Here is a 55604-nt window from a genome sequence, read left to right as displayed (position 1 = left end):
CCGAACCCGCGATCGGTCCCAATCCGTCGCCGTAGACCCACGAAACGAGCGTGAGCTGCTCTTTTCGGCAGATCGGACAGGTGACCTCGCTCCCCCGCCCGTGGAATTTCGCCGCACGCAGCAGGTACGGATTCGCATCACATACCTCGGCGACGTCCACACGGCCCGCATAGACATCGGCCAGCAGCGACCTGCGCCGGAGCGCATAGTCGACCACCTGCCGCTGAATTCGCACGGGTCCCAGAGTACTTGCGTCGGCGGGGACACGGCATGCCACCGAGAGAAGCCACACGTTCCTTTCCACTCACTATATCGGTCCGATATAGTTTGTAATCGCATCCATCGGTTAGGTCTGTTCAATACAGTCAGGAGGTGAGGCCCGTGCTCGAACTCGCGATTCTCGGGCTGCTCCTGGAGTCACCCATGCACGGCTACGAGCTGCGCAAACGGTTGACGGGCCTGTTGGGACCGTTCCGGGCCTTCTCCTACGGGTCGCTGTACCCGACGCTGCGGCGCATGCAGACCGACGGTCTGATCGCCGAGGAGAGTCCGGCCGGCGCGGTCACCCGCCGGGCCCGCCGGGTCTACCAACTGACCGAATCGGGTCGAGAGCGGTTCGGTGAACTGCTCGCCGATACCGGCCCGCAGAACTACACCGATGACGGCTTCGGCGTTCATCTCGCCTTCTTCAGCCGCACCCCCGCCGAGGCGCGGATGCGGATCCTCGAGGGCAGACGACGGCAGGTCGAGGAGCGCCGAGAAGGACTGCGGGAGGCGATCAAACGCGCCAGCGGAACACTGGATCGCTACACCCGCCAGCTCCATCAACTCGGTCTCGAATCAAGCGAGCGCGAAGTGCGCTGGCTCAACGAGTTGATTGCAGCGGAGCAATCAATGAAGGCGGCACCACAGAAAGAGGGAAATGTCGGCCATGAGTGATGTCAACCCGGCTGCCAATGAGATTCGCGTGGCCATCGTCGGCGTGGGCAACTGCGCCTCCTCGCTGGTCCAAGGCGTGCAGTACTACAAGGACGCAGACGAGAACTCGACTGTGCCCGGCCTCATGCACGTCAAGTTCGGCCAGTACCACGTGCGCGATGTGAAGTTCGTCGCCGCATTCGACGTCGACGCGAAGAAGGTCGGATTCGACCTGTCCGATGCGATCTTCGCCAGCGAGAACAACACCATCAAGATCTCCGACGTGCCGCCGACCGGCGTCACCGTCCAGCGGGGCCCGACCCTCGACGGCATCGGCAAGTACTACGCGCAGACCATCGAGCTCTCCGAGGCCGAGCCGGTCGACGTCGTGCAGACGCTGAAGGATGCCAAGGTCGACGTGCTGGTTTCGTACCTGCCCGTCGGTTCGGAAGATGCCGACAAGTTCTACGCGCAGTGTGCCATCGACGCCAACGTCGCATTCGTGAACGCGCTGCCCGTCTTCATCGCCTCCGACCCGGCCTGGGCGCAGAAGTTCGTCGACGCCGGCGTGCCGATCGTGGGTGACGACATCAAGTCTCAGGTCGGCGCGACCATCACCCACCGCGTGATGGCCAAGCTGTTCGAGGACCGCGGCGTGCAGCTGGACCGCACCATGCAGCTCAACGTCGGCGGCAACATGGACTTCAAGAACATGCTCGAGCGCGAGCGCCTGGAGTCCAAGAAGATCTCCAAGACCCAGGCGGTCACCAGCAACCTGAAGAAGGAGCTGGGCGCCAACGACGTGCACATCGGGCCGTCCGACCACGTCGGCTGGCTCGACGACCGCAAGTGGGCCTACGTGCGCCTCGAGGGCCGCGCCTTCGGTGACGTGCCGCTGAACCTGGAGTACAAGCTCGAGGTGTGGGACTCGCCGAACTCGGCCGGCATCATCATTGACGCCGTGCGCGCCGCCAAGATCGCCAAGGACCGCGGCATCGGCGGACCCGTCATCCCGGCCTCGGCCTACCTGATGAAGTCCCCGCCGAAGCAGCTCGCCGACGACGTCGCGCGCACCCAGCTGGAAGCGTTCATCATCGGCGCTGAGTAGTTCGGCCTCGCTTCGCTCGGCGGGTTCGCGGCCCCTAGGGCTCGCCGGCCGCGAACGGGACCTCCTCGAGGTCGGCCCGTGCGGGGTTGCGTCAGGCGCGAATGTCGCTGTGAATATCAGGCTTCGAAATCAGGCTGGGCCCCTGCGGAAATCGCGGGGGCCCAGCCTGATTCGTTGCTTTTCGTTCGGCGGTCAGTCGAGCGACACGTACACCTCGACGGAGGTGGGGCCGGTGTAGCGTTCGATCTCCGCGGTGTGGGAGCGGGTGATCGTGCCGGCGCTTTCGGCCTTGGCGACCTTGGCCCAGGCGGTGCGGAGCAGATCGTAGGGCTTGTCGGAGACGACGAATTTGGCATAGCGGCCCGCGGGAATGCGGGTGATCACGTCGCCGGTGTCGAGTTCGTCGAGTCCGCCGAGTTCGTAGCCGAGGACCGCGACGGCGTGGTCGTCCTGGCCGATGTAGGCCGCGACGCGCGGGACGTTCTTCTCCCGCGACAGATAGCGGTCCCAGGTGAAGTTCACCAGATCCAGATCTCGTGCGGTCACCTCGCGCCCGGCCAGCGGGACGGTGAGTCCCCCGACGAGGCTCGGTTCCAGGGTGACGATTTCGAAGTCCACGAGTCCCTACCTGTTCTCGCCGGAATCGGCTTGGGCCACACCGTTGTTCAACGCGTCGGTCAGCGGATCGCTCTGCAGGGCGACGAACACCTCGACCGTGCGCGCCTCCGGATAGTGCTCGAAATCGCCGGTGTAGGCCCGCACCAGCGCGCCGGCCGCTTCCAGATCCCAGACCGCGCGCCAGATCGAGACGATGGTGTCGCCCAGGTTGTCGCCGGTGCGCAGGAAGCGCGCGAACTTCGCCGCGGGGACGCGGGCCAGCACATCACCGGGCTGCAGATCGTCGAGGCTCTCGCACCGGTAGCCGACGATATGGGTCAGATAGGAACCGATCTCGGGCGCGTGGTCGACATATGCGGTCGCCGGCGGGCCGGGTAACCGGCGCGCCAGAGTTCGCTTCCACGCCTCTTCCACCTTCTGCCGGCGCGGTCCCTCGACCGCCAGCGCCGGGCTGCGTAGCACCGTGCCCGCCACCAGTGTCTCGTGGCGCTCCACCACTTCGAAATCCACCCGTGTCGCCCCTAATGTCTCGTGTTCAACCCCGTTCCACCCTATCGGCGTGTGCTGGATGATGGCCGGATTACTCCAATTCGTTTCATCACAGCGTGCCGGACCGGACCGTCATCCCGGAACCGGGACGGTCAGCCCCGGAAAGATCTCCACCTGCCGCGGCGGCGGGGGTGGTGGTGGCGGTGGCGGCGGAGCGGGCGGAATGACGATCACCGGCGGCGGCTGCTGCTCCGACTGCGACGGCGGTTGCAGGACGTCGAACGGCGCGTTCCCGGTCGGCTGCGGCGCCGCGGTCTGGGGCTCCGGCTCCGTGAACGGCCCCGCCGAATTCGGTGGCGGGGGTGCCGCGAACGGCCCGGCCGCGGCGCTCGGATCGGGATTGGCGAACTGCTCGACCGGAGTGCCGGCGAGCGCGCCGTCCATGGTGCGCTTCCAGATGTCGGACGGCAGCCCGGAGCCGTAGATCATGCCGCCGCCCGCCGTCCGGATCGGCTCCGGCTGATCGGTACCCACCCAGACCGCGGTGGACAGCGACGGGGTGAAACCGATCATCCAGGCGTCCTTGTTCTCGCCGGTGTCTCCGAGCTGCGTCGTCCCGGTCTTGGCCGCCGACGGACGCCCGGCCAGCGTGTGGCCGTTCGAATACGCCGGGATGGGCTGCATCGCCTTGGTGGCCGTATCGGTGATCCCGCGCGGGAAGCGCTGCTGCGGCGGCGGCAGCTGCCCGCCCCCGGGCGCCCCGCGATCGAGCAGTACCCGGCCGTCACCGGCCACCACTCGCTGCACGAAGTACGGCTGGTGATAGCTGCCCGACGCCGCGATGGTGGCATAGGCCGACGCCATATCGATGGGCCGCACCGAGTACACGCCGAGGACGACCGTCGGCGCCGGCTGCCCGTCGGGTTCCGACAGTGAGGTGCCCGGTACGCCCGGGATCTGCTGGGGGATACCGGCTTGGTGGGCGGCATCGGCCACCGCCCGGGGCCCGATGGCTTGGGTGAGCCGGATGAAACTGGTGTTCAGCGAACGCTTGTAGGCCTCGGCGAGACTGCAGGTTCCGCAGGATTCACCCTCGACGTTGGTCACCCGCACCCCGTTGACAACGACCGGCGAACTGTCCAGCTGGGACGTCAGCGTGAAGCCCTGCTGCAGCGCCGCCAGCACGGCGAAGGTCTTGAAGGAGGACCCGGTCTGCAGGGGAGCCTGGGCGAAGTCGTAGCCGACTCCGTCCTCGCCGCCGTAGTAGGCCCGGATCGCACCCGAACGCGGATCGATCGACACCACCGCACTGCGCAGCTGCGGCGGCTGGCCGTCGAGGGTGCGGTGCACCGCGTCCAGCGCGGCCTCCTGCCCTTTGGCGTCGATGGTCGTCGTGATCTGCAGCGCACCGGTGTTGATCTCTTGATCGCTGATCCCCGCCGCGCGCAACTCCTTCAGCACTTGGGTGCGGATCAGCCCGGCGGGGCCGCGGGCGGCGTCGTCGTCGGGTTTGGGTGCGGGCGCGATCGTCGGGAATTGCACCTTGTCGCGTTCGCCGAGTGTCAGCACGCCCATCCCGACCATGCCGTCGAGCACGTAGTTCCACCGGGCTTTCAGCTGGTCGAGGTGCGTCTCGGGGTCCAGGATCGACGGCGTGCGCACCACCGCCGCCAGCACCGCGCCCTCGGCCAGGGTCAGCTGCGAGACCGGTTTGTCGAAGTAGGCGCGCGCGGCCGCCGCGATCCCGTAGGCATCCCGGCCGTAGTAGATGGTGTTGAGGTACGCGGCGAGAATGTCGTCCTTACTCCACTGCCGCGCCATCTTCGCCGAGATCACCAGCTCCCGCATCTTGCGCGACAGGGTGCGCTCCGAGCTGAGGAAGGCGTTCTTGACGTACTGCTGGGTGATGGTGGATCCACCGCCCGCGTCGTCGCGGCCGAGCAGATTGTCGCGCGCCGCGCGCAGGAAGGCCGGCGCCGAGAATCCGGGATTGCGGTAGAAGTCGCGATCCTCGGCCGAAAGCATGGCGTCGCGCATGGTCTGCGGTACCTCCGACAGCGACACCGGCGTGCGATTGCCTTCGGGGGGAACGATTTTCGCCAGGACGGTCGTTCCGTCGGCGGCGGTGACGGTGGCGATCTGATTGGTCTGCACCGCACTCGGATCGGGTATCTCGGCGCTCCAGTACGCGAGCACCAACAGCAACGACGGAATCGCGACGAAGATCAGGAACAGGGCCAGCAGCAGACGCCGAATCCGCTGACCGCGTGTGCGCGGCGGGCGTTCGCGGGCGCCGGCCGGTTTCTCGCGGCGGCGGGGACGCCCGCTGTTCGGCCGGGACACACCGTCGAGCTGCTTCCACCCGGCAATCGAGGCATAAGGCGCCGTTTCCGGGCGGCCGCGCCGCGGTTTGCGGGTCGAGCTCACGATCATCTCCTCCCGGAGCGTCGGCGAACCAGCGAGAAACAACGATCCCGTCCAGCCTACGGGGCCGGTCGGTGGTCAACCAGAACAGCTAATACCCAGTAAATCGTGATCCCGCTCGAAAACCGGTCACGACCGGCCGACGGCGCATCGGTGTGAGCCGAATAACCACGTCGGCAACCGCACTCGCCGCCATGAAGCAGAGGCAGAACGCAACGTATTTCCGACACCGTGTCGACCGCCCGGTTGCCGGGACCGAAACGGATGAATTAGACATCCGACATGCATTTTGTGAAGTGAGGCACCAGCGGTCGTTCCGAATGGTAGCTCGACAAACTGCCTGGTAGCTTCCGTTTTGCTCACGTGCAACGTCGCGCATCGCATTCGACCTCTCACTCGCCGAACGTCTTTCTCCCCGCCGTCCGTGTGCCTCTGCCCCTGGCAAGAGGCGGGAATCGTCATATCCGTCCACCGCCGATCGCGCGGGTCGTCGTCGACCCCGAAATCGGTGGCGGCACTGATGGAGCCTTCATGACACGCACCATCGCGATGCCTCCGAATCGCGTACTCGACATACCCGACCACGTCGTCCGGAGCCGCGGCCTGCTGACGGGTTACTTCGCCGGCCTCGGCGTCGTGATGGCCGTCTGGGGAACACGGATCCCCGCGGTCCAGGAATCCGCCGGACTCGGCACGGCCGGGCTGGCCGGGGTCCTGCTCGCCGCCGCGGTCGGCATGGTCGCCGGCCTCCAGGTCGGCGGTCGCCTCGCCCGGCCTGCTCGATTGCCCCAGCTGTTGACCGTCGGCGGGGTCGGTCTGGCCCTGAGTCTCGCGCTGGTCGGCAGCTGCCGGATGCCGATCGCGCTCGCCGCCGCGGCGCTGTGCTTCGGCGCCGCGCACGGGGTACTGGACGTCGCGGCGAATGCCGCCGCGGTGCGCTGCCAGAACGCCTACGGCCGGCCGATCATGTCCGGCCTGCACGCGGCCTACAGCCTCGGCGCGCTGGGCGGAGCGGTGATGGCCGTTGTCGCCGCGCATATTTCGCACACCTACGTCTTCGGCATCACCGCGGCCGCGGTCGTCCTCGCGACGATCGCCGCGGCGCCCGCCACGCGCTGTGTCGGCTCGCCGGTTGCCGACCCGGGGGCGGTGGTGGGTGAGCGTGCGCCCCGACTGTCCCGGTCTCGGATCTGGCTGCTGGGCGCACTGGTCGCGGCATGTCTGCTCGGCGAGGGCGCGGCGGCCGACTGGTCGGCGGTCCACCTGACCGGCCTGCACGCCTCGGCCGCGGTCGGCGCCGCCGCATACGCCGCGTACAGCGCCGCGATGGCGGCCGGACGCCTCGTCGGCGATCGGCTCACCGCCCGCTTCGGAGCGCCGAAAGTCGTTCGGGCAGGCGCGATTCTGGCGTCGGCCGGACTTCTCACCGGTGTGTCGGTGAACGATGTGCCGTTCGCGTTGACCGGCTGGGCCGTCTTCGGCCTCGGCCTGGCCGTCACGATTCCTTCCCTGTTCAGCACGGCCGGCACGGGAGGTCCGCGCGCCGTCGCCGCCGTGGCCGTCGCCGGATATCTCGGACTACTCGCGGGACCGGCCCTCATCGGGGCCATGGCCACCGTCACGACCCTGCCCGTCGCCCTTGTGCTGCCCGCCCTGCTCGCCGCGGGCGTGGCCGCTCTGTCTCATCGAGCACTGGAGAATCAGTGGTAAGCGCTCTGTCTCACTCGTCCACCGACCTCGACGCGGTCATCTTCGACTACAACGGCGTCATCGGCCTGCAGCCGACCACTCCCATGTGGAGCGGTCTCGCCGAACTCGCCGGATGGCGCACCGAAGACCTCACTCATTTCCAGACCGCCTTCTGGAGCGCTCGCGAACCCTACGATTCCGGCGAGTTCGACGACACGGACTTCTGGACCGCGGTGCTCGGCCGCCGGCCCGAACCGGTATTGCTCACCCGCTTACGTGCCGTCGACACCGCGTTGTGGACGCGGACCGACCACCGCGTCGTCAGCCTCCTGCACCGGGCCCGCCAGGCGGATCTGCCGATGGTCTTGCTGTCCAACGCGCCCCACCCGGTCGGCGACGCGCTCGACGCCTCCGACTGGCGCGGCCTGATGACCGACGCCCTCTACTCGGCCCGGCTCGGCATGAACAAACCGCACCTCGACACCTACCGAAATGCCCTGGCCGCCACCGGAGTCGGAGATCCGGGTCGTGTGATGTTCATCGACGACCGGCCCGGCAACTGCGAAGCGGCCGCACGACTCGGCCTGCGAACCCTCCACTACACCGGCTCACCCGCCGATATCGAAAGGCAGCTCGGGACGAAATCGGTCGCCGCCTGCCCTAGCTCTTGACGCCGCCCGCGGTGAGGCCGGAGATGATGCGGCGCTGGAACAGCAACACCATGATCACCAGCGGCACGGTGACGATGATGCCCGCCGCCATGATCGCCGCATACGGCTGCACCAGCGGATCGTTACCGGAGAACCGCGCGATCGCGACCGTCACGGGTTCGGTCCGGTCGACCGAGAGCAGACTGGCCAGCAGGTACTCGTTCACCGCGGCGATGAACGCCAGGATCGCCGTGGTGAACACCGCGGGCGCGGCCAGCGGCAACATCACCAGCCGGAACGCCTGGAACCGGCTCGCGCCGTCGATCCGGGCCGCTTCCTCGAGCTCCCAGGGCAGCTCGGCGAAGAACGAGGCCAGGACGTAGACCGTCATCGGCAGCACGAACGAGATGTTCGGGATGATCATCGCCTGGTAGTGCCCGATCCAGCCGATGTTGGTGAACAGCTGAAACAGCGGCGTCACCAGGACGACCACCGGGAACATCGAGGCGCTCAGGATCAAGCCGGCGACTAGGGTCTTACCGCGAAAGGCCATGCGCGCCAAGGCGTAAGCGGCCATCATGCCGATCAGCAGTGCGATCACGGTGGTGGCCGCGCCGATGACGACGCTGTTCGTCAGCGCCCGCCCGAAGTCGTTGCCGCGGCTGGTGTCGAACGCGTTGCGGAAGTTCTCGAAGGTCAGGTGGGTGGGCCACGGGGTGTTGTCGAAGGTGTAGTCCGGATCGCGGAAGGCGGTCACCGCCATCCAGTAGAACGGGGCCAGGCCCCAGACCAGCACGATCAGCGCACCGACGTACACCCGCGCGGACCGCCACGGTTTGCGCCCAGAGGTAGCAGTGGTCATCAGTGTGCCTTCCGCTGTTCTTCCTGCGTCGCCACCGCATTGGCGCCCAGTATCTTCACCAGCACGAATGCCACCGCGAAAATCATCAGGAAGGTGAGCACCGACAGCGCGGCCGCGCTGTTGGAGCCCTGCCGCACCTGATCGACCACGAGGATCGAAATGGTCCGGGTCGCCGGGTTGCCCTGCATCATGATGGCCGGCAGGTCGTAGAGGCGCAGCGCATCCATGGTCCGGAACAGCACCGCGACCAGCAGTGCGGGCTTCAGCAGCGGCAGCGTGATGTGGGTGAAGCGCTGCCATGCCGAGGCGCCGTCGACCTTGGCCGCCTCGTACACGTCGTTCGGGATCACCTGCAGTCCGGCGAGAATCAGCAACGCCATGAACGGGGTGGTCTTCCAGACGTCGGCGATGATCACCGCGAATCGCGACCACCACGGATCGGTCTGCCACAGGATGTGCGTGTGCAGCACCCGGTTGACCACGCCGTTGTACTGGAACATGAACTCCCACAACCGGGCTGTCACCGCGGTCGGGATGGCCCAGGGGATGAGCACCGCGGCACGCAGCAGCGCCCGCCCGCGGAAGGTCTTGCCCATCACGGTCGCCATGCCGAGGCCGATGGTCGCCTCGAGCGTCACGGTGATCACCGTGAACAGCAGGGTGATCCCGATGGCCGCCCAGAACTGCGAACCCAGGTTGCCGGTGGGGCACGGCTCGGTTCCGCCGCCGGGCAGGGTGCACTGCTGCAGCAGCCAGTGCGTGTAGTTGCTGAACCCGGCGCTGCCGCCCTCGACGAACATGCCGGTGGCGGGGTCGAGCCCGGCGTCCTTCTGGAACGACATCCACACCGCGCGCACCACCGGATAGCCGATGACGACCGCGAGCGCCACCAGCACCGGTGCGACGAACAACCACGCGCGGCCCGACCCCTGCGGGAGCCGTAAGCCCCGGGAGTTACTGTCGCGCTTCGGTTTCGGGCTCACCGGCAGATCGTCGGGTGGCGCGAGATCGGTCGCACCCGAAGGACTCGACACGTTCAACTCTCCTACGGGGCAGACTGCGGACAGGGTCAGGAGCCGGCGGCCTCGATGCCCTTCTGCATGCCGATGATCGCGTCATCGACTGATTTCTTACCGGTCAACGCAGCATATGCGTTGTCCTGGATGGCCTTCGACACCGCCGGGTAGAAGGGGGTCACCGGGCGCGGCACAGCGCTGGCGATCGAATCCTTCAGCGCGGGCAGATACGGGAACTTCGCGATCAGCGCCGGATCGTCGTACATCGACGACCGCACCGACGGGAACGCGCCCTCGGCGACGATGCGCTGGGCATCCTCGCTGATCAGGAAGCGCAGGAAGTCCAGCGCGGTGGCCTTGTTCTTGGAGTAGGCGCTGATGGCGGCGTTGTAACCACCGAGCGTGGAGGCGCCGATGCCGTCCTTACCGGGCAGTGGGGAGACGCCGAAATTGCCCTTCACCGCGGAGGAGTCGGCCTGGGCCACACCGTAGAAGTTGGGCCAGGTGCGCAGGAACAGCAGCTTGCCCGAGGCGAAGGCGTTCTGGCTCTCCGGCTCCTTGAAGGAGATGGCCTCCTTGGGGATGTCGCCGTTCTTGTAGGCGTCGGTGAGCACCTGCAGGCCGGCGCGCGACTGCGGGGAGTTCACGGTCGCGGTCTTGCCGTCCGGGCCGACGAACGAGCCGCCGTAGGCGTTGATCACCTCGGCCGCGTTCACGGTCAGACCTTCGTAGGGTGCGAACTGCCCTGCGTAGCAGCCGATTCCGTGATCGCGCGCGATATTGCAGTCGGCCAGCAGTTCCGGCCAGGTCTTCGGCGGATTCGGAACCAGATCCTTGCGGTAGTACAGCAGGCCGCCGTTGGTGTTGCGCGGCGCGGCGTAGAGGGTGCCCTGGTAGGTCGCGCTGGCGACGGTCGGCGAGAGCAGCGTGGAGGTGTCGAGGGCGAAGGAGTCCTTCAGCGGCTGAATCCAGCCCTTGGCCGCGAACTCGGCGGTCCACGGCACGTCCAGCGCCATCACGTCGTAGTCGGACTGTTTGGCCCGCATGTGCTGGGCCAGGTCGTCGTACTGCTGGGAGGCGTCGTTGGACTGCTCTTTGAACGTCACCTGCTCGTTCGGATGGGCGGCGTTCCACCGGTCGATGAGCTGCTTGACCGCACCCGTTTCGGTGGTGTCCTTACCCTCGACGTAGGTGATCGGACCGCGCCCGCCCAGGTTCTGGCCGGTCGGGTTGCTGCCGTCGCCGCTCGAACAGGCGCTCGTCAACCCGGCGGTGAGCAGTGCCACCGACGCGGTGGCCAGTGCGGCGCGGGACACGAGGGACGAGCGTCGTGACGCGGCGCGCGCGCGAGCCTTACGCGCCTTGTTCGAGGACGCCTTGTTCAAAGCCATCGATACTCCAGGGTCGTAACGAACACAGGTGCCAAGCGTGAGCGCCCGCACACTGCGCCGGTTGCACAAGGCAAGATACATTGTTCGGCTGCTGCGTGGGATACGGCGTCCGCCCCCGCCCTTCGTGGTTACGCGAGCTACCGCCTTCCGCCCCCGCCCGATCGTGTGGGGATGTCGGTGCGTTCTCGTATCCTGGCGCTCGATGTCGACCCAGATGCCCCAGGACAAGTTGCTCACCCGGATCGGTGGGCTGTTGCGTCAGGCCGAGTCGACCGACAACGAGCACGAGGCCGAGGCGTTCATGGCGGCTGCCCAGCGCCTGGCGACCCGTTCGTCGATCGACCTGGCGGTGGCGCGTGCCCATATCGCCGGCCGCGAGCGCCGCCCGACACCGATGCAGAAGGTCGTCCCGATCGGCGAGGCGGGGAAGAAAGGGCTGCGCACCTACGTGCAGTTGTTCGTGGCGATCGCCGCGGCCAACGATGTGCGCTGCGATGTGACCCGCACGTCCACGCAGGTGTACGCCTACGGCTTCGACACCGATATCGCGACCTGCGAGGCGCTGTACACGAGCCTGCTGGTGCAGATGGTGCGGGCGTCGGACCACTACATCAAATCCGGCGCCTACAAATCGGCGACCGTGGAGAAGGTCGTGGTGGAGACGCGCTGGGGTCGCAGGGTGCAGCGTCGCATACAGGCCCCTGTCGCAGCGGTGACTGCTCGGCTGAATTTCCAGATGGCGTTCGCCGATCGGATCGGCCGCCGGCTGGCGCAGGTGAAGGCGGATGTGGAGGCTGAGGCCGTGCGCGACGATCCCGGCTCCGCGGAATCGGCCGCGGGCACCGCGCTGGCCCTGCGCAACAAGGACCTCGAGCTCACCGATTTCTACTCCCGCACCTCCGACGCCCGCGGCACCTGGCGCGGCCCGCAGGAATCCACGGGGTACTCGCCGGCCGCGCGACGTGCCGGGGATCGTGCCGGCCGAAGCGCACGGCTGGGTCTGTCCCCCGAATTGCCCACCGGGCGAGGGCGTCTCGAAGCGCCCGGAGCATGAGCCGCACGAGAGCGGCGCAGTGCGGCGCCGTCCTGATGTGCCCGGCGCACCGCGAGCCGCAGTTGTGACGCCCCGGGATTCGCAGCGCAGCCGCGTCTACGATGCCGAGGGTCTGGTGCGGCGGATGTTCGAACGAGCCGAGGAATTCGGGGCTCGCACGGTCGACTTGCACGGCTCGCAGCTCACGCTGCCGATCGAGCGGAAGTTCGCCTCGGTCGAGTCGGTTCAGAGCTATGTGGACCGAGTGCTGGCATTGAATTGGGTACGCGCGCAATGGCTTCGGGCCGATACGCCGCTCGCGGTGCGTGCCCGCGCGGGCACCGCCGCGGCGCACTACGAAACCGGCCGTGCCGTCCTGGCCGTCCCCCTGCACACCGGCGGAACCGCGTGGGCGCTGCGCGAATTGGTCATACTCCACGAAATCGCCCACCACTTGGAGCCGCCCGGCGTCGACCTCGCCCCGCACGGCCCGGAATTCTGTACGCGCTACCTCGAGCTAGTCGACGGGATCATCGGCCCGGAAGCCGCCCTTCTTCTGCGCGCCACTCTGCACGACTGTGGCGCCCGAGTGGGCTGAACCGATGCCCCGGGCCGTACCGCACGGCCCGGGACACGAGCGCTACTGCCCGGGCGCCTCCGCCCGCACCGTCGGGTCGATGAGGCCGAAGATCTCGCCCTGGGGAGCCTGGACGACGGCGGAGCGGCCGAACGGGGTGTCGTCCGGTCCCATCAGTGCCGTGGCACCGAGTTCGGTTGCGCGGGAGAGCTTTTCGTCCGTCCCGGCGACCTGGAACCAGGTGAGCCAGTAGGGCGGGTTGTCGCCGGGTGCGCTGCCGGCGTCCATGACGCCGCCGGCGACGTCCGCACCGGGCGGGGAGAAGGTGGAATAGACGAAGTTCTCACCGTCGCCGATTTCGTCGAAGGTCCAGCCGAAGACGCGGCGGTAGAACTCCTGTGCGGTGGCGTAGTCGCCGGTGTGCAGTTCGTTCCAGCAGTAGGAGCCGGGTTCGTTGTAGATACCGGCACCGGTGTGGGCCTTGGCCTGCCAGACGCCGAAGATGCCGCCGGTCGGATCGGCGGCCACGCACATGCGGCCCACGTCCATGACGTCGAAGGGTGGGACGAACACGGTGCCCCCGGCCGCGCCGATGGCCTCGGCGACCGCGTCCACATCGTCGGCGGCGAGGTAGGTGGTCCAGACCGAGGGCATCGGCGCCTCGCCCATCTTGGGCCCGATTCCGGCGGCCGGTTTACCGTTCAGCATCGCCATCAGATATCCCCCGGCCTCGGGCGGGCTGTCCATGATCTCCCACCCCAGCAAACTGGAGTAGAAGTCGCGGGCAGCCTGCGGATCGTCGACCGAACAGTCGATCCAGCAGGGCGTACCCTGCGGCCACGCAGAATCACGAGTGGGCATTGCGGAACTCCTATCGTGTGTTCGAGCACGTGAGAACTGCCGATGGCACACGATCAGCTAATCACAGACGGGCGGGTGGGAAAACCCTCGTCCCGCACCCGCCGAGGCGTGCGAGGCCGCGATCAATCAAGGAGCCGCAGCACCCGCTCCAGCCGGCTTCGCCACCACGCCGTGCGCTCCGGATCGGGATGGCGGAAGCGTTCCAGCAGTGCGGGATCCGGGTTCGGCGGGGTGCGCGGAACGCTCAGATATCCGTCGACGGGGCGCAGTGAATCCGCGACCACGTCGCCGGTGAACAGGCTGACGGTGCCCAGCCCGCAGGCGTGGTCGAGTTCCGGCAGGGCACCGGCCAGCGCGAGCTGGGCCGACAGTCCGACGCTCGTCTCCAGTGCCGAGGAGATCACGCACGGCAGTCCCGCCGCCTGCGCCACCCGCAGTGCCCGCCGCACTCCGCCGAGCGGTGTGCATTTGAGTACGGCGATATCGGCCGCTCCCGCCACCGCGACCCGCAGCGGATCCTCGGCACGCCGGATGGATTCGTCCGCGGCAATGGGAATGTCGACCCGCCGCCGGACCGCCGCCAGCTCCTCGATCGTCCGGCACGGTTGCTCGGCGTATTCCAAACCCTGTGCGGCACGGTCGATCTGACGCAAGTTGGTGACCGCGGTATCGACATCCCAGACCGCGTTGGCATCGACCCGGACGGCACCGTCGCCACCCAGCGCATCGCGGACGGCCGCGACCCGCTCGATATCCTCGGCGAGCGAGTCGGGATGATCGGCGATCTTGACTTTCGCGGTGCGGCAACCGGATTCGGCGACGATGGCATACGCGCGCTCGGGTCCGACCGCGGGAACGGTGCAATTGACCGGAATGCGATCCCGGACCGGTTCCGGCCAGCCCTCCTCGATCTGCTCGACCGTGGTGGCGAGCCAGTTCGCGGCCTCGCGGTCGTCGTATTCGACGAACGGGCAGAACTCACCCCAGCCGCGCGGTCCTTCGAGCAGCATCCCCTCACGGACGGTGATGCCGCGGAAGCGAGTACGCAGCGGAATCGCGTAAACCAGGGCCGACGCCGGATCCAGATCGCTCACCCGGGCCAGCCTAACCCTGCGAAACGGCGACGGACCGGCGGCCGACCAGTGGTGCTTGCGAGCACCGGTCGAAGGAATTTCCATAAGTAGCCATGGAGTTCCGGCCGGCTCGCCCGCCGCTGCGGCGCGGCGATGCCGTGCTGAGTGCCGCGGTCTATCTGGCCGGTTGCGGTGTGGCGTGGGTGATCTGGCGGTACGGCCTGCCGTACCGGGATATGGCGCGGCAGCGCACTCGGCCGGGGGACAGTCATCTGCCGCTGGCCTACGCCGTGGCGTTCCTGTCCCTGGTCGGTGCGCTGCTGCTGGCCGGGCGGTGGACCCTGCGGGCGTTGCGGGAACGCCGCCCGGCCTGGCCTTACGCGCTGCTCACCCTGCCGCTGCTGGCCGAGGCGTGGCTGCTCGGTTTCGCGGCGGCGCTGGTCGTGGTGTCGGTCTGAGGCTCAGAGCCGCTCGTAGATGGTCGCGTTCGCCAAACCGCCTGCCTCACACATGGTTTGCAGTCCGAAGCGGGCCCCGCGTTCGTGCAGTGCGTGGACCAGCGTGGTCGCCAGCCGCGCACCGGAGGCGCCGAGCGGATGCCCCAGCGCGATCGCGCCGCCGTTGACGTTCACCCGGGACAGATCCGCGCCGGTATCGGCGGCCCAGGCCAGTACCACCGAGGCGAAGGCCTCGTTGACCTCGAACAGGTCGATATCGGCCAACGACAGGCCCGAGCGCTGCAACACCTTCCGAGTCGCCGGGATCACCGCGGTGAGCATCAGCAGCGGATCGTCGCCCGCGACCGCGAAACTGTGCAGCCGGGCCAGTGGCCGCAGGCCCAGTTGCGCCGCCTTCTCACTGGTCATGATCAGCACTGCCGCGCTGCCGTCGTTGATCTGACTCGCATTGGCGGCGGTCACGTTCCAGCCGATCTCGGGGAATCGGGCGGCATAGGCCTCGCTGTAGTAGGCCGGCCGCAGCCCGGCCAGGGTTTCCAGGGTGCTGCCGACGCGAATGCCCTCGTCGGTGCTCAACCCGGCCAACGGCGCCAGTTGTGCCTCGAAGGATCCGTTCTTCGTTGCGGTGGCGGCCTTTTCGTGACTCGCGAGCGAGAATTCGTCCATGGCGGTGCGCGAGATGCCCCAGCGCGCCGCGATCAGTTCCGCGCTGATCCCCTGCGGTACCAGCTCGTCCGGATACCGCTCGGTGAAGGCCACACCGTTGATATCGGTGGCGCCCGCCACGCTCGACCCCATCGGCACCCGGCTCATCGACTCCAGACCGCCGGCGACGACGATGTCGTAGGCCCCGGCCAGCACGCCCTGCGCGGCGAAGTGGATGGCCTGCTGGCTGCTACCGCACTGCCGGTCGACCGTGGTGGCCGGAACGGATTCCGGATATCCGGCCGCGAGCGCGGCCCGGCGGGTGATGTTGACCGACTGCTCGCCGACCTGGGTGACCACACCGCCGATGACGTCGTCGATCAGCACCGGATCGATCCCGCTGCGTCGCACGACCTCGCGCAGGCTGTGGGCGAACAGGTCGACCGGATGCAGTTCGTGCAGCGCTCCGGTGGCTTTGCCCTTGCCGATCGGGGTGCGTACGGCCTCGACGATCACTGCGTCTCTCATGGCGATTCCTCCGGTATCGCGCCGTTGCGACATCTGACTCAGTCGCTCTAAAGCCAGGTTAGGAGCTGGCATTAGTTGTGGCAAGTCAGAGTTGGTATGATCGTCGTCATGCCCGTGAAGTTGGAAGGACCCCTGCGTGATCTGAATTCGTGGAAGCCGGACGGCTGTTCCATCGTGAAGGCGCTGGATATCGTCGGCGCCCGCTCGACGATGCTGATTCTGCGCGAATCCATCTACGGCACCACCCGCTTCGACGGTTTCGCGGCGCGGGTGGGTATCACCGATGCCGCCGCGGCCGCCGCGCTGCGCAAACTGACCGACGCGGGACTGCTGCGCAAACAGCCGTATCGGGAAGAGGGTAAGCGCACCCGCAACGAGTACGTGCTCACCGAGATGGGCCGGGATCTGCTGCCGGCGATCTTCGCGCTGTGGCAGTGGGGGGACAAATATCTGCAGGGCGGAGTGCCGCCGCTGGAGCGGATCGAGGACACCACCGGTGAACCGGTGCGGGTGGAGTTGCGCAGCGCCGGCGGTGACGAGGTCGCGCTCGAGGACATCCGGGTCCGGGTCAACCAGGACTGGCGCCGGGCACGCGTCGGAACCCGGGATGTGACCGCACAGCGATGAGACGATCGGCGCGGGTCTTCGGCGGACCGGTGCGTGGGCTGACGATCGTGCCCTCGAGCACCCGGAAGCGCTCGAGGGCAACGATATTCGAGTCCTAGGTCAGTCGCTTACCGCTGGCCGGGTCGAAGAAATAGGTGTGCTCCGCATCGCTGGTGAGCGTCAGCTTGTCGCCCTTCTGCGGCGGATTGCGCCAGTCGGCGCGGGCGACGATCGTCTGATCTCCGCCGGCCTCGCCCAGGGTGCGGCCGTAGATGTAGGCGTCCGAACCCAGCTCCTCGACCACATCGATCTCCATGGCGATGCCGTCGGAACCGCCGGCCGGATCGAAATGCTCCGGCCGGATGCCGACCACCACGGTCTCGCCCGCGGCGTCGGCCACCGTGCGCGGCAGCGCGATCGAATGTCCGCCGACGGTCACCGAACCGTCCGACACCGGCAGGGTGAACAGGTTCATCGCCGGGGAGCCCATGAAGCCCGCGACGAACAGATTCGCCGGATCCCGATACAGATCCCGGGGTGAGGCGCACTGCTGCAGCAGTCCGTCCTTGAGCACCGCCACCCGGTCGCCCATGGTCATCGCCTCCACCTGGTCGTGGGTAACGTAGACCGTGGTGGTGCCGAGCCGGCGCTGCAACTGGGCGATCTGCGTGCGGGTCTGCACGCGCAGTTTCGCGTCCAGATTCGACAGCGGTTCGTCCATCAGGAATACCTGCGGCTGCCGCACGATCGCGCGTCCCATCGCGACCCGCTGACGCTGACCACCGGACAGCGCCTTGGGCTTGCGGTCCAGGAAGTCCTCGAGGTCGAGCAGTTTCGCCGCCTCCAGCACGCGCTGCGTGCGCTCGGCCTTACCGACCTTGGCCATCTTCAGTGCGAAACCCATGTTCTCCGCGACCGTCATATGCGGATACAGCGCGTAGTTCTGGAAGACCATCGCGATATCGCGCTGTTTGGGTTCGGCGTCGGTGACATCCTTCTCGCCGATCAGAATGCGGCCGTCGTTGACCTCCTCGAGTCCGGCCAGCATGCGCAGCGAGGTGGATTTGCCGCATCCGGACGGTCCGACCAGTACCAGGAATTCGCCGTCGGCGATCTCGAGATTCAGCTTGTCGACGGCGGGTTTGGTCCCACCCGGGTAGAGCCGGGTGGCGTGGTCGAAGGTGACCGTGGCCATGGTGAATCAATCCCTTCACCGGCAGGAACGTGCCGGACGATCCGAGTAGAGGGGTCGGTGCGCGCCCCACAGTAACCCAGCGGCCCGCGCGGGGTGCAGCGGGCGAGTAGCCTCGTCAAGGGCCGCTGACCGGCCGCGAGAGCAGCTCACGAGACGAAGGAGCATCGGATGACTCGACCGGTTCGCATCGGAGTTCAGCTACAGCCGCAACATGCTCCCGACTACGGGCTGATCCGGGATGCCGTGCGCCGGGCCGAGGATGCGGGCGTGGACATCGTCTTCAACTGGGACCACTTCTACCCGCTCTACGGCGATCCCGACGGCGCTCACTTCGAATGCTGGACCATGCTCGGCGCGATCGCCGAGCAGACCGAACGAGTCGAACTCGGCGCCCTGGTGACCGGCGGCGGATATCGCAATCCCGACCTGCTCGCCGATATGGCCCGCACCGTCGACCACATCTCCGGCGGCCGGCTGATCCTCGGCATCGGCGCCGGCTGGTTCCAGAAGGACTACGACGAGTACGGCTACGAATTCGGCACGCCCGGAACACGTCTGGCGTTGCTCAAGGAATATCTCGCCCGCATCGACGCCCGGCTGCCGAAACTGAATCCGCAGCCGACGCGCCACATTCCGATCCTGATCGGCGGCGGTGGTGAGCGAAAGACGTTGCGACTGGTCGCCGAATACGCCGACATCTGGCACAGTTTCGCCGATATCGAAGCGCTGGAACGGAAGTCGAAGATTCTGGCCGAGCACTGCGCCGAGGTCGGCACCGACGCGAACCGGATCGAGCGGTCGGTGTCCTGGCCCGGCGCCGAACAGGCCGAGCGGCTGGTGCAGGCCGGCGCGACCCTGTTCACCGTGGGCGTCGGCGGGCCCGACTACGAGCTGAGCGTGGTGGAGCAGGCCGTCGCATGGCGGGACAACTTCAATCCGGAGTCGGTGACCGGTATCGCCTGATCGAACACCGCCGGATCGAACACCGCCGGATCGAATCAGTGGGATTCGATTTCCGACGGGCGATGTGGCAGGGGCGGCGGCCCGTGGACCCGCGCCGCGGCCCTCAGGGCCCTACCGGCCCGGCTAGGGTTCTCGGCTATGGCCCGTTTGCCCGTCTCGCGCCCGCGTGCGCTGATCGCGCTGATGGTGGCGATGATGCTGCTGTTCGCCGTCGCCTGCAGCTCCGATGGCGGCAGTTCGTCGCGGGCCTCGAACCTGTGCGCACCCCCCGGACCGTCGGCCGCCTCCCCCGCGCCGACGAAACTGGCGAGCGGTGCGACGGCCGGCACCGATCGATACACCACCGCGACCACCGCGCCGCTGAGTTCGATCGATATCACCAAGCTCGGTTTGTCCCAGCCCGGGGTGCTCAGCGTGGGCACGCTCTCGGACGCGCCGCCGAGTATCTGCGTGGATCCGTCGGGGACCTTCGCCGGATTCGACAACGAACTGCTGAAGGCGATCGGCGCGAAACTCGGACTCCGGGTGCAGTTCTCCGGCACCGAATTCGCCTCGCTGCTCTCGCTCGTCGCCACCGGCCGGTTCGACGTGGGATCGTCGAGCATCACCACCACCGATGCCCGGCGACAGCAGGTTGGCTTCACCAACGGCTACGATTTCGGCTACTTCTCGCTCGTGGTGCCCAACGGCAGTGCGATCCAGGGGTTTTCGGATCTGAAACCGGGCGTGCGGATCGGCGTGGTGCAGGGCACCGTGCAGGACGAATACGTCACCGGCACCTTGCATCTGGACGCGGTGAAATTCCCCGACTACAACACCGCCTACGCGAATCTGAAGACCGGGCAGATCGACGCCTGGGTCGCGCCCTCGCAGCAGGCCACCGGTGCGATCAAACCGGGTGATCCCACCTCGATCGTGCAGAACACCTTCAGCCTGGACAATTTCACCGCCTGGGCGGTGCGCAAGAACAACCAGCCGCTGATCGACGCACTGAATTCCGGCCTCGACGCGGTGATCGCCGACGGAACCTACGCCAAGCTCTATTCCGACTGGGTGCCGCGGCCGCTGCCGCCGGGCTGGAAACCGGGCTCCAAATCGGCTCCGATGCCGCAACTTCCGGACTTCGAGAAGATCGCCGCCGAACATCGGCACGGCGATCAGCAGAACGCTCCGAAATCGACCCTCGCACAATTGAAGGACATGTTCTTCGATTGGTCGTTGTACCGCAAGGCATTTCCCGAACTGTTCAAGACCGGCTTGCCGAATACGATTATTCTGGCGCTGGTTTCGGGCGTGCTCGGCACGCTCATCGGCATTCTGCTCGCGGTGGCCGGTATTTCTCGCACCCGCTGGTTGCGCTGGCCCGCCCGGGTCTACACCGACATCTTCCGCGGTTTGCCGGCGGTGGTGATCATCCTGTTGATCGGCCTGGGCATCGGCCCGGTGGTGAAGGGGATCACCGGGAACAATCCGTACTGGCTGGGCGCGGTGGCGCTGGCGCTGCTGGCCTCGGCCTATATCGGCGAGATCTTCCGCTCGGGCATTCAATCGGTGGAGCCGGGACAGTTGGAGGCCGCGCGGGCGATCGGATTCGGCTATCGGCAATCGATGACGCTGGTGGTGATTCCCCAGGGCGTGCGGCGAGTGCTGCCGGCGCTGATGAACCAGTTCATCGCGCTGATCAAGGATTCCTCGCTGATCTACTTCCTCGGCCTGCTCGCCTCCCAGCGGGAACTGTTCGCCGTCGGCCGCGACCTGAATTCGCAGACCGGAAATCTGTCACCGCTGGTCGCGGCGGGCCTGGTCTATCTGCTGCTCACGATCCCGCTCACCCATCTGGTGAACTACATCGACCGCCGATTGCGCACCGGCCGCGCCGAAGCCGCCGCCGACGAAATCGACCAGGCCGTCATCACGGAAGGACGCGGAGCGTGAGCGACCAGGATGCCAACGGCGTGCGCGACCAGGATGCCAACGGCGTGCGCACCAGTTCCTCGCTGACCGGCGTCGATCTGCATCTGACCCTGGGCAACAACCAGGTGCTGCGCGGCGTCGACATTCACGTCGATGCCGGGCACACCACCACGGTCATCGGCCCGTCCGGTTCGGGAAAATCCACCCTGTTGCGGGTGCTGAACCGGCTGCACGAACCCGATTCCGGCGATGTGCTGATCGACGGGGTTTCGGTGCTGGGGGAAAATCCGGATCGGCTGCGCCAGCGCATCGGAATGGTCTTTCAGCATTTCAACCTGTTCCCGCACAAGACGGTGGCGGAGAACGTGGCCCTGGGACCGCGGAAATTGCGCGGCCTGAGCAAGGAAGCGGCGCGGGCGCTGGCCCTGGAGCAGCTCGAGGCGGTCGGATTGGCGGCGCGCGCCGATACCCGCCCGGCGAATCTGTCCGGTGGACAGCAACAGCGTGTCGCCATCGCTCGCGCACTGGCGATGAAGCCGGAATTGATGCTGTTCGACGAGGCGACCTCGGCCCTGGACCCGGAATTGGTCAAGGGTGTGCTCTCGTTGATGGCGGATCTGGCCGCCGGCGGTATGACGATGATCGTGGTGACCCACGAAATGGGTTTCGCCCGTTCGGTTTCCGACAGCGTGGTGTTCATGGACCAGGGCAAGGTGGTGGAGTCGGGGTCTCCGGACCGCCTCTTCGCCGATCCGGAAACCCCACGCCTGCAACAGTTTCTGTCCCAGATCCTCTAACTGCCCGAACTGCTGCCGCTGAACGGCATATTGGCGAACTGCGCGAAATTGCCCTGCGCTCCGCTGTAGACGTTGAGGTCGGTATTGCCCGCGATACCCGGCACACTGCCGGAATCGGTGGTCTGCCAGAAGGTCCACGCCGGCCAGCCGCCGGGCACCTCGGGCTGGGCGTTGCCGCGATAATCGGCGATCCACAGCGGGTACTGGTGGAACTGATCGGAATCGGCCATCGCCGTCTGCCAGAACCGCGGGTAGGTGTAGATGATCGGCACCCGGCCGGTCAATGCCTGCACCGTGGTCAGATAGCGATGGGTCCAATCGATCAGCTCCGCCGGGGGCAGCCCGCCGGAATTCTCCATATCGAGGACCGGCGGCAGATCCAGTGGACCGTTCTGGCCGAGGACGACCGCGGCGTAGAGGGCGGCCTGCGGTTCCGGCGGCAGATCCGGATGGGCGTAGTGATAGGTCCCGCGCGCCACCCCGGCCGCGCGCATCAGCAGGCTGTCGGGGACGAAATAGGGATTGACGTAGTTCAGCCCCTCGGTGGCCTTCACCATGGCGAAGTTGTGCCCGGAGGCCCGGACCGCGAACCAGTCGATCAGACGGCCGTCGATGTGCTGCCAGGACGACACGTCCGGCCCGGTGGGTCCAGCGGAGGCAATACCGGTTGCCGAGAATATGCCGGCAACGGCGAGCAGCGGCAGGGCTGCGGTGAAGCGACGGACTTTCGGACGAGCCACGGTGCGTCGATACATGGCTACGAGAGTAGGCAGCCGAGGCGCTTGTGACCAGTGTTTACGCGTGACTCATCCGAGCCAGTCGAGGACCGCGGCTGCCGTCCACGACTGCTGCATGCTCCCCAGCGGATCCCCGGTGAACGGGTCGTAGTACTCCGCGAAGCTGCCGTCGCCCGCCTGCCGCAAACCTTCCGCACGCAGCATGAAGGACCGTTCGGCCCAGCCGCGGCGGGCGAAGACCCAGGAGAACAGCCAGCTCATCACCGGCCACACCGGCCCGCGCCAATATTCGCGCGGGCGGAAATCCTTCGACACCGGCGAGGTCGAGGGCGGCAGCGCGTAGCGCAGATCGGGGTGGCCGCAGAAGCGTGGCCCCTCGAACAGACGCAGCAGACTGCGTTCGGTGGCGCGCGGCAGTCCGCCGCACAGCAGCGGCGCGAACATGGCCAGCGTTTCGGTGCCGATCCATTCGTCGGTGCGCAGGTCGAAGTCGCGCGCGGCGCCGGAGCGCGGTTCGGCGGTGGCGATCACGCCGGCGCGGAAATAGTCGGCCCACTCGTAGAGCTCGCGCACATCGGCGTGCGGCATGCGGTAGTCCTCCCCGATTCCGGCCAGCACCTCACACGCCAGCGCGAAGACGGCGGTGACGAAGACGTCCTCCACGGCGAAGCTCATCGTCGAGGCCAGCTGGAAATCGTCGTAGCCACACCGACGCATTTGCTCCACGAGCCACAGGTAGCGGTCGTATTCGCGATCGGTGGGACGCTGCGCCGGGTCGACCACGTCGATATCGGCGCGCCGATACGGCGGCAGGTCGCCGACCACCACATTGGCGTAGGCGCGATCCCACCGCGGCGAATTGTCCATCCCGGACTCCCAGCCGTGATACAGGGTGATCCGGCCGTGCTGTTTGGGGTCGCGGGCATGCGCCAGCCAGCGATGCCAGCGCATCAGATCGACCCAGCGCCGATCCAGGAATTCCGCGGCGACCGCCCGGGTGGTGCGGCCGTGGCGCCGGGAGTGGTCGAGAATCCGCTGGACCGCGATCGCGTGCACCGGTGGCTGGGTGATGCCCGACGTGTCGACACCGGCGGGGGCGTTCGCCGCCAGCCGACGGCATTCCCACCGGCTCGGTCCCGGGAAGTAGCCGTCCACGCCGTTGGCGAACACGATGTGCGGGATCATCCCGTTGCGCCATTGCGCGGAGAGCAGAGTGTCGAGTTCGACGACAGCGCGCTCCACACTCAGCGGGGCCAGGCCGACCGCGACGAAGGCGGCGTCCCAGCTCCACATATGGGGGTAGAGCTTGGGCGCCGCGCTGGTCATGGTCCCCAGATCGTTGCCGCGGAGCAGATAGGCGGCCCGGGCAGCCAGCTGGGTGGGGGTGAAGCCGGGACCGTTCATTTCCCTATTCTGCGACGTCACCTTCAGATATGCGCGGCGCCCGGGCGTCGCGTGCCGCACAGCGGCCGCCGCGGGGGCATGGTCCGGTCCGGTCACCTGTTCGGCAGTGTCCACCCTCATCGCCTCGTTCTGTGTCATGCGCGGTGTCCGTCCCCCGCCCGCCGCTGTGAACCGGTTGCTCGAGTCTGGATTACACCCATCGGCATCGGCTCGCCACCGATGGACGACAGATGTCCGGTCGCGGCGGTGCAATTGTCCGGACCCGCCCGTGCGATCGTCCGCCCCGCCCGGGTGCGTAGCGCTGCGGTGGGCGCGCGGGGTTTACGGTGAGCACATGGCCGCACCTTCGGAAAGCACTGCCGCGCAGGATCTACCGACCGCGCTGATCACCGGCGCCAGCCGGGGACTGGGAGCCGCGATCGCGCGGGAGCTCGCGGGGACGCATCGACTGCTGCTGGGCGCGCGTTCGGCGGAATCGCTGGCGAAGATCCGGACGGAACTTCCCGATGCCGAACCGTGGCCGGTTGATCTGACCGATTACGCCGCGCTGCCCGCGGCGACGGCGCCGATCGGCCGTCTGGATGTGCTGGTGCACAACGCGGGCGTCGCCGAACTGGGGTCGATCGCCGACTCGTCGGTCGAGCTGTGGCGAAATACGCTGGAAGCCAATCTGATTGCCGTCGCCGAGCTGACCCGGCTGCTGCTGCCCGCCCTGCGCGCCGCCGGCGGCCATGTGGTGCTGATCAATTCGGGTGCCGGGCTGCGCGCCAATCCGGACTGGGGTGTGTACGCCGCGAGCAAATTCGGTCTGCGCGCTTTCGGTGACGCGCTGCGGCTCGAGGAACCGCGCCTGCGTGTCACCTCCGTCCACCCGGGACGCATCGACACCGAGATGCAGCGCGCGATCGTCGCCTCCGAACAGCGGGATTACAACCCCGACGAGTTCTTGACCGCGGCGACGGTCGCCCGGGCCGTCCGCAACGCCGTCGAGACGCCACGCGACGCGCACCCGACCGAGATCGTGCTGCGCCCGATCGCCCGCTGAACCGGTGCTGTCGGCCGGGCCGAATCGGGCGCTGAATCGGTGCTACCGGCCGACGCGCCGGAACGACCGGTGCCCGGCCGGCGAGGGTGTCGAGGGTGCGGTAGCTTAGGGCAGAAATGACCTCCTACCAGGGGCGACACCGGCATGGGTGACGCGCGATCGAATCGGCGGCAGCTGCTCACGCTGCTCGCCGCGGGCACGGCGGTCGCCTTGACCGGCTGTACGACGGCCCACAGTGCGACCGGGGAAAGGGCGAAACCTGTAGCCGCGGCGGTCACCCCACCCCTGCCCCCGGCGCCTCCGTCCCCGCTGTTACCCCCGCCGCCAACCGGGCCGAAGACCGTGGCGCCCTCGGGCACGATGACCGCTCTGCCGGGCGCCGGCGCGAATCTCGCGCTCACGGTGGACGACGGCGCGAGCCCCGAGGTGGTCGGCGCGTATATCCGCTTCGCCCGCGATACCGGCGCCCGCTTCACGTTCTTCGTGACCGCCTCCTACGACTCGTGGACCGTGCACCGGGACGCGCTGCGCCCGCTGGTGGAGTCCGGGCAGATCCAGCTGGGCAACCACACCTGGGATCATCCCGCGCTCACCAAGATCTCCGCCGGCGCCGTCGCCGACCAGCTCCGTCGCACGAAAACGTTCCTGCACAACAACTTCGGCGTGGACGGAACGCCCTATTACCGACCGCCCTACGGGTACCACAACGCCGCGGTGGACCGGGTCGCCGCCGATCTCGGATATACGGTGCCGACGCTGTGGTTCGGTTCGCTGTCGGACTCCTCGATCGTCACCGAGGACTTTCTGATGCAGATGGCCGCGAAGTACTTCAACCCGCAGGCGATCGTCATCGGTCACGCCAACCATCCGGCCGTCACACACTGCTACGGCCGGTTGGTCGACATCATCCGCGAGCGCCACCTCTCGATGGTCACCCTCGACGACGTGCTGCTGCCGCCGCGCTGAATACCCAGCGCGGGAGAGACTTACGCGACGACGTTGACCAGCTTGCCGGGGACCACGATGACCTTGCGTGGGGTCTTGCCGGCCAGGAATTCCAGCAGCTTCTCGTCGGCGAGCGCCGCCGCCTCCACCGCCTTCGCATCGGCGTCCGCCGGTACGCTGACCCGGCTGCGGACCTTGCCGTTGACCTGGATCGGATATTCGACCGAATCCTCCACCAGCAGTGCGGGATCCGCGATCGGGAAGGGCCCGTGCGCCAGCGCCGTGGTGTGGCCCAGGCGTTCCCACAGTTCCTCGGCGATATGCGGGGCCATCGGTGCCAGCATCAGCACCAGCGGTTCCACCACCGTGCGCGGGGCGCCCTGCGGGTACTGCTTGGTCAGATGGTTGGTCAGCTCGATCAGCTTCGCGCCCGCGGTGTTGTCGCGCAGGGCGGCGTAGTCGGCGTCGACACCGTCGATCGTCTTGTGCAGCAGGCGAAGGGTGGCATCGGCCGGCTCGGCGTCGGTGACCCGCGCGGCCCCGGACTCCTCGTCGACCACCAAGCGCCACACCCGCTGCAGGAAGCGGTGCGCGCCGACGACATCCTTGGTCGCCCAGGGACGCGAGGTGTCCAGCGGGCCCATCGACATCTCGTACAGCCGGAAGGTGTCCGCGCCGTACAGATCGCACATCTCATCGGGGGAGATGGCGTTCTTCAGCGATTTGCCGATCTTGCCGTACTCCTGGAAGACCTCGATCTCCACGCCGGAGGTGTTCGTCCAGAAGAACTTGCCGTCGCGCTCGACCACCTCGGCGGCCGGGATGTAGGTGCCGCGCTCGTCGGTGTAGGCGAAGGCCTGGATGTAACCCTGGTTGAACAAGCGCCGGTACGGTTCCGGGCCCGACACCTCACCCAGATCGAACAGCACCTTCTGCCAGAACCGCGCGTACAGCAGATGTAGTACCGCGTGTTCCACGCCGCCGACGTACAGATCCACGCCGCCGGGGTCGTTCGCACCGTGTTCGGCCGGGCGCGGGCCCAGCCAGTAGCGCTCGTTCTCCGGCGCGCAGAACGCCTCCGTATTGGTCGGGTCGGTGTAGCGCAGCTGGTACCAGGAGCTACCGGCCCACTGCGGCATCACGTTGGTGTCGCGGCGATAGGTCTTCACCCCGTCGCCCAGATCCAGTTCGACGGTCACCCAGTCGGTGGCCTTGGCCAGCGGCGGCGACGGTTCGGAATCGGCGTCGTCCGGATCGAAGGTGACCGGCGCGAAGTCGCGCACCTCCGGAAGTTCCACCGGCAGCATGGATTCCGGCAGCGGATGCGCCGCGCCCTGCTCGTCGTAGACGATCGGGAACGGCTCGCCCCAGTAACGCTGGCGGGCGAACAGCCAGTCGCGCAGTTTGTACTGGATGGTGCCCTTGCCGTGGCCGTCGCGTTCCAGGCGCTCGACGACGGTGGCCTTGGCAGTCTCGACGTCCAGCCCGTTCAGGTAGTCGGAGTTCACCAGCAGGCCGTCGCCCGAATACGCGGACTCCGAGATGTCGCCTCCGGCAATGACTTCCACGATCGGCAGGCCGAACGCCCGCGCGAACTCCCAGTCGCGCTGGTCGTGGCCGGGTACCGCCATGATCGCGCCGGTGCCGTAGCCCGACAGCACATAGTCGGCGATGAAGATCGGCAGCTGCGACCCGTTGACCGGGTTGGTGGCGTAGGCGCCCAGGAAGACGCCGGTCTTCTCCTTGTTCTCCTGCCGCTCCAGATCGGACTTGGCGGCGATCGACTTGCGGTAGGCCGCAACGGCTTCGGCCGGCGAGGCGGCGTCGAAGGTCCACCGGGGGTCGACGTCGGCGGGCCACTGCGCGACGGCCAGCCGGTCCACCAGTTCGTGTTCCGGGGCCAGCACCACATAGCTCGCCCCGAACAGCGTGTCGGGCCGGGTGGTGAAGACCTCGATGTTCTCCCCGTTCGCTGTATCGACGGTGGCGCTCCCGGGGCGCTCCGTGGTTACGCCGGCTGCCTCCTCCGCGCCCGTCGCTCGCGCCACGGCGAAGGAGACCTCGGCACCACGCGAGCGCCCGATCCAGTTGCGCTGCATGGCCTTCACGTTGTCCGGCCAGTCCAGCAGGTCCAGATCGTCGACCAGGCGGTCGGAGTAGGCGGTGATGCGCATCATCCACTGCCGCAGGCGTTTCCGGAACACCGGGAAGTTGCCGCGCTCACTGCGGCCGTCGGCGGTGACCTCCTCGTTGGCCAGCACGGTGCCCAGTCCGGGGCACCAGTTGACCATCGAATCCGATTGATAGACCAGGCGATACGAGTCCAGCACCGCGCCCTGTTCGGCGGGCGACAAGTCGGCCCACGCGCGACCGTCCGGGGTGGGGCGCTCACCCGCGGCGAATTCGGCCACCAGATCCGCGATCGGGCGGGCCTTGTTCGCCGAGGTGTCGTACCAGGCGTTGTAGATGCGCAGGAAGATCCACTGCGTCCACTTGTAGAACTCGGGGTCGGTGGTCGCGAACGAGCGGCGCCGGTCGTGGCCCAGGCCCAGCCGGTCCAGCTGGCGCTGCATGGTCGCGATATTGGATTCCGTGGTCACCCGCGGATGCGCGCCGGTCTGTACCGCGTACTGCTCGGCGGGCAGGCCGAAGGCGTCGTAACCCAGCGCATGCAGCACGTTGCGGCCGTGCATGCGGTGGTAGCGCGCGAACACATCGGTGGCGATGTAGCCCAGCGGATGGCCGACGTGCAGACCCGCACCCGACGGATACGGGAACATGTCCTGGATGAACAGCTTGTCGGCCGGGGTCTCGCCGGCCAGCAGGCCGACCGGATTCGGCGCGTGGAAGGTGCCGCGCTCCGCCCACACCCGCTGCCATTTGCCCTCCAGGGCGCCGGCAAGTTCCGCGTTGTAGCGGTGCGCGGGCACATCGGTTCCGGGAAGCGTTGGCAGGCTGCTTTCGGGCCCGTCACCCCGGCCGGTCGATGCGCCGGCTGTATCGGTTGCACGAGTGTCCTGCACGGTCCTGCCTTCTTGTCGCCGAGTTCCCCTGGTGAACGTCTGTGGACAACGTCGTCACTCAGGGTAGAGCGTGCGCACGTCAGCACCCAAAAAGGGGTGAGCGGGTCGTTCGCGGCGGCGGCGAGCCCCGCGGGCGCCGGGTTTTGATACCGGAGTACCGTATTCCGGGTGTTCGTGGTCGCGCTCCTCCTGTTTCTGCCGGCGGCCGTGGCCGTTGTCACGGGTGTGCTCGGGCTGACCGGCACCCTGCCACCCAATCGGTTCTTCGGTGTGCATACCGAAGAAGCCCTCCGCACCGAAGAGGCGTATCGCGTCGCCAACCGCGTCGCCGGGCCCACCTCGGTCGGTGCGGGTCTGCTGCTGGCCGCCGCCGGTGCGATCGCGCTGGTCGCGACGGTATGGGTGGGCTTGGCTGCCGCCGCGGTGGCACTGGTCGTGGCCCTGTTCACGCTGGGCGCCGGGGTCAACGCGGCCAACGACGCGATCGCGGGGCTCGCGCCCGCCGAGGTCGGCGGCTGTGGCAACTCCTGCGGCGCGTGCTCACTGCGCGACGCCTGCCAGCCCGCCAATTGATCCATCCGGCGTCCGGCCGTCCGGTATGACAGGCCCGCTCACGGTCGGCTTCGACCTCGACATGACCTTGATCGACTCGCGTCCCGGCATCCGCGCCTGCTATCGCGAGCTGTCGAGACGCACCGGCACCCCCATCGACAGCGATCTGGTCGTCACCCGCCTCGGGCCGCCGCTGGAGCACGAGCTGGCCAACTGGTTCTCCGCCGACCGCGTCCCGGCGGTGGCCGATATCTATCGGGCCATGTATCCGGATTTCGCGATCACCGGCACGGTGGAACTGCCCGGCGCCCGCGCGGCGACAGCGGCGGTCCGGGCGCTGGGCGGCCGCGTGATCGTGGTCACCGGCAAATACGAACCCAACGCCAAATTGCACCTCACCCACCTCGACATTCCGGCCGACGCCGTGATCGGCGACCTGTGGGCCGAACAGAAGGCCCAGGCCCTGCGCGACCACGAGGCGAGCGTGTACGTCGGTGACCACATCGGCGATATGCGCGGCGCCCGCGCGGCGTCGGCGTATGCGGTCGGGGTGACCAGCGGTCCGTGTGACGCGGCGCAGCTGCGGGCCGCCGGCGCCGATGTCGTCTTGCGTGATCTCACCGAATTCCCCGGTTTGCTGCGCGAGCTCGCGAGCTGATACCAGGCAGGTGCACGTCCTATCGCCGGTCCGGGTCGCACTCCGGTGCGGGGATCGAGCGGGAGAGTGGACTACCGGCCGGGAGCACGTAGAACACCGTGAGCCGCAAGGGTTTTCGCGTGCGGTTGCGGGCGGTGTGGGCGTGGGCGGCGCCGGCGGGCTCGCGAAATATCCGCCCCGGGCGATAGGCGACCGGGACGCCGTCGGTGCCGGGATGGTCGAGAGTGCTGCCGGTGACCAGGACGAACAGCGTGCCGTCGTGATAGTGCCAACCACTGTCACCGCCCGGTTCGACGATCGTCTGCCGGAGCAGGAACTGCCACCGCGCCACCCGCAGCCGCATCAGCACCCGGCTGCGAGTACCGACGGCCGGCTGCGGATTGGGCCGAAACGTTCCGAGGACGGGCATGGCACCGATGATGCCGGATACCGGTCGGCCGCGTACCGGGTCAGCCGCGCGGCGCGTACATGATCACGGCGACGCCCACCAGGCAGGTCGCCGCGCCCGCCACATCCCAGCGGTCCGGCCGGAAGCCGTCGAACGCGATGGCCCACAGCAGCGACCCCGCGACGAACACACCGCCGTAGGCGGCCAGGATCCGGCCGAAATGAGCATCCGGCTGGAGCGTCGCGACGAATCCGTACAGCCCCAGCGCGATCACCCCGGCCCCCGCCCAGGCGAACCCGCGATGCTCACGCACCCCTTGCCACACCAGCCACGCCCCGCCGATCTCGGCGAGCGCGGCCAGGACGAACAGCAGGATCGAGCGCACCACGGTCACGAACGGCGAGCCTACGAGTTTCGGTGCCGGTGGATCCGGACGGGACGGCCGGCGCGTTGCCGGCCGCGGCGTCTAGACGATCCCCAGTGCCAGCATCGCGTCGGCGACCTGGGTGAAACCGGCGACATTCGCACCGGCGACGTAATCGCCCGGGGTCCCGTACTCTTCGGCGGTCTCGAGGCAGCGGTCGTGGATGCCACGCATGATCGCCTCGAGGCGCTGTTCGGTGTGTTCGAAGCTCCACGAATCGCGGGAAGCGTTCTGCTGCATCTCGAGTGCGCTGGTGGCCACCCCGCCCGCATTGGCGGCCTTGCCCGGTGCGAAGGTCACGCCCGCGTCGACCAGCAACCGGGATGCCTCGGGGGTGCAGGGCATATTGGCGCCTTCGGCCACGATGGCGCAACCGTTCTCGATCAACCGGCGGGCATCGCTGCCGTTGAGTTCGTTCTGCGTCGCACACGGCAGCGCGATATCGCAGGGCACCGCCCAGATCGAGCCGGAATCCACGAAATACGCCGAGCCACGGGCGATGTCGGGATATTCGTGGATGCGCCCGCGCCGGTCGTGCTTGATCTCCTTGAGCAGTTCGAGATCGATACCCTTGTCGTCGACGATGTAGCCCGAGGAGTCCGAACAGGCGACGACGGTGCCGCCCAGTTGGTGCACCTTCTCCACGGCGTAGATGGCGACATTGCCCGAGCCGGAGATCACCACGCGTTTGCCCTCGAAGCTGTCGGCGCGCCGGTCGAGGATCTGCTCGGTGAAGAAGACGGTGCCGTATCCGGTCGCCTCGGGGCGAACCTGCGAGCCACCCCAGCTCAGCCCCTTGCCCGTGAGCACGCCGGATTCGTAGCGGTTGGTGATGCGTTTGTACTGGCCGAACAGATAGCCGATCTCGCGACCGCCCACGCCGATATCACCGGCCGGAACGTCGGTGTGCTCGCCGATATGCCGGTAGAGCTCGGTCATGAAGGACTGGCAGAAGCGCATCACCTCCGAGTCCGACCGCCCCTTCGGGTCGAAATCCGAACCACCCTTACCGCCGCCGATCGGCATTCCGGTGAGCGCGTTCTTGAAGATCTGCTCGAATCCCAGGAATTTGACGATGCCCAGATAGACCGACGGATGGAACCGCAGACCGCCTTTGTAGGGGCCGAGCGCGGAGTTGAACTCGACCCGGAAACCGCGGTTGATCTGCACCGTGCCGCTGTCGTCGACCCACGGCACGCGGAAGATTATCTGCCGCTCGGGCTCGCACAATCGCCGGATCACCGCCGCGTCGACGTACTGGGGATGTTTGGCGACGACCGGTCCGAGGCTGTCGAGCACCTCGCGCACGGCCTGGTGGAATTCCGATTCACCGGGGTTGCGCTGCAGTACCTCGGCATAGATGTCCTGCAGCTTCTCGTCCAGGGCGGCCATGGACGCACTCCTTCCGGTCGTCGACGGCGCCGACGACCCGGGCCGGATGGCACCGGCCCGGGCCCGTTCGGCCTCGTTCCTACGTTCTCACGCGAGGACGACGGGGTTTCGACCGGTATGTCCGTTAATCACTGGTTAGTAGCTCAGTTGGTCTTGCGGCGGAACAGCGAGCGCGACCAGAGATAGCCGACCACCGCGAAGCCGACGCACCAGACCACCGCCGCGATGCCGTTGCCTCCGATGGCCGTGCCCATGAGCAGTCCGCGCAGCGTTTCGGTCAGGGGCGTGAAGGGCTGGTACTCGGCGAATTGCCGGACACCGGCGGGCATGGTGTCGGTGGGAGCCAGGCCGCTGCCGAGAAAGGGGAGGAAGATCAGCGGAGTCGGGGTATTGCTCGCGCTCTCCGGTGTTTTGGCGGCCAATCCGAAACCCACTCCGAGCCATGCCAATCCGAAGATCACCAGGGCGATGAGGCCGAAGGCGGCGAGCCATTCCACGACGGTGGCATCGGGACGGAAGCCGATCAGCGCCGCGACTGCGACCATCAGGCCGACACCCAGCACGCCTTGGATCACGGTCCCGGCGACCTGGCCGGTGAGGATCGAGGAATGTGCCATGGGCATGGTCCGGAACCGGTTCACGATGCCCTTGGTCATATCCGAGGCGATGGCCACCGCGACCCCGACCACCAGATAGGCCGGAATGATCAGCATCATGCCGGGGACCAGGTAGTCGATGTAACTGCCGCCGGTGGCTTTCTCCAGTGCGCCACCGAAGATGTAATTGAACATCAGCAACATCACCAGCGGCATGATGAACATGCTGATCGTCATGCCGGGATAACGCTTGGCGTGCACCAGGTTCCGGCGCAGCATCGTGCGGGAGTCGGCGAGGGTGTGCGTGGTCATCGTGCGGATTCCTTCTCGGGTGCGGTGCGGCCGGTGAGGGTGAGGAAGACGTCGTCGAGATCGGGGGTGTGCACCGACAGGCTTTCGGGCTCGATGCGGGCGCGGCCGAGCCGGTCCAGAACATCGCGCAGCGAGGCGACGCCGCCGTCGCTGGGCACCGCCAGGGTCGAGTCCGTGGTCGTTCCGCCGAGTAGTTCGGCGGCGCTGCGCAACTGTTCCTCGTCGCCGAAGGTCAGGCGGATATGTCCGCCCGGCACAAGGCGTTTCAGCTGTTCGGGCGTGCCTTCGGCGACGATGTGGCCGTGGTCGAGCACCGCGATCCGATGCGCGAGCTGGTCGGCCTCCTCCAGATACTGGGTGGTGAGGAAGATGGTGACGCCGTCGGCGACCAGTTCGCGGATGATGTCCCACATCCCGCGCCGGCTGCGTGGATCGAGGCCGACCGTGGGTTCGTCGAGGAAGATGATGCGCGGCTCGCCGACCAGGGTCATCGCCAGGTCGAGCCGGCGCGTCATACCGCCGGAGTAGCTCCCGGCCACCTTGTCGGCGGCGTCCAGCAGGTCGAAGCGGGTCAGCAGGTCGTCGGCGATGCGCCGGCCCTCGCCACGGGGCAGATGGTGCAGATCCGCCATCAGCAGCAGGTTCTCGCGACCGGTGAGCAGTTCGTCGACCGCCGAGAACTGCCCGGTCACGCCGATGGCGGTGCGGACGGCGTCGGGTTCGATGACCGGGTCGTGGCCCCCGACGCGCAGGTTGCCGTCGTCGGGCCGGGTCAGGGTGGCGAGGATGTGGACGGTGGTGGTCTTGCCGGCGCCGTTGGGGCCGAGCAGCGCGAAGATCCTGCCCTCCGGGACAGTGAGGTCGATACCGTCCAGCACCACGTGGTCGGCGAACGATTTCCGCAGACCGGTGACCGATATGGCCGGTGAACTCATGGTCGTCCTTTCATAATAAGATTGCGATGAATGCATGCGTCGACCGAGCCGTGTCCGCGGGATTTCGGCGGACAAGGAGGGTCGAATATCGAGTTGTCGTGCGGCCGAGGCTAGTTCGGCTCGAAGTCGTCGATCAGATGTCGAGATCCTCGATCTGCGGATGCTCGGTCAGATCGCTGATGCGGTTGTACAGCTTGTCGGGAACCCTGCCTTTCAGGTCGGCCGGTGAGTCGTAGATGTCCATGGTGAATTCGCCCCAGTCCGGATCGGTGACGCCGAGCATCCGCCGCCAATTGGTCAGATCCTTCAGCCAGTTCGTGTCGGTCGGGTAGTCCGTCCATTCCGAACGCTGCCGGTGCAGCACGAATTTGCCCTTGCGCGTGCGGAATACGCGAATGCGCTCGAAACGCTCGTCGCCCATATCGCTCGACTCGGTGAGCAGCACTCCCGAGAATCGCACCTGCCGGGCGCCGTTGTGGCCGACGCGCAGGACGATCTCGTCGAATCCCTGCAGCCGGCCCTCCTCCAGCTCGATGTATCGGCGCAGTGCCGTCACGATCGCACCCGAGAGATTGCCGCCGACCAGCTCCTGCGCGCGCTGGAACAGGGGGAGATCGTCATCGGAGACATACACGGTCTTGTTCGGCATGGCCCAACTATACGTAGATGTATACATACACACAAGTGGATCCTTTTGCGAAGCCACGCGGGAACGGTGAACCGGTCGGGTGCGTGCTTCGTATCCCCGCTGAGTGCGTTCGTTCCGGCAGCGCGGCCGGCTTCGGAACCCATACGGGAAGGAGCGGCGATGCCGTCACGACTGGTCGACTACCTGGTGCAGGCCGTATCGGACATGGGAGTGCGACACATCTTCGGCGTCGACGGCGCCAACATCGAAGATCTCTACGACGCGGCCTACGACGCCTCCGACCGAATCACGGCGGTGGTGGCCAAACACGAATTCTCCGCCGCCACCATGGCCGACGGTTATGCCCGTTCCACCGCGGGTCTCGGCGTCGTCTGCGCGACCTCCGGTGGTGGAGCGATGAATCTCGTTGCCGGACTGGCGGAATCGCACGCCTCCCGGGTGCCCGTGCTCGCATTGGTGGGGCAGGCGCCGACCGGTCTCGAAGGTAAAGGCGCCTTCCAGGATTCCAGCGGCCGAGCCGGAACCTTCGACGCCGCCGAACTTTTCGACACGATCGCGCTGTATTGCGCACGGGTGGAGACGCCCGCCTCGCTTCCGGACCATCTCTCGCGCGCCGTCGCGGCCGCCCGAGCGGGCGGGCCGGCGGTTCTGCTGCTGCCCAAGGATGTTCAGCAGGCCGAACTTCGCGCCGGCCCGTTCGTCGCACCGCGTCCGGTACACGGCCGGGACGACGCCGGTATCGAGCGGCTCCTGGAGGGGCTACGGGCGGCTCGGGCGGTCGGCAAGGTCGTGATCATCGCGGGCGCGCAGGTCGCCCGCGACGATGCTCGTGCCGAACTGCGTGATCTGGCAGCGGTTCTCGACGCCGGGGTCGGCGTCGCGCCGGACGCCAAGGATGTGTACGACTGCACCGAACAAGGATTTCTCGGTGTCGCCGGAAGTATGGGCCATACCGAACTGGCCGACGCCCTGCACGGCAGCGCCCTGTGCCTGCTGGTCGGCACCCGGATGCCGGTCACCGCGCGCGCCGGACTGGAATCGGTGCTCGGCGCGTCGACGGCGTCGGTCGGCGGTGAGCCGCCCTACCTCCCCGCGGTTCACGCCACCAGTACCGATCTGGCCGCCACACTCCGCGAACTCACATCGGCGCTGAGTGCCGGCGCGGGCCGGGTGCACCGGGTGGATCCCCGGCGCCCGCGGACGCCGGATCCGCTGCCGGTGCCGCCCGCGGACGGACCGGGCCTGCGCTATCGCGACATCGTCGAAACACTCAACGGCACACTGCATTCCGATACCGATGTCTTCGCCGACGCGGGCAATACCGGGGCATCGGTGGTGCATCATCTCCGCCCGCCGCGCGACGGCCGCTTCGTCGTCGCCCTCGGTATGGGCGGTATGGGCTACGCCTTCGGCGCCGCCATCGGGTCCTGTTTCGCCCGCCGGCGCCGCGACGACGGGACCGAGCGGCGCACCGTGGTCGTGGCCGGCGACGGCGCCTTCTACATGCACGGCATGGAGATTCACACCGCGATCCAGTACGGGCTGCCGGTGACCTTCGTCGTACTCGACAATTCCGCGCATGCCATGTGCGTGACCCGGGAGCAACTGTTCTACGGAGATCGCTATAGCTTCAACAGATTCCACAAAGCACATCTGGGAGCCGGCATGGCGGCGATGTTCCCGGATCTGCCCTCCTTCTCGCCGGCGACGCCGGCCGAGCTCGCGACAGTGCTGTCGTACTGCCTGGAAACGCCCGGGCCCTCGTTCGTTTCGATCGATTGCGATCCCGACGAGATACCGCCGTTCATCCCCTTCCTGTCCGCATCGAGGAGGAATCCGTGACCATCAGCACCGCACCCGCTCTCAGTGATATTCCCGACCTTCCGCACCGCGCAATTCCCGGGTTGTTGCGCATCGAGAATTCCGATCGCGAGGAGACCACGCCGATCATCATGGATATGCTGCGCTCGGTCTATCCCCACGACCAGATCTTCGGTCAATTCTGCCCGGTGCAGGACTATATCGCCGCACCCCCGCGCGAACTGTACGAATACCTCTCGCACACACAGAGTTTGGAGGAGTGGACCTACAGTCTGCGCGGATTCACCGAAACCGCCACCCCGGGACTGTGGGAATCCTACGACCGGCTGGGCAAGGACACCCGGATCTTCACGCGCACCGAGGCCAATCCGGATGCGATGACCGTGGACTACCACTGTGCGTGGGATCAGGGTGAACACCTGTGGATGATCTATCTGATGCGGGTCGTCGACGCCCAGGTGGTGTTGAACAAGCCCGGATCGGTGGTGCTGTGGACCAATTGCCGGCACCCGTTCTACGACGCGAATCCCTACCCCGACAAGGCCCCGGCGGGCCGCAAGGTCTGGGTCGGCGATTTCTGGGAGATGTTCTCCGCCGGACACCGGCTGGAGCTGGACAACCTGAAAGCGATCGCCGAATACCGTGCCGCGCACGGACTTCCGATCACCCCCGAGTGGATGAAGTGAGGAAGGTACGCCGAGATGGATTTCACCGATCCCGCCCTGCGGCTGGCACCGGTCAGTCTGGTCGATGTGGCCTGCTATCTGCCGGGTGAGCCGGTAGGTACCGAGTACTTCACGCAATTCTCGCGTTCGGAGCGGATGGCGAAGAACGTCATGTTCCGCGCGCCGCACGGTCGCCATCACAAGGGCCGCGACGAAACCGCCGTGGATATGGTGGAACGCGCGGTCGCGCCGCTGATCGATCGGCACGGCGCCGGCACGCTCGCCGATATCGACGTGCTGCTCACCCATACCCAGCTCCCCGACAATCCGGTCATGGGCGCCGGGCCGGAGGTGGCGCGGCGGCTGGGGATGAATCCGAAATGGGTGTTCGACGTGCACAACGGCGGCTGCGCGGCATTCATCCACATGATGATGCTGGCGCGGATGATTCTGCAGACGACCGACGCCCGCACCGCCCTGATCGCGACGACGCAGAACACCGCGGGTCCGGTCTTCACCCAGACCGAGATTCGCAAACTCGCGCAGGCGCCGGTGCCCGGGGACGGCTGCGGGGTGGGATTGCTGGTCAAGGACAACAGTGCGCCGATCCTCGATATCGAATGCCGCACCTTCCCGGAATTCGCCGGGGATATGGATTTCTCCACCGGCTCCGAACGCAAGTACTGGGAGCCCGGGGAAGGACAGGGCTGCGTGAGTTTCACCGAATCGAAGGTGACCAAGGTCTTCGCGCGCGGCAACCGGCTGGTCCCGGAACTCGCCCTCGCGGTATGCGACCGCATAGGGGTGAAAGGCCACGATATCGACACCTTCGTCACCAATCAGCCGAATCGGCTGTTCCTGCGGAACTGGCACGATGCGCTGGAACTGCCCGCGGAACGGCATCCGGATTCCTTCGACCGGTGCGGAAATCTGTTCGCCGCCGGCATTCCGGTGACCCTGGATATCGAGAACCGGGCCGGCCGGTTGCGCAACGGGTCGGTGGTGCTGCTGGCGGCCTTCGCCCATGCCGGGGATTTCGCGGCCGCGGCCGCGGTGCGCTGGGGTGCGGCGTGATGGACTCGTCCGCCCGTGAACCGGCGGTGACGCAGCCGATACCGCCGCCGCGGTTCGATCTGACGCTCAGCGAAAACCCCTTTCCGCCACTGCCTTCGGTGCTCACGGTGGTGAACGAGGCGATTCGCGGCGCCAATCGGTATCCGGAATTCGTGCCCCGGCGGCTGCCGGCCGTGATCGCCGCGCACCTCGGCGTCGACCCCGATCAGGTGGTCGTCGGTGCGGGGGCGACCGGTGTGGTGCTGCAGATCATGCAGGCGGTCTCGGGGCCGGGGCGGCGCATGGTGTTCGCGACTCCGACCTTCGACGGCTATCCGATCATGGCCGCCATGGCGGGTCTGGACGTCGTGGGAGTTCCCCTGGATGCGAGCGGACGGCAGCGGCTGACGGCGATGGCCCGGGCGGTGGACGAGCGCACGGCACTGGTCGCGATCTGCCGCCCCCACAATCCGACCGGGACCGTGGCGCCCGCCGCGGAGCTGAAGGCTTTCCTGTTCGGTGTGCCGCGGCATGTTCCGGTGATCCTGGACGAGGCGTACGTGGAATTCCTGGCCGATGCCGAAACGATCGACCCCTGCGAACTCGTCGCGCACTATCCCAACCTCCTTGTGTTACGCACCTTTTCGAAGGCGTACGGCCTGGCAGGACTGCGTATCGGCTATGCGTTCGGCGCGCCGGAACTGATCGCGCGGGTGCGGCGACTGCAGCTTCCGTTCGGCATGCCCGACTACGCCGTCGCCGCCGTGCGCGCCTGCTATGCCGCCTCGGCGGAGCTCGCCGAACGGATCGCCGATATCACCGCCGAGCGCGAACTGCTGCGAACCGCTTTGCGGCACAGGGGTTTCGCCGTGCCGTGCAGCCGCGGCAACTTTCTCTACCTGCCGGGGCCCGCGGCCCACGCGACGCTGGCGGGCGCGGGGATCGCGGCCAAGGGTTACCCGGACGGCAGTGCGCGGATCGCGGTCGGTGATCCGCGTGCCGATGCCGCGGTACTGCACGCCTTCGACGGCCGTGCCGAGCCGGTGCCTCGGCCGCGCCCGTCGCCCGTCCAGGCCGCGGAGGATCGGTGCGCCGACCTTCCGGCCAGAGTGGGACGGTAAATTTTCTAGCAGCGCTAGACAAGCTAGTCGAACTCATCTACTGTTGCCACAGAAGCTAGCAACGCTAGATGATGACTAGGAGTCTTCCCATGCTGACCACATCCGCGCAGGTGCTCACCGTGCTGGCCGTTCTCACCAACGCCATCGTCTATGGCACCGATGTCGCCGCCACCCTCATCTTCCGACCCGTCTATCGCAAACTCGACGACGCGACGATGACCGTCTCGGCCGGATGGGGGCACTACTACGGCGACCGGCGAATGCCCTTCGCCGGCGCCGGTGGGGTGATCAGCACCGTGCTCGCCGTCGTCGTCGCGGTCGTGGCGGGAGCCGCCGCTGCCGCGGTGGCGGCCGGGATCGCGCTGCTGGCGCTGCTGAGCTGGCTCGGCCTCTACGCGCGGATCGCCAAGCCGATCAACACCGCCCAGACGCAGGCGGCGCAGACCGGCGTCATCCCCGCCGATGCCCGTGCGCTGCAGGACAAATGGGAGAGCATCCTCGGTTACCGGGTCGGCCTGCAGGCGCTCGCCCTCGCCGCCCTGTGCACCACCCTCGTCCTGCTGTGAAGCCGCGGCTCGCGCAATCTCGAGTGCGATCAGCGGTACCCGTACTTGTGCCAGTTCGACAGCACACGCTGCTGGATCTCGGCGGGCCAGCCGTTGTCGAAACTGCCTTTGACCGGCCGCCCGCCACCGGGATACAGATCGGCGAGCAGACAGTTGTAGACAACCTTGCCCGCCTTGAAGCTGTGCGACTCCTCTTCGGACAGATAGACGGCCAGCTGATCGGATACCGCAGGCGGATAATGGAATTCACCGCGATCGACATCGGGATGCGAGCGGGTGGCGAAGGCCCAGACCACCTCGTCGAGGGCGGTGATGTCGACATCGTCCTCGACCACCAGAATTTTCGGCGCGTTGACCGAGGTCTTTCCGGTGAAGATCACCGCGGCGATCCGATCGATCAATTCGTGTGACGCCAGTCCGGTGCTCTCGTGCCAGTCCTGGCTTATCGCCAGCGTCAGCCAGTGCACGGCGGCCTCGAAGTTGTACCAGGCCGACGTAACGGGTAATCCCTGCTCCCGCAACAGGTACAGAATCTCCGCCGCGCTCGTTGTGCCGATGATCGTGTGGTCCTCCTCGACCGGCGGGCCGGCCGCCACGGTCGGCTGAATGGCACCGTCTCGGTAGGTGATCGCGGAAACGTGGAACACCTGCTTCGGCGTCGCCTCGGTGGCGTTGTATCCCGGGAACTCGTTGAACGGACCTTCCATCACCGTTTCGTCCAGCGAGATATGGCCCTCGATAACGATTTCCGCGGTCGCGGGCACCATCAGATCGACCGTTTCCGCCGGAACGACCTCGATGCCCTCACCGAACAGCGCTCCCAGATAATGGCTTTCGTCGGCGCCTTCGGGCAACGGCATGCCGCCCACCCACGGCAGTGCCGGTTCCACGCCGATGGCGAGCGCGATCGGCATGGGAGCGCCCATCTCGGTCCATTTCGACCGGATGATGCCCAGATGCTGCGGCGCCGGAATCAGGCAGGCCAGCGTGTTGCGGTCGGCGATCATCATGCGGTTGATCGACCAGTTCGTCCAGGAGCCGTCCGGGGTCCGCACGATATTCATGCCGTATGTCTGGATGTAGCGGCCGCCGTCGTTACCGTGCAATCTGGGTGTGGGAAAGGCGAACAGATCGATATCGTCGCCCAGCATCACATTCTCCTTGCACGGAGCCTGGGCGCGCTCCACTACGACCGGTGCGATACCCGGCTTGCTCCGGGCATTCGCCAGCAGATCGACGATCTGCTGGCCCGAGGCGTCGGCCGGCAAACCGAGCGCGAGCGCGATGCGAGCGAGGGGATGGCGTGGCCCGGAGAGCGCACCCGGTGCGCCGAGCACTCGGAAACCCGTGTCGCGATAGCCGGTGATATCGGTGAAAAGCGGTGCTGGAGCGTGCAAGTCATAGGACCGGCGGATGATCGCGCCGATTTCCAGATCCCAGTCGACCTCGGCGTCGATGCGCTGAATCTCCCCGATGTTTTCCAGTTCGGCGATGAACTCGCGCAGGCTCTTGAGGTGTTTGAGCGGCGTATTCGACCGAGTCACAATTGTTCCCCACACTTTCATTCGCCCCAGCGGGGCATATCCGGTACATCGATGCTCAGCAGATCCAGCGCTCGCGCGACGGTATGGTCGACGAGTTCGTCGATACTGCTGGGACGCAGATAGAAGGCGGGCACCGGCGGCATCACGATCCCGCCCATTTCGGTCACCGCCGTCATTGCCCGCAGATGCCCGAGGGTCAGCGGGGTTTCGCGCACCAGCAGAACAATGCGGCGGCGCTCCTTCAAGGTCACATCGGCCGCTCGGGTCAGCAGATTGTCGCCATTGCTGTAGGCGATTGCCGACAGGGTGCGAATCGAACACGGCGCCACCAGCATTCCCGCGGTCCGAAACGATCCGGAGGCAATGGCGGCGCCGATATCGGACGGCCGGTACACCACATCGGCCATCGCCGCCAGATCCTTGGCGCTCAATTCCGTTTCGTATTGCCGCGTCTGCTGTCCGGCCGCAGTGACCACCAGGTGGGTCTGCACCCCGGCCTTCCGCGCGAACTCGAGCGCCCGTACGCCGTAGGCGATTCCGGTGGCTCCACTGATCCCGACGACCAGCCGCGCCGGCCGCTCGTCCACTCCTTGTGACACCGCCTCAGCATCATCGGATACGGCGTATCGCGGTAGGTCCGAATGTGCCGGTCACGGGACCGAAGACGTCAGTTCACGCCGGCAGCCACTTATCATGGGGGAGTGGACAAGTCCGTTCCTGCGTATAACGCGGTAATTGTCCGTTGTGTACTGAAAACCGCGGCGGAGGGACTCGATATTCGCGCGCTCCTGCGCGACTCCGGAGTTCCCGAAAGCGTTTTGACGAGCGAATACGGCATGGTCACCAGCGGTGCCTATCTGCGCCTGTGGGAACGCGCCGAATTCCGGCAGCCGGCCCCGGACAGCGCGTTGCGCATCAGCACGACCTACCACCTCGGTAAGCACGGCATCTTCGATTACCTGTTCAGTACCGCCGCGACCGTCGGTGAGGGGCTGGCCACCGTCCGGCGCACCGGTACCGCCATGGCGACCAACCACCGCTACACGGTGACCACCGACGAATTGCGCGGCGAACAGACCCTGGGGCTGGAACTACTGGAGGGCGACGGTCGCGGTGCCGAACTCACCGTGCAGGCCTCGTTCGCCAGCACCGTGGCCCGTATCCGGCACGGGAGCGGCCGATCGGTGTCACCGTCGCGGATCACATTGCGGCAGAGCCCACCTCGTTCGCACCGGGCCTTCGCCGAAGCGTTCGGGACCGCGCGCGTCGACTTCGACGCACCGGCCGACACTCTGACGCTGCGCACAGCCGATCTACACCTGCCGCTGCCGACCGCCGATCCCGCACTGGCGCAGATCGTCCGGCGCTATGCCACGATGATCGCGACGCCGCTGCTGTGCGAGCCGACCTGGCCGGATCGCGTGCAGCGCGCCCTGGCCAAGGCGCTGCCCGAACGGGATGCGACGCTCGAGACGGTAGCCCGACGGCTCGCCGTGAGTCCCCGGACACTGCAGCGCCGCCTGGCCGAATCCGGAACGAACTGGCGGCGGGAACTCGATCGGGCGCGGCGGGCCGTTGCCGGCACCCTCGCCGAGACGACGACCCAATCCGCCCTGGCGTCGCGGCTCGGATATTCGGACGCGCGGGCATTGCGGCGGGCCGCGCGCCGGTGGAAATCCGATATCGCCGGCGAAATCGCGGCGGACGGCGATATCGATTCCCGGCGGATCGGCTGACGGCGGCCGCTCACACCGTTCCGCGCAGGAAGACCTGGTTGGTTGTGCTCGAACGTATTTCGACCGATTGGATCTTGTCCGCCGGGGCCGAGGTGATGCCGTCCGCGGTCACCGTCTGGCCGGGATGAGCCGACCACTGCGCCACCATCGACTGCGTGCCGTCGGTGTGCACCACCCACAGCGCGCCGTCCCAGGTGTAATCGGTATCCGACGGCGCGTAGTTGCACGACATGTTCACCCGCGTACCGGAATTCAGCTGTGTGAGAGTGAAGTTCGCGGTGATCGGAGACGGAATCACCTGATCCATCTGCCGCTCCGTGACCACCTGCTCGGCGGTGGGCGGATTGTTGTGCTGGGTGTGCGCGACGGTGATCGGGATGGTGATGGCGACCGCGGCCGCGGCGGCGGCCACCGCACCGGCCAGGGCGAGCCACGGACCGCTGCGGCTGCGCTTGCGCTCGCGCGCCGCTGCCAGCGAGGCGGGGGGCTGCTCCGGCTCGGTGCGCCGGTCTTCGGCGGGGGTTTCGCGGACCGCCGAAGTGCCCGCGTCGGGTGCGGTCGTGCCCGTCTCGGTGGCCGGGCCGCTGCCGTGCGCTTCGAAGGGCAGTATCCCGGTGCCGCCGGTGGCGGCTTCGCTCGCGCGCACCCGGTTCAGCAGGGCGTCGAACCCGGCGTCGCCGAAACTGCCGGCATGGTCTGCGGCGGCCCCGTCGTCGATCAGCGAGAGAGCGACGTCACCGGGAACGTGGCTGAGCAGTCCCGGCAAGCCCGACAGGTCCGTGATGGCGAGCCTGCATTCGGCGCATTCGGACAGATGCGCCTCGTATTCGAGCCGCTGGTCGGGAGCGAGGGCGCCGAGCACATACGGTGCATCCCAGGTCGCATAGTCGTCGTGTGACGCGGTGTCGGCCGATGTCATTTTGTCACCCCCATCTCCTGTAGGGCCGAACGCAACGCTCGCATCCCGTAGTGCATCCGGGATTTGACAGTGCCCTCGGGAATCGCCAATTCGTTCGCTATCTGGTGTGTCGACAGTCCGCGATAGTAGGCCCGCACGATCACCTCGCGGTGATCGGAGCTGAGCCGAGCCAGCGCGTCGGTGATCACCCAACTGTCCACTGCGCGTTCCGCCTCGTCCGGAGCCGCCTGTTCGGGCGGCGTGTCGGTGCCGTACTCGCGCCGATGCCGCGCACTGCGGAATTCGTCGACCGCGAGATGCCTGGCCACTGTGAACAACCACGCCCGTGCCGAGGCCGTCGACTGGTCGAGGACCTGCGGACGCTGCCAGGCCCGCAACAACGTCTCCTGCACGATGTCCTCGGCCCGTCCGGCATCGCCGACCAGGCTGTAGGTGTACCGCCACAGCGTCGGTGCGTGTTCGTCGTAGAGCACCCGCAACAAATGCGCCCGGGAGGGCGCCGCGTCGACGGGGGGGATCGCGGAGTCAGACATGGCTGCCGACCGGGCGTATCCGCCGCCTCGGTCGAGGCGAGCGTTGGGGGACCACACTCCGTGGATACGTAATCAATTGCGTTCTAGTTCGATGGGGTGTGTCGCCAGTAGCGACAGCGGCAGCGGCTGCCGGCGCAACACGTGCGCCCACAGATCGGTGCGTCCCGCCAACGGATCCGACGGCAACGCCGACAACACGATCCAGTCCCCTCGTTCCAGTTCGCCCTCCAGCTGACCGAAGGTCCATCCGGCATAGCCGGCGAAGATGCGGATGCCCTCGACCAGCGGTGCGATCGAATCGGGGTCGGAGTCCAGATCGAGCAGCGCCACGCGACCGTCCACGCGGCGCAGCCCGCGAATGCCATCGATCGAGGCACCGACGCGGACCGTGGTCAGACACAGTGCCGAATCGCGCTTCACCGGCCCGCCCACGTACAGCGTGCGGGGCCCGGCCGCGAGATCGGCCCAGCGTGGTAGCACGTCCTGCACCGCGGTTTCGCTCGGGCGGTTCAGGACGACACCGAGACTGCCCGCATCGTTGTGTTCGACGATGTAGATCACGGTGCGCCGGAAAGTGGGCTCGACCAGCTCCGTTGCCGAGACCAGCAAGGTGCCGGGCCGCACCGCCTGTTCCTCGTACCGGGATTCACGTCTCGGGCGGTCGCCGTGTTCCTCTGCGCGTGCCACGCTAGTCATCATCGCACCGTCGCGGGGCGCGCGCTGTGTTTAGTGGTGCGTGATTCGCGGTTCGGTTCCGAAGCGCCCACCCCGATGCGCCCGCCGGCTACTGCGGCAGGCCGAATCGTTCCCGCGCCCATTGCGGCACCGTCGCCAGATAGCGCGGCCGGGATTCGACGAAGTGGTGCACCATCGCGCACAGCGGCAGGATGCCGTAGCCCTGTTCCACGGTCCGGTCGAGCGCACCCTGCACCAGCAGACGGCCGTAGCCCTGGCCCTCGAACTGCGGATAGATCTCGGTGTGCACGAAGGCGCGCTCGGAGGCGGTGTCCTGATAGGCGGCCACCCCGGCATGCTGTCTGTCGACATACAGTTCGAATCGGTCGAGCTGTGAGTTGTCTCGAATCTCGATGTTCTGCTGCGCACCCTGCGTCATTCGCTGAGCCTAGAGCGTGTCGATCGCCGACGGTGCGCGGCTACGCCGACATCCTTCCCCGTGTCGGACGTGGTTCGAGTTGTCGCACCCGGCGCGGCTGGCGACAATGCAGGGGCTCGAGTGGTCGGATGCTCGATGCGGCGACGGCCGTCGACCGGCCGGACGGGGAGGCGGCGCGGATGGGACGACGGGGACTACCTGTGGCGGCGCGATCGGCCACCGTTGCGGTACTGACGGCGGTGCTCGCCGCGCTGGCGCCGGCGACCGCGCATGCCGAGCCGGATTTCGGGACGTGCCCGGCCGGCTCCGTCGGGGACGGGCGGCCGACGCGCTGCGCGTCCATCTCGGTGCCGAGGGACTACGCCGCACCGGACGGTTCGCGAATCGCGGTGACCGTCAGCCGAATTCGCGCGAGCGGGCAGCGCTACGGCACTCTCTTCGCCAATCCGGGCGGGCCCGGCGCGGACGCCCTCGGCTACTGGAGCGTCCGGCTGGCCCAACTGCCGAAGGACCTGGTCGAGCACTACGACCTGGTAGCCGTGCAGCCGCGCGGACTGCGCTGGTCGACCCCGCTGACCTGCGGGGCCCAGATCGCGCAGGACGGTGACCACGAGCGCGAGTCACTGCGGAAGGCGTGTGACGCCGCCCAGCCCGGCTACCTGCGGACCATCACCACCGAGACCACGGCCCGCGATATGGATGCGGTGCGCGCGGCGCTGGGGCTGGAGCGCATCGACTTCCTCGGCATCTCCTACGGGACCTATCTGGGCGCGGTCTACGCGTCGCTGTTCCCGCAGCGTGTCGACCGGATGGTGCTGGACTCGAATGTCGACCCGCAGTGGGTGTGGACCGAACAGTTCGCACAGCAGCAGCTCGCGGGGAAACAGCGGCTCGACGACCTGTTCGGCTGGATCGCCCAGCACGACAATATCTATCACCTGGGCGATTCGGCGCTGCGGGTGTACGAGACCTGGGTGCGGCTGGTGTCGGCACAGGGCGGCGGCTGGTACGCCAATCTGACCCCGCCCCCGGTGTCGGCGGCCGACCTGCCGCGCGAGCTGCCCGCACCGCTGCCGGCCGTGGCACGCGCGGGCGTGAACGCCGGCGCGGAGGAGATGGGCAAGGCCCAGAATCTGGTGCGCGCGTTGACCTCCGGCGGCATGTCGGCCCAGGTGCCGTTGGTATCGGCGACCACCGTGGCCGCCTACGCCCGCGGCTTCTGGCCGAGTCTGGCGCAGGCGATGGCCGAGGCGAATGCGCAACCCGGCGATCTGCGGCGGATGCGCGCGATCGCGGGCGTGGCGAGCACCGACCCGACCGGCCAGGCGGTGTTCTCCGCGATCACCTGCAACGAGAACGCGGTGCCGGCCCGGTGGGACGCCATCGGTTCGGCGGCCGCCATCGTCGCTTCCGGCGGCAACGCCCTCGACGCCCGCGCCGATCTGGTACGCAGCGGATTGGCCTGCGCCGACTGGGATCCCGTGACCAGGCCGACGCCGATCGCCGACCACGGCCTGGCCACCGCGCCGCTGATACTGCAGAGTCGCAACGACGCGGTGACCGCGTATCCCGGCGGTCCCGCGATGGCGGCGGCCCTGCACGGACATCTGATCAGCGTCGACGGTGGCGACCACGGCACCTTCGGTCGCGGTAACGCTCCGCTCGACGACGCCGTGATCCGGTACCTGCGTACCGGCGAGGTGAACATCGATCACGTGGATCAGGCGCCCATGCCGTGACGCCACGGTCACCGGTGTGGCGGCCGGGGCGTCGGCCCCCGGCTGAGCGGCGCAGTACGGTGACCGGAGTTCGATCTCGCCGGAGGAATGGGGTTGCGATGGCGCGGCGGGTAGTGGTGGCGCCGGACAAGTTCAAAGGGTCGCTGGCGGCGCCGGGGGTGGCCGCGGCGCTCGCGGCCGGAATCGCGCGCGTGGCGCCGGACGCCGAGGTTGCGCAGGTGCCGGTGGCCGATGGCGGCGACGGCACCGTCGACGCCTTCGTCGCCGCCGGGTGGGAGCGGGTACCGGTCGACACCGTCGGGCCGACGGGTGCGCCGCATTCGGCGAGCTACGCGGTGCGCGGGAATACGGCCGTGGTCGAATTGGCCGCAGCGGTCGGATTGGTCGAATTGCCCAGCGGCCGAACCGATCCGATGGGTGCGGGCACGTACGGGCTCGGAGTGCTGATCCGCCACGCCCTGGACCACGGCATTCGGGAGGTCGTGCTCGGACTGGGCGGCAGCGCGTCCACCGATGGCGGCGCGGGCATGCTGCAAGCGCTCGGGCTGCACATCCTCGACGAGGACGGCGTCGAAATCGGTTCGGGGGCAGCGGAACTGGCGCGCGCACGACGCCTCGACCACTCCGATCTGCACCCGGCCGTCCGGGATGCGGCCTTCGTACTCGCCGGGGACGTCGACAACCCGCTGCTCGGACCGGACGGCGCGGCAGCGGTTTTCGCGCCTCAGAAGGGCGCTTCCCCGCGGCAATGCGCCGAACTCGAAGCGATCCTGGCGCATTGGGCGCATCTGGTCGACGCGAGCGGTCGCGCGTTCGGGACGGGGGAGGGGCATCAGCCCGGCGCCGGCTTGGCCGGGCATCCCGGGGCGGGCGCCGCGGGTGGTACCGGATTCGGGGCCATGGCGGTGCTCGGGGCGCGGCAGCGGTCCGGGATCGAGGTGATTCTCGAGCTGATCGATTTCGCCGGTCGGGTCCGGGACGCGGAGTTGGTGGTCACCGGCGAGGGGGCGATGGACGAGCAGACGTTGCGCGGGAAGGCGCCCGCCGGAGTCGCTGCGGCCGCCGCGGGTGTGCCGGTGGTCGCCGTCGCCGGACGCTGCGCGCTGAGCCCGGAGCGACTGCGCGCCGCGGGCTTCGCCCGCTGCTATCCGCTGAGCGACCTCGAATCCGATCCGGTTCGCTCGATCGCCGAGGCCGCCCGCCTGCTCGAAGAAGTCGGTGCCCGGATAGCGCGCGACTACCTGGGCTGACCCGCCCTCATGCCGTCGCGGTGTCGAGCAGCCCGTCGCGGCGCCGTTCACCCCACTGCTCGAGCGGGCGCAGGGCCGCGGCCAAGTCGATCCCCGAGGGAGTGAGCGAATATTCCACGCGCGGAGGGATTTCGGGGAACACCTCCCGGCGGACCACGCCGTGGGATTCCAGATGGCGGAGATTCTCGGTGAGCACCTTCTCGCTCACCCCGGGCAGCAGGGCGCGAATGCGGCCGAAACGCTGCGGGCCCTCGCCCAGCACCCACATCAGGTGCAGTTTCCACTTGCCGCCGACCACGTCGATGGCCACCGACATTCCACATACCGAGTGATCTGCATCACTGCCGTTCGCCATCTCGGCCTCCTGACCATTTTTCGAACTTCGAGGTAAGCAACCGCACGTCGACGTGCGTTATTGCCCCGGACGCGGATCCCGGTGACGATCGAATCCGGCGCCGATCGGAAGAACTTCGAAACACCAAGGAGTACACCATGTCCGAACGTTCCTCCGTCACGGTGATCGGGCTGGGCCCGATGGGCCGGGCGATCGTGCGCGTGCTGCTGGCCGCCGGCACCGAGGTGACGGTCTGGAATCGCAGCGCCGACAAAGCCGAGGCCATGGCGGAACTGGGCGCCCGGCGCGCCGAGTCGGTGGCCGACGCGCTCGAGCGCAACGAGGTGATCATCCTGAGCCTCACCGACTACGCCGCCATGTACGACGTCCTGGGCCGGGCTCCGGAACGGTTGCGGGACAGGGTGATCGTGAATCTGTCCTCCGATTCGCCGGAGCGCACCCGCGCGGGCGCCCGATGGGTGCGCTCGCACGGGGCGCGGTTTCTGTCCGGCGGGTTCATGTCGGCCGGCGACAACATTACCCATCCGGCGTCCTACATCTTCTACAGCGGTCCACGCGAGGTCTTCGACGCCCATGCCGACCTGCTGCGCCCACTCAGCGCACCGGAGTACCTCGGCGCCGACGACGGGCTGGCGCAGTTGTTCTACCAGGCTCTGCTCACGCTGTTCCATCCCTGGCTGATCGGCTACAACCAGGCCCTGGCCGTCGTCGAACGCGCCGGGCACGACATCGACCGCTTCCTGCCCTTCGCGCAACGCTCCGCGGAGGCGTTCCCCTTCTTCATGACCGAATACGCCACCGCCGCGAAGTCCGGGGGCTGGGGTGACGACGCCGCCGCCCGGATGATGGTGGCGGGTGCGGCCCACGTCGTCGAGACCAGCGCGGAGGTGGGGGTGGACGCCACGCTCTCGCATACCGCGCGGGAGCTGTGGGAGAAGGTGGTCGCCACCGGCGCCGGACTGCCGATGTACCGGCTACTGCGCGACGGAGCCTGAGCGAAAGTCAACGGGTGCAGAGGAATTCGATCGCCGCCGCGTAGCCCCGGATCCCCATCCCGGCGATCACCGCGGTGGCGATCGGCGAAATGTAGGAATGGTGCCGGAATTCCTCGCGTGCGTGCACATTCGAGATGTGCACCTCCACGATCGGCACCTCGGGAATCACCAGGGCGTCGCGCAGGGCGACCGAGGTGTGGGTCAGGCCGCCGGGATTGATCACGATCCCGGCTTCCACCCCGCGCGCGGCGTGGATCCGATCGATCAACGCCCCTTCGGAATTGGATTGATAGGCGGTGATCTCGCGATCGAAGCGGGCGGCGGTCTCCCGGCACAGCTCGACCACGTCGTCGAGGGTGTCCGAGCCGTAGACCTCGGGCTGGCGGGTGCCGAGCATATTCAGATTCGGGCCGTTGAGCACGAGAATCGGTGCCATGACCGGTACCCTAGCCCGGTCACAGGCCGCGCGGCCCCTCGGCTCGCAGGTCGTCCACCTTGCGCATCGCCGACCGCAGTTCCGCCAACCACTCCTCGGCGTGCTTACCGGCCAATTTCACCGTCCAGGCGAGCGCGTCGGCGCGGGAGCGGGCGACCCCGGCATCGACGAGCGTGTCGAGCACCTTGCGTTCGGGCTGGCGCAGCCGCGTCATCACCGGCACCGAGAGATGGGTGAACAGGGTGCGTTCCCCGTTGACCGAGACGCCCCAAGCCACATTGCGGCCGTAGCGCGCCTGAGCCTCCTGGGCGATCTGCATGCGTGCCGGCCGGGTCGATTCGCGGAAGCGCGCGATCAGGCCGTCCACCGTCGCGGGAGACGGTTCGGATCCGGCTTCCTCGTCCTCGCTCGATTCGGGTGCCGGCAGCGCCAGTTCACCGATCACCACAATCTCGTCGCGGTCGATTTCGATGGTCGACGGACCGCTGAACCACTCGCTCGGCAACCTTCCGGCGAACCAGTCCGGAGCGTCGGCGGCGTCCGGAAGATCCGCTTGTTGCCAGCCCCCCGGCCGCCCGAATCCACGTCCGTGTCCGTGTCTCATGATGTTTCCTCACTGCGGAAGTTTCTATGTAACTGTGATTACAAGATTACGCCGCATAACTGCACCCCGGGTTTCGCTGTCGGAGGAAAGGGGAAGCTTCCGAACACGTCCGCCGATTTCGCCGACCGGCTGCAACGGATGTCGGTGATCGGGCACTATTGTGGTCGCTGAGCATGGAAGATGCGGTCGGTGCCTAGGTGGGACCGCGGGCAACTCCTTCGGGTACCGTTGGTCTTGTTGCTGGAGTGACAAGAGTGAAGAGTGGGCGACATGGATGTGTGGGGATCCCGCCGCTTTCGCGTTCGGGGCGCAGTGGCACTGGCCGCAATTGCTGCCGTAGCGATCGTGATGGGGTCGTGCGATTTTCACAGCACGCCGAGTGGACCCGAAGCGGTCGTCGAGCATTTCACCCAGCTAATGGACGATCGCGATGCTGCCGGCGCCGCCGCACTGACCTCGTACCCCTCCGGTGCCGAGAGCACTCTGAAGTCGATGTTCGACGGACTCCAGCCCGGTAAGCCCGATTACAAGCTGGTTCAGTTCATCAGCCTCGACGGCGATTCGGCGATGTTCAACCTGAAGGCCGCCTGGAACTTCGGGCCGGGTAAGGACTGGAGCTACGACCTGCAGGGCAATATCCGCAAGCTGGCTATCGGCTGGCGGATCTCCTGGGACCCCACCGTCGTCATGCCGCAACTGGATTACAAGCGGTCGGTGAAGCTCGTCCGCACCGAGGCGACGCCGGCGCCGAAGGTCAACGACAACGACGGCCGGCCGTTGCTGACCCAGCAGACCATCAACGTCATCAAGGTGGATCCCACCAAGACAGGCGATCCGGTCGGCACCACCAATGCCCTGGCCGATGCCATCGCGCCGGTCGCGCCGCTGATCACCGGTGCCTCGCTGATGCAGCAGCTGGCGGGCGCGCAGGGCAAGCCGATCACCGCGGTGAGCCTGCGCGAGGACGATTTCGCGATTCTCGAGCCTCGGATGGCCTCGATTCCGGGCGTGGTGATGGAGAAGCAGCCGAGGCTGATCGTCGCCGACCGCCGGGTGTGGTCGCCCATGACCGACGCGCTGCAGAAGGTGTGGCAGGAGAACCGGGATCAGCACGCCGGCTGGGGTGTGCAGCTGTTCGAGCCCGACGGCCGGATGGTCACCCAACTGGCCGGATATCAGGGTCCGCCGGGACCGGACATCGCCTCCACGATGGACCAGAAGTTGCAGCGTGCGGCCGAGGACGCCGTGGTCAGTGTCGGTACGGCGGCCTCGATCGTGGCGATACAGCCCTCCACGGGTGCCGTGGTCGCGGCGGCCCAGAACAACTACGCCAGCGCCCAGGGCGCGCCCGCATTCACCGCCACCTATCCGGTCGGCGGTGCGATGGACCTGTTCAAGGCGGTCGCCTCGATCGTGAAGAAGAAGGCGCCGCAGGACGTTTCGGTGCAGGATGCGGCCGAGGCGGCGGCCATGCTGGGCGTCGGCATCGGGTTCAAGGTGCCCGGACTCGACGAGACCACGGGCCGGCTGCCGATCGGTGGTCGCGGCGTCGAGCAGGTCAAACAGGGCACCAACGATCCGATTCTGGCCAGCCCGTTCGGGATGGCGATCGCCGCGGCCACGATCGCGCGCGGATCGGTGGCTCCGCCGATGATCGAGATCGGCCGGCCCGGCACCACCGAGGCCAAGCTGGAACCGCTCCCCGGCGATGTGGTCGACAAGCTGCGCGGCATGCTGCGCGACGCGACCGGAAGCCCGCAGGAGGTGACGGTCGCCCGCTATGCCGGGGTCACCGCCTTCACCGCGAATGCCGGCTCGGACGGATGGTTGCTCGCCAATGCCGGTGACCTGGCCTTCGCCATCCACATCGACGATATCGACAGCGGCGATGCCACCTCCCGGATGGCCGCGCGGATGCTGCAGTCGCTGGCCACGCCGGACGACAACAAGTAGCGGTCGCGGGCGTCAGTTCACGGATGCGCCGGTGACTCGAATGCGCCGGGCGGCGAGGATCCACACCGCGCGCCAGCCCAGCAGGAAGACCGCGAGGACGGTCGCCGCGACGATGACGAAGCTGACCGCGGTGCCCTGACCGCTGATCACTCGCAGCACCATGCCGCAGATCAGCGTCGACAACCACACCACCACGCCGGTCGGCCACACAGCCGATCCGTCGAATCGTGCGAGCGCGTCGGACAGTCGCCCGCGGCCGGCGATCGCCGGAGCAATCACCCAGCCGATCAGCAGACCGGCGCCGAACGGCCAGACCGTGCGCAGCAGACCCGCCGCCACCGCCTCGTCGTGGCTGCGCCGGCCGATCGCGCAGAACACGATCACCAGCACGACATCGATCAGCAGCGGCAGCCATTTCCTCACGGTCGCCAGGGTAGTGACAGCGGTGCGGCAGCCGGATTCCGGGACCGCTCAGGGCTGCGGTTCGCCGTCGGGTTCGGCCGGTCCGGGCGAATCCCCCTCGCGAAGGGGCCGGTTCGCGCCGCTGTCGGCGCGGCGGGGTTCGGCGAGCAGGGCCGAGCGCTGTTCGAATTCCTGCTCGAACTGCGCATCGCCGAGCTGCGGATTGCGGAAGCGGAAGACGAAGACGATCCAGCCGATGATCGCGACGAGAATGAAACTCACCATGCGGTAGACGAAGGCGGCGGCCACCGCCTGCGCCGCCGGCAGTCCCGCGGCGGCGGTGAGGCTGTAGATCAGGGTGGCATCGACGTAGACGATGCCACCGGGTGCGAACGGAATGGTGCCGACCGCCTTGCCCACACTGAAGGCGATCAGCAGGCCCGCCCAGCGCGGATCGGCGCCGACCGCGTAGCAGGCCGCACCCAGGCAGGCCACATCGCCGAGCCGATGCACGACCGCCCAGAACGCGACCCACGCGGCATCCCGCCGGTGCACATCCACCGATTCCAGCTGTCGCAGCACCTCGTCGACGTGCGCCAGCCCGGCATCGGCCGGATGTCGCCGGATCCGGTTGACCAGCCGCACCCCGCGGCGCACCAGCGCCTGCAGCGCACCGGGGTTACCGGAAATGTATTTGCCCGCCCACACCAGCAGCGCCACCGCGCCCAGCGTGAGGACCAGCTTCCACGGACCGATGCGATTGCCGACCAGCAGCGCGCCGCCCACGCCGAGCAGCAGCATGCCGCTCGTCGCGACCACGCCCGACATCAGCAGCTGCCAGGACGCGACGATCGGGCTCGCACCCCAGCGGCGGGTCTGGCGATAGGTGAAGGCGGTGGAGAACACCTGGCCGGCGGGCAGCGACACCGACATCGCGGTGGCTCCGTAGACGACCGATACCGAGGCGCGCTGCGAGACGTCGACCCCGCCCGCGCGCAGCAGGCGTTTCTGGATGCGGCCGAATCCACTCATCGACAACGCCTGCATCCAGACGCACAGGGCGACCCAGCCCCAATGGATCTCCGTGAGGTTGCGCCAGGAATCGTGCAGGCGCGGCCACAGGTATACGCCCTCGGCGATCAGCAACGCCGACAGGGCAACGCCGAGGGCCCATTTCAACCAGCGGAACCTGCGCCGCGCGGGCCGCGCCGGTTCGCCGCCGGGTTCAGCGTGGGCCGTCACGACGCCCAGCCTAGTGGGGTCGGGCCCGAAGGCGGCAGTGGCTCATCCGAGAGCCTTCGGCCACGCGAGCCGGGTCTTGCGGCGGCGACCGCGCAATTGCACCTCGTCGCCGGAGATCCACTGCTTCTGTTCGTCGTCGTCGGCGAAGTACAGGGCGCTGCCCGAGGCCAGGACGCGGCCCGGATGTTCCTTCGCCAATTCGGTGAGGCGCGAGGCCTCGTTCACCGGATCGCCGATCACCGTGTACTCGAAGCGATTCGCGGCGCCGATGTTTCCGGCGACGGCGAGGCCGGCCGAGACACCGATGCCGATATCCAGGCCCTGCACCTCGCGCAGCGCCTCGCGCAGATCGCGGGCCGCGGCCAGCGCGGCGGTCGGCGCGTCCGGACGGTCCAGTGGCGCACCGAAGATCGCCAGCGCCGCATCGCCGACGAACTTGTTGATCAGGCCGTTGTGCCGGTCGACCACATCGACCACCACCCGGAAGAATTCGTTGAGCAGGCTGACCACCTCGGTGGGCGGCCGCTCGGCGGCGGTGGCGGTGGAGCCGACCATATCCACGAACAACACGGCCACGAACCGGGTTTCACCACCCAGTTCGGTGCCGTACTCGAGCGCGCGGCGGGCCACTTCCTCGCCGACGTGCTGGCCGAACAGTTCCTGCAGTTCGCGGCGCTGCGC

Annotated in this window: 57 protein-coding genes (2 of these 57 cut by a window edge); 25 read left to right on the top strand and 32 right to left on the bottom strand. The window is 67.7% G+C overall.

From position 1 onward, the window contains the following. Positions 1 to 235, bottom strand: partial view of a DUF5318 domain-containing protein gene (locus tag ACPCUW_RS07905; protein ID WP_030514161.1) — the 5' portion only. 179 nt of this gene lie to the left of the window's left edge; the window shows 235 of its 414 coding nt (coding positions 1-235); its start codon is at positions 233 to 235; its stop codon lies beyond the left edge, outside the window. A 146-nt stretch (positions 236 to 381) separates the two neighbouring features. On the opposite strand from ACPCUW_RS07905, the gene ACPCUW_RS07900 reads away from it, so the two are divergent. Then, a complete protein-coding gene (locus ACPCUW_RS07900; protein WP_036507131.1) occupies positions 382 to 939 on the top strand; it encodes a PadR family transcriptional regulator in 558 nt (185 codons plus the stop codon). Further along, positions 932 to 2026: an inositol-3-phosphate synthase gene (locus tag ACPCUW_RS07895; protein WP_063011596.1), complete on the top strand. Its 1095-nt coding sequence runs from the start codon at positions 932 to 934 to the stop codon at positions 2024 to 2026. Before ACPCUW_RS07900 ends, ACPCUW_RS07895 begins: the two co-directional genes overlap by 8 nt. Positions 2027 to 2218: 192 nt before the next feature. Here ACPCUW_RS07895 and ACPCUW_RS07890 read toward each other — a convergent pair whose 3' ends face one another. The 3 genes from ACPCUW_RS07890 to ACPCUW_RS07880 all read right to left on the bottom strand — a co-directional run bounded on the left by ACPCUW_RS07890 (position 2219) and on the right by ACPCUW_RS07880 (position 5566). Beyond that, positions 2219 to 2644, bottom strand: coding sequence for a GyrI-like domain-containing protein (locus ACPCUW_RS07890; RefSeq protein WP_030514164.1), 426 nt, complete (start codon positions 2642 to 2644; stop codon positions 2219 to 2221). A gap of 6 nt (positions 2645 to 2650) precedes the next feature. Next, positions 2651 to 3154, bottom strand: a complete 504-nt coding sequence (locus ACPCUW_RS07885; RefSeq protein WP_063011594.1) for a GyrI-like domain-containing protein — start codon at positions 3152 to 3154, stop codon at positions 2651 to 2653. 111 nt (positions 3155 to 3265) lie between these two features. Beyond that, entirely contained in the window at positions 3266 to 5566 is a 2301-nt protein-coding gene (locus ACPCUW_RS07880) for a transglycosylase domain-containing protein (RefSeq protein ID WP_423424139.1), read from the bottom strand. A 522-nt stretch (positions 5567 to 6088) separates the two neighbouring features. Between ACPCUW_RS07880 and ACPCUW_RS07875 the strand changes: the two genes are divergently transcribed. Both ACPCUW_RS07875 and ACPCUW_RS07870 read left to right on the top strand, forming a co-directional pair. After that, positions 6089 to 7267, top strand: a complete 1179-nt coding sequence (locus tag ACPCUW_RS07875) for an MFS transporter (protein ID WP_423424138.1) — start codon at positions 6089 to 6091, stop codon at positions 7265 to 7267. After that, positions 7261 to 7917: an HAD family hydrolase gene (locus ACPCUW_RS07870; RefSeq protein ID WP_423424137.1), complete on the top strand. Its 657-nt coding sequence runs from the start codon at positions 7261 to 7263 to the stop codon at positions 7915 to 7917. Before ACPCUW_RS07875 ends, ACPCUW_RS07870 begins: the two co-directional genes overlap by 7 nt. On the opposite strand, the gene ACPCUW_RS07865 is transcribed toward ACPCUW_RS07870, so the two are convergent. The 3 genes from ACPCUW_RS07865 to ACPCUW_RS07855 form a co-directional block, all read right to left on the bottom strand. Then, positions 7907 to 8758: a carbohydrate ABC transporter permease gene (locus ACPCUW_RS07865; protein ID WP_423424136.1), complete on the bottom strand. Its 852-nt coding sequence runs from the start codon at positions 8756 to 8758 to the stop codon at positions 7907 to 7909. The genes ACPCUW_RS07870 and ACPCUW_RS07865 overlap by 11 nt on opposite strands. Next, positions 8758 to 9741: a carbohydrate ABC transporter permease gene (locus ACPCUW_RS07860; protein WP_051043442.1), complete on the bottom strand. Its 984-nt coding sequence runs from the start codon at positions 9739 to 9741 to the stop codon at positions 8758 to 8760. Before ACPCUW_RS07860 ends, ACPCUW_RS07865 begins: the two co-directional genes overlap by 1 nt. Before the next feature lie 86 nt (positions 9742 to 9827). Next, positions 9828 to 11090 carry an ABC transporter substrate-binding protein gene (locus ACPCUW_RS07855; RefSeq protein WP_030514173.1) on the bottom strand — a complete coding sequence of 421 codons (1263 nt, stop codon included), beginning with the start codon at positions 11088 to 11090 and terminating at the stop codon, positions 9828 to 9830. Between the two features lie 289 nt (positions 11091 to 11379). Between ACPCUW_RS07855 and ACPCUW_RS07850 the strand changes: the two genes are divergently transcribed. Together ACPCUW_RS07850 and ACPCUW_RS07845 are read left to right on the top strand one after the other, a co-directional pair. Then, a complete protein-coding gene (locus tag ACPCUW_RS07850) occupies positions 11380 to 12219 on the top strand; it encodes a DUF2786 domain-containing protein (RefSeq protein ID WP_063011588.1) in 840 nt (279 codons plus the stop codon). Positions 12220 to 12283: 64 nt separating this feature from the next. After that, positions 12284 to 12796, top strand: coding sequence for a TIGR04338 family metallohydrolase (locus ACPCUW_RS07845; RefSeq protein ID WP_063011538.1), 513 nt, complete (start codon positions 12284 to 12286; stop codon positions 12794 to 12796). 42 nt (positions 12797 to 12838) lie between these two features. On the opposite strand, the gene ACPCUW_RS07840 is transcribed toward ACPCUW_RS07845, so the two are convergent. Together ACPCUW_RS07840 and ACPCUW_RS07835 are read right to left on the bottom strand one after the other, a co-directional pair. Next, entirely contained in the window at positions 12839 to 13636 is a 798-nt protein-coding gene (locus ACPCUW_RS07840) for a VOC family protein (protein WP_423424135.1), read from the bottom strand. A 122-nt stretch (positions 13637 to 13758) separates the two neighbouring features. After that, positions 13759 to 14730, bottom strand: coding sequence for an o-succinylbenzoate synthase (locus tag ACPCUW_RS07835; protein WP_423424134.1), 972 nt, complete (start codon positions 14728 to 14730; stop codon positions 13759 to 13761). A 92-nt stretch (positions 14731 to 14822) separates the two neighbouring features. On the opposite strand from ACPCUW_RS07835, the gene ACPCUW_RS07830 reads away from it, so the two are divergent. Continuing rightward, positions 14823 to 15167: a hypothetical protein gene (locus ACPCUW_RS07830; RefSeq protein WP_064904944.1), complete on the top strand. Its 345-nt coding sequence runs from the start codon at positions 14823 to 14825 to the stop codon at positions 15165 to 15167. A gap of 3 nt (positions 15168 to 15170) precedes the next feature. Here ACPCUW_RS07830 and ACPCUW_RS07825 read toward each other — a convergent pair whose 3' ends face one another. Further along, the gene (locus ACPCUW_RS07825) at positions 15171 to 16340 is read right to left on the bottom strand and encodes a thiolase family protein (protein ID WP_063011584.1); all 1170 of its coding nucleotides are present in this window, start codon (positions 16338 to 16340) and stop codon (positions 15171 to 15173) included. Positions 16341 to 16448: 108 nt separating this feature from the next. Between ACPCUW_RS07825 and ACPCUW_RS07820 the strand changes: the two genes are divergently transcribed. Beyond that, positions 16449 to 16967 (top strand): winged helix-turn-helix transcriptional regulator, encoded by a 519-nt coding sequence (locus ACPCUW_RS07820; protein ID WP_064904955.1) that lies wholly within the window; start codon positions 16449 to 16451, stop codon positions 16965 to 16967. A 94-nt stretch (positions 16968 to 17061) separates the two neighbouring features. Here ACPCUW_RS07820 and ACPCUW_RS07815 read toward each other — a convergent pair whose 3' ends face one another. Beyond that, a complete protein-coding gene (locus ACPCUW_RS07815; protein WP_063011534.1) occupies positions 17062 to 18141 on the bottom strand; it encodes an ABC transporter ATP-binding protein in 1080 nt (359 codons plus the stop codon). A gap of 168 nt (positions 18142 to 18309) precedes the next feature. Here ACPCUW_RS07815 and ACPCUW_RS07810 point away from each other — a divergent pair, with 168 nt between their 5' ends. From ACPCUW_RS07810 to ACPCUW_RS07800, 3 genes are all read left to right on the top strand, one after another. After that, on the top strand, positions 18310 to 19104 hold the full coding sequence (locus tag ACPCUW_RS07810) for an LLM class F420-dependent oxidoreductase (RefSeq protein ID WP_423424133.1): 795 nt from the start codon (positions 18310 to 18312) through the stop codon (positions 19102 to 19104). 138 nt (positions 19105 to 19242) lie between these two features. Continuing rightward, on the top strand, positions 19243 to 21039 hold the full coding sequence (locus tag ACPCUW_RS07805) for an ABC transporter substrate-binding protein/permease (protein WP_423424132.1): 1797 nt from the start codon (positions 19243 to 19245) through the stop codon (positions 21037 to 21039). Positions 21040 to 21083: 44 nt separating this feature from the next. Beyond that, a complete protein-coding gene (locus ACPCUW_RS07800) occupies positions 21084 to 21815 on the top strand; it encodes an amino acid ABC transporter ATP-binding protein (RefSeq protein WP_156511246.1) in 732 nt (243 codons plus the stop codon). Here the strand turns inward: ACPCUW_RS07800 and ACPCUW_RS07795 are convergent. Together ACPCUW_RS07795 and ggh are read right to left on the bottom strand one after the other, a co-directional pair. Further along, positions 21812 to 22570 carry a glycoside hydrolase family 25 protein gene (locus tag ACPCUW_RS07795; RefSeq protein WP_030514185.1) on the bottom strand — a complete coding sequence of 253 codons (759 nt, stop codon included), beginning with the start codon at positions 22568 to 22570 and terminating at the stop codon, positions 21812 to 21814. The two genes, ACPCUW_RS07800 and ACPCUW_RS07795, sit on opposite strands and share 4 nt — an antisense overlap. 51 nt (positions 22571 to 22621) lie before the next feature. Next, positions 22622 to 23956, bottom strand: a complete 1335-nt coding sequence (ggh, locus tag ACPCUW_RS07790) for a glucosylglycerate hydrolase (RefSeq protein ID WP_423424257.1) — start codon at positions 23954 to 23956, stop codon at positions 22622 to 22624. A 334-nt stretch (positions 23957 to 24290) separates the two neighbouring features. Here ggh and ACPCUW_RS07785 point away from each other — a divergent pair, with 334 nt between their 5' ends. Together ACPCUW_RS07785 and ACPCUW_RS07780 are read left to right on the top strand one after the other, a co-directional pair. After that, positions 24291 to 25001, top strand: coding sequence for an SDR family oxidoreductase (locus ACPCUW_RS07785; protein WP_104392012.1), 711 nt, complete (start codon positions 24291 to 24293; stop codon positions 24999 to 25001). A gap of 144 nt (positions 25002 to 25145) precedes the next feature. Then, positions 25146 to 25967: a polysaccharide deacetylase family protein gene (locus ACPCUW_RS07780; protein ID WP_423424131.1), complete on the top strand. Its 822-nt coding sequence runs from the start codon at positions 25146 to 25148 to the stop codon at positions 25965 to 25967. 20 nt (positions 25968 to 25987) lie between these two features. Here the strand turns inward: ACPCUW_RS07780 and leuS are convergent, their stop codons facing one another. After that, complete coding sequence (leuS, locus tag ACPCUW_RS07775; protein WP_423424256.1) at positions 25988 to 28900, bottom strand: leucine--tRNA ligase; 2913 nt, start codon at positions 28898 to 28900, stop codon at positions 25988 to 25990. A gap of 243 nt (positions 28901 to 29143) precedes the next feature. Here leuS and ACPCUW_RS07770 point away from each other — a divergent pair, with 243 nt between their 5' ends. Then, the gene (locus ACPCUW_RS07770) at positions 29144 to 29542 is read left to right on the top strand and encodes an SdpI family protein (protein WP_231509088.1); all 399 of its coding nucleotides are present in this window, start codon (positions 29144 to 29146) and stop codon (positions 29540 to 29542) included. Between the two features lie 25 nt (positions 29543 to 29567). Then, the gene (locus ACPCUW_RS07765) at positions 29568 to 30179 is read left to right on the top strand and encodes an HAD family hydrolase (RefSeq protein ID WP_423424130.1); all 612 of its coding nucleotides are present in this window, start codon (positions 29568 to 29570) and stop codon (positions 30177 to 30179) included. Between the two features lie 19 nt (positions 30180 to 30198). Here the strand turns inward: ACPCUW_RS07765 and ACPCUW_RS07760 are convergent, their stop codons facing one another. From ACPCUW_RS07760 to ACPCUW_RS07735, 6 genes are all read right to left on the bottom strand, one after another. Then, entirely contained in the window at positions 30199 to 30588 is a 390-nt protein-coding gene (locus ACPCUW_RS07760) for a cupin domain-containing protein (RefSeq protein ID WP_423424129.1), read from the bottom strand. 40 nt (positions 30589 to 30628) lie between these two features. Then, complete coding sequence (locus tag ACPCUW_RS07755; protein WP_063011517.1) at positions 30629 to 30961, bottom strand: YnfA family protein; 333 nt, start codon at positions 30959 to 30961, stop codon at positions 30629 to 30631. Between the two features lie 72 nt (positions 30962 to 31033). Continuing rightward, positions 31034 to 32383, bottom strand: a complete 1350-nt coding sequence (gdhA, locus tag ACPCUW_RS07750) for an NADP-specific glutamate dehydrogenase (protein WP_423424128.1) — start codon at positions 32381 to 32383, stop codon at positions 31034 to 31036. Between the two features lie 143 nt (positions 32384 to 32526). After that, positions 32527 to 33291, bottom strand: a complete 765-nt coding sequence (locus tag ACPCUW_RS07745) for an ABC transporter permease (protein WP_064906557.1) — start codon at positions 33289 to 33291, stop codon at positions 32527 to 32529. Beyond that, the gene (locus tag ACPCUW_RS07740; protein WP_064906555.1) at positions 33288 to 34226 is read right to left on the bottom strand and encodes an ATP-binding cassette domain-containing protein; all 939 of its coding nucleotides are present in this window, start codon (positions 34224 to 34226) and stop codon (positions 33288 to 33290) included. Before ACPCUW_RS07740 ends, ACPCUW_RS07745 begins: the two co-directional genes overlap by 4 nt. A gap of 133 nt (positions 34227 to 34359) precedes the next feature. Next, a complete protein-coding gene (locus ACPCUW_RS07735; RefSeq protein WP_030514196.1) occupies positions 34360 to 34875 on the bottom strand; it encodes an EXLDI protein in 516 nt (171 codons plus the stop codon). 159 nt (positions 34876 to 35034) lie between these two features. On the opposite strand from ACPCUW_RS07735, the gene ACPCUW_RS07730 reads away from it, so the two are divergent. From ACPCUW_RS07730 to ACPCUW_RS07710, 5 genes are all read left to right on the top strand, one after another. Then, the gene (locus ACPCUW_RS07730; protein WP_423424127.1) at positions 35035 to 36717 is read left to right on the top strand and encodes a thiamine pyrophosphate-binding protein; all 1683 of its coding nucleotides are present in this window, start codon (positions 35035 to 35037) and stop codon (positions 36715 to 36717) included. Next, positions 36714 to 37382 (top strand): hypothetical protein, encoded by a 669-nt coding sequence (locus ACPCUW_RS07725; RefSeq protein WP_063011506.1) that lies wholly within the window; start codon positions 36714 to 36716, stop codon positions 37380 to 37382. Before ACPCUW_RS07730 ends, ACPCUW_RS07725 begins: the two co-directional genes overlap by 4 nt. A 15-nt stretch (positions 37383 to 37397) precedes the next feature. After that, positions 37398 to 38435: a 3-oxoacyl-ACP synthase III family protein gene (locus ACPCUW_RS07720; protein WP_423424126.1), complete on the top strand. Its 1038-nt coding sequence runs from the start codon at positions 37398 to 37400 to the stop codon at positions 38433 to 38435. Then, a complete protein-coding gene (locus ACPCUW_RS07715) occupies positions 38435 to 39535 on the top strand; it encodes an aminotransferase class I/II-fold pyridoxal phosphate-dependent enzyme (RefSeq protein WP_423424125.1) in 1101 nt (366 codons plus the stop codon). The genes ACPCUW_RS07720 and ACPCUW_RS07715 overlap by 1 nt, the downstream gene beginning before the upstream one ends. Positions 39536 to 39624: 89 nt before the next feature. Further along, on the top strand, positions 39625 to 40101 hold the full coding sequence (locus ACPCUW_RS07710) for a DUF1772 domain-containing protein (protein WP_423424124.1): 477 nt from the start codon (positions 39625 to 39627) through the stop codon (positions 40099 to 40101). Positions 40102 to 40130: 29 nt separating this feature from the next. Here ACPCUW_RS07710 and ACPCUW_RS07705 read toward each other — a convergent pair whose 3' ends face one another. Continuing rightward, on the bottom strand, positions 40131 to 41645 hold the full coding sequence (locus ACPCUW_RS07705) for a UbiD family decarboxylase (RefSeq protein WP_423424123.1): 1515 nt from the start codon (positions 41643 to 41645) through the stop codon (positions 40131 to 40133). 17 nt (positions 41646 to 41662) lie between these two features. Continuing rightward, the gene (locus ACPCUW_RS07700; RefSeq protein WP_423424122.1) at positions 41663 to 42244 is read right to left on the bottom strand and encodes a UbiX family flavin prenyltransferase; all 582 of its coding nucleotides are present in this window, start codon (positions 42242 to 42244) and stop codon (positions 41663 to 41665) included. A 42-nt stretch (positions 42245 to 42286) separates the two neighbouring features. On the opposite strand from ACPCUW_RS07700, the gene ACPCUW_RS07695 reads away from it, so the two are divergent. Then, positions 42287 to 43381 (top strand): AraC family transcriptional regulator ligand-binding domain-containing protein, encoded by a 1095-nt coding sequence (locus ACPCUW_RS07695; protein WP_423424121.1) that lies wholly within the window; start codon positions 42287 to 42289, stop codon positions 43379 to 43381. 10 nt (positions 43382 to 43391) lie between these two features. On the opposite strand, the gene ACPCUW_RS07690 is transcribed toward ACPCUW_RS07695, so the two are convergent. From ACPCUW_RS07690 to ACPCUW_RS07675, 4 genes are all read right to left on the bottom strand, one after another. Next, positions 43392 to 44300 carry a zf-HC2 domain-containing protein gene (locus ACPCUW_RS07690; RefSeq protein ID WP_423424120.1) on the bottom strand — a complete coding sequence of 303 codons (909 nt, stop codon included), beginning with the start codon at positions 44298 to 44300 and terminating at the stop codon, positions 43392 to 43394. After that, a complete protein-coding gene (locus tag ACPCUW_RS07685; protein WP_063011490.1) occupies positions 44297 to 44833 on the bottom strand; it encodes a sigma-70 family RNA polymerase sigma factor in 537 nt (178 codons plus the stop codon). The genes ACPCUW_RS07690 and ACPCUW_RS07685 overlap by 4 nt, the downstream gene beginning before the upstream one ends. 72 nt (positions 44834 to 44905) lie before the next feature. Then, a complete protein-coding gene (locus ACPCUW_RS07680; protein ID WP_082856791.1) occupies positions 44906 to 45529 on the bottom strand; it encodes a YqgE/AlgH family protein in 624 nt (207 codons plus the stop codon). 88 nt (positions 45530 to 45617) lie between these two features. Beyond that, positions 45618 to 45947, bottom strand: a complete 330-nt coding sequence (locus ACPCUW_RS07675; RefSeq protein WP_305781173.1) for a GNAT family N-acetyltransferase — start codon at positions 45945 to 45947, stop codon at positions 45618 to 45620. A gap of 128 nt (positions 45948 to 46075) precedes the next feature. Here ACPCUW_RS07675 and ACPCUW_RS07670 point away from each other — a divergent pair, with 128 nt between their 5' ends. Both ACPCUW_RS07670 and ACPCUW_RS07665 read left to right on the top strand, forming a co-directional pair. After that, a complete protein-coding gene (locus tag ACPCUW_RS07670) occupies positions 46076 to 47686 on the top strand; it encodes an alpha/beta hydrolase (protein ID WP_423424119.1) in 1611 nt (536 codons plus the stop codon). Positions 47687 to 47784: 98 nt separating this feature from the next. Next, a complete protein-coding gene (locus tag ACPCUW_RS07665; RefSeq protein WP_423424118.1) occupies positions 47785 to 48936 on the top strand; it encodes a glycerate kinase in 1152 nt (383 codons plus the stop codon). Positions 48937 to 48943: 7 nt separating this feature from the next. On the opposite strand, the gene ACPCUW_RS07660 is transcribed toward ACPCUW_RS07665, so the two are convergent. After that, positions 48944 to 49291, bottom strand: coding sequence for a winged helix-turn-helix transcriptional regulator (locus ACPCUW_RS07660; protein WP_305781170.1), 348 nt, complete (start codon positions 49289 to 49291; stop codon positions 48944 to 48946). A gap of 92 nt (positions 49292 to 49383) precedes the next feature. Here ACPCUW_RS07660 and ACPCUW_RS07655 point away from each other — a divergent pair, with 92 nt between their 5' ends. Next, positions 49384 to 50286: an NAD(P)-dependent oxidoreductase gene (locus ACPCUW_RS07655; RefSeq protein WP_423424255.1), complete on the top strand. Its 903-nt coding sequence runs from the start codon at positions 49384 to 49386 to the stop codon at positions 50284 to 50286. A gap of 7 nt (positions 50287 to 50293) precedes the next feature. Here ACPCUW_RS07655 and aroQ read toward each other — a convergent pair whose 3' ends face one another. Beyond that, positions 50294 to 50722: a type II 3-dehydroquinate dehydratase gene (gene aroQ / locus ACPCUW_RS07650; RefSeq protein ID WP_062966518.1), complete on the bottom strand. Its 429-nt coding sequence runs from the start codon at positions 50720 to 50722 to the stop codon at positions 50294 to 50296. Positions 50723 to 50741: 19 nt separating this feature from the next. After that, positions 50742 to 51326 carry a hypothetical protein gene (locus ACPCUW_RS07645; protein WP_423424117.1) on the bottom strand — a complete coding sequence of 195 codons (585 nt, stop codon included), beginning with the start codon at positions 51324 to 51326 and terminating at the stop codon, positions 50742 to 50744. Between the two features lie 270 nt (positions 51327 to 51596). Between ACPCUW_RS07645 and ACPCUW_RS07640 the strand changes: the two genes are divergently transcribed. Further along, the gene (locus tag ACPCUW_RS07640; RefSeq protein ID WP_064906218.1) at positions 51597 to 53279 is read left to right on the top strand and encodes an NTF2-like N-terminal transpeptidase domain-containing protein; all 1683 of its coding nucleotides are present in this window, start codon (positions 51597 to 51599) and stop codon (positions 53277 to 53279) included. A 12-nt stretch (positions 53280 to 53291) separates the two neighbouring features. Here ACPCUW_RS07640 and ACPCUW_RS07635 read toward each other — a convergent pair whose 3' ends face one another. The 3 genes in view from ACPCUW_RS07635 to ACPCUW_RS07625 are tightly spaced (at most 48 nt apart) and all read right to left on the bottom strand, a layout consistent with a single transcriptional unit that may run on beyond the window. Then, positions 53292 to 53702 (bottom strand): DUF3054 domain-containing protein, encoded by a 411-nt coding sequence (locus ACPCUW_RS07635; protein ID WP_423424116.1) that lies wholly within the window; start codon positions 53700 to 53702, stop codon positions 53292 to 53294. A gap of 48 nt (positions 53703 to 53750) precedes the next feature. Further along, positions 53751 to 54923 (bottom strand): lysylphosphatidylglycerol synthase transmembrane domain-containing protein, encoded by a 1173-nt coding sequence (locus tag ACPCUW_RS07630; protein WP_063031093.1) that lies wholly within the window; start codon positions 54921 to 54923, stop codon positions 53751 to 53753. A gap of 42 nt (positions 54924 to 54965) precedes the next feature. After that, on the bottom strand, positions 54966 to 55604 hold the 3' end of the coding sequence (locus ACPCUW_RS07625; RefSeq protein WP_063011568.1) for an adenylate/guanylate cyclase domain-containing protein. The gene runs 837 nt beyond the window's last position; only the last 639 of its 1476 coding nucleotides appear in the window; the start codon falls outside the window, past its right edge; its stop codon occupies positions 54966 to 54968.

The sequence above is a fragment of the Nocardia sp. AB354 genome, assembly GCF_049538315.1.
Taxonomy (GTDB): domain Bacteria; phylum Actinomycetota; class Actinomycetes; order Mycobacteriales; family Mycobacteriaceae; genus Nocardia; species Nocardia nova.
This window is presented reverse-complemented; position numbering and strand designations above follow the sequence as displayed.

What these genes read in the sequence shown, in the direction of transcription:
- ACPCUW_RS07880 (WP_423424139.1), bottom strand. Translation starts at nt 5,566, where the DNA reads ATGATCGTGAGCTCGACCCGCAAACCGCGGCGCGGCCGCCCGGAAACG.
- ACPCUW_RS07815 (WP_063011534.1), bottom strand. Translation starts at nt 18,141, where the DNA reads ATGGCCACGGTCACCTTCGACCACGCCACCCGGCTCTACCCGGGTGGG.
- ACPCUW_RS07720 (WP_423424126.1), top strand. Translation starts at nt 37,398, where the DNA reads ATGGATTTCACCGATCCCGCCCTGCGGCTGGCACCGGTCAGTCTGGTC.
- ACPCUW_RS07865 (WP_423424136.1), bottom strand. Translation starts at nt 8,758, where the DNA reads ATGACCACTGCTACCTCTGGGCGCAAACCGTGGCGGTCCGCGCGGGTG.
- ACPCUW_RS07820 (WP_064904955.1), top strand. Translation starts at nt 16,449, where the DNA reads ATGCCCGTGAAGTTGGAAGGACCCCTGCGTGATCTGAATTCGTGGAAG.
- ACPCUW_RS07735 (WP_030514196.1), bottom strand. Translation starts at nt 34,875, where the DNA reads ATGCCGAACAAGACCGTGTATGTCTCCGATGACGATCTCCCCCTGTTC.
- ACPCUW_RS07850 (WP_063011588.1), top strand. Translation starts at nt 11,380, where the DNA reads ATGCCCCAGGACAAGTTGCTCACCCGGATCGGTGGGCTGTTGCGTCAG.
- gdhA (WP_423424128.1), bottom strand. Translation starts at nt 32,383, where the DNA reads ATGGCCGCCCTGGACGAGAAGCTGCAGGACATCTATGCCGAGGTACTG.
- ACPCUW_RS07760 (WP_423424129.1), bottom strand. Translation starts at nt 30,588, where the DNA reads ATGCCCGTCCTCGGAACGTTTCGGCCCAATCCGCAGCCGGCCGTCGGT.
- ACPCUW_RS07805 (WP_423424132.1), top strand. Translation starts at nt 19,243, where the DNA reads ATGGCCCGTTTGCCCGTCTCGCGCCCGCGTGCGCTGATCGCGCTGATG.
- ACPCUW_RS07680 (WP_082856791.1), bottom strand. Translation starts at nt 45,529, where the DNA reads ATGACTAGCGTGGCACGCGCAGAGGAACACGGCGACCGCCCGAGACGT.
- ACPCUW_RS07785 (WP_104392012.1), top strand. Translation starts at nt 24,291, where the DNA reads ATGGCCGCACCTTCGGAAAGCACTGCCGCGCAGGATCTACCGACCGCG.
- ACPCUW_RS07660 (WP_305781170.1), bottom strand. Translation starts at nt 49,291, where the DNA reads ATGGCGAACGGCAGTGATGCAGATCACTCGGTATGTGGAATGTCGGTG.
- ACPCUW_RS07810 (WP_423424133.1), top strand. Translation starts at nt 18,310, where the DNA reads ATGACTCGACCGGTTCGCATCGGAGTTCAGCTACAGCCGCAACATGCT.
- aroQ (WP_062966518.1), bottom strand. Translation starts at nt 50,722, where the DNA reads ATGGCACCGATTCTCGTGCTCAACGGCCCGAATCTGAATATGCTCGGC.
- ACPCUW_RS07740 (WP_064906555.1), bottom strand. Translation starts at nt 34,226, where the DNA reads ATGAGTTCACCGGCCATATCGGTCACCGGTCTGCGGAAATCGTTCGCC.
- ACPCUW_RS07765 (WP_423424130.1), top strand. Translation starts at nt 29,568, where the DNA reads ATGACAGGCCCGCTCACGGTCGGCTTCGACCTCGACATGACCTTGATC.
- ACPCUW_RS07645 (WP_423424117.1), bottom strand. Translation starts at nt 51,326, where the DNA reads ATGAGACACGGACACGGACGTGGATTCGGGCGGCCGGGGGGCTGGCAA.
- ACPCUW_RS07795 (WP_030514185.1), bottom strand. Translation starts at nt 22,570, where the DNA reads ATGTATCGACGCACCGTGGCTCGTCCGAAAGTCCGTCGCTTCACCGCA.
- ACPCUW_RS07715 (WP_423424125.1), top strand. Translation starts at nt 38,435, where the DNA reads ATGGACTCGTCCGCCCGTGAACCGGCGGTGACGCAGCCGATACCGCCG.
- ACPCUW_RS07675 (WP_305781173.1), bottom strand. Translation starts at nt 45,947, where the DNA reads ATGACGCAGGGTGCGCAGCAGAACATCGAGATTCGAGACAACTCACAG.
- ACPCUW_RS07840 (WP_423424135.1), bottom strand. Translation starts at nt 13,636, where the DNA reads ATGCCCACTCGTGATTCTGCGTGGCCGCAGGGTACGCCCTGCTGGATC.
- ACPCUW_RS07830 (WP_064904944.1), top strand. Translation starts at nt 14,823, where the DNA reads ATGGAGTTCCGGCCGGCTCGCCCGCCGCTGCGGCGCGGCGATGCCGTG.
- ACPCUW_RS07685 (WP_063011490.1), bottom strand. Translation starts at nt 44,833, where the DNA reads ATGTCTGACTCCGCGATCCCCCCCGTCGACGCGGCGCCCTCCCGGGCG.
- ACPCUW_RS07730 (WP_423424127.1), top strand. Translation starts at nt 35,035, where the DNA reads ATGCCGTCACGACTGGTCGACTACCTGGTGCAGGCCGTATCGGACATG.
- ACPCUW_RS07710 (WP_423424124.1), top strand. Translation starts at nt 39,625, where the DNA reads ATGCTGACCACATCCGCGCAGGTGCTCACCGTGCTGGCCGTTCTCACC.
- ggh (WP_423424257.1), bottom strand. Translation starts at nt 23,956, where the DNA reads ATGAACGGTCCCGGCTTCACCCCCACCCAGCTGGCTGCCCGGGCCGCC.
- ACPCUW_RS07695 (WP_423424121.1), top strand. Translation starts at nt 42,287, where the DNA reads ATGTGCCGGTCACGGGACCGAAGACGTCAGTTCACGCCGGCAGCCACT.
- ACPCUW_RS07875 (WP_423424138.1), top strand. Translation starts at nt 6,089, where the DNA reads ATGACACGCACCATCGCGATGCCTCCGAATCGCGTACTCGACATACCC.
- ACPCUW_RS07690 (WP_423424120.1), bottom strand. Translation starts at nt 44,300, where the DNA reads ATGACATCGGCCGACACCGCGTCACACGACGACTATGCGACCTGGGAT.
- ACPCUW_RS07825 (WP_063011584.1), bottom strand. Translation starts at nt 16,340, where the DNA reads ATGAGAGACGCAGTGATCGTCGAGGCCGTACGCACCCCGATCGGCAAG.
- ACPCUW_RS07665 (WP_423424118.1), top strand. Translation starts at nt 47,785, where the DNA reads ATGGCGCGGCGGGTAGTGGTGGCGCCGGACAAGTTCAAAGGGTCGCTG.
- ACPCUW_RS07780 (WP_423424131.1), top strand. Translation starts at nt 25,146, where the DNA reads ATGGGTGACGCGCGATCGAATCGGCGGCAGCTGCTCACGCTGCTCGCC.
- ACPCUW_RS07895 (WP_063011596.1), top strand. Translation starts at nt 932, where the DNA reads ATGAGTGATGTCAACCCGGCTGCCAATGAGATTCGCGTGGCCATCGTC.
- ACPCUW_RS07640 (WP_064906218.1), top strand. Translation starts at nt 51,597, where the DNA reads ATGGATGTGTGGGGATCCCGCCGCTTTCGCGTTCGGGGCGCAGTGGCA.
- ACPCUW_RS07670 (WP_423424119.1), top strand. Translation starts at nt 46,076, where the DNA reads ATGCTCGATGCGGCGACGGCCGTCGACCGGCCGGACGGGGAGGCGGCG.
- ACPCUW_RS07745 (WP_064906557.1), bottom strand. Translation starts at nt 33,291, where the DNA reads ATGACCACGCACACCCTCGCCGACTCCCGCACGATGCTGCGCCGGAAC.